The organism is Streptomyces sp. NPDC048436 (assembly GCF_043200355.1).
GTDB lineage: Bacteria > Actinomycetota > Actinomycetes > Streptomycetales > Streptomycetaceae > Streptomyces.
In genome coordinates, this window is record NZ_JBICXP010000003.1 from 91,290 (window position 1) to 147,266 (window position 55,977).

Annotated in this window: 56 protein-coding genes (1 of these 56 cut by a window edge); 13 read left to right on the forward strand and 43 right to left on the reverse strand. The window is 70.8% G+C overall.

What is annotated here, in order from left to right; translation table 11 throughout:
- Positions 1–243 precede the first annotated feature (243 nt).
- Positions 244–618 carry an RNHCP domain-containing protein gene (locus tag ACGFX9_RS11380; protein WP_363309969.1) on the forward strand — a complete coding sequence of 125 codons (375 nt, stop codon included), beginning with the start codon at positions 244–246 and terminating at the stop codon, positions 616–618.
- A 4-nt stretch (positions 619–622) separates the two neighbouring features.
- Here the strand turns inward: ACGFX9_RS11380 and ACGFX9_RS11385 are convergent, their stop codons facing one another.
- From ACGFX9_RS11385 to ACGFX9_RS11430, 10 genes are all read right to left on the reverse strand, one after another.
- Entirely contained in the window at positions 623–2,242 is a 1,620-nt protein-coding gene (locus ACGFX9_RS11385; RefSeq protein WP_393468546.1) for an alpha/beta hydrolase, read from the reverse strand.
- Between the two features lie 96 nt (positions 2,243–2,338).
- Positions 2,339–3,115: a TIGR04222 domain-containing membrane protein gene (locus ACGFX9_RS11390; RefSeq protein WP_393468548.1), complete on the reverse strand. Its 777-nt coding sequence runs from the start codon at positions 3,113–3,115 to the stop codon at positions 2,339–2,341.
- A gap of 40 nt (positions 3,116–3,155) precedes the next feature.
- Entirely contained in the window at positions 3,156–3,974 is an 819-nt protein-coding gene (locus ACGFX9_RS11395) for a DUF4142 domain-containing protein (protein ID WP_393468550.1), read from the reverse strand.
- Between the two features lie 55 nt (positions 3,975–4,029).
- The gene (locus tag ACGFX9_RS11400; RefSeq protein ID WP_393468552.1) at positions 4,030–4,563 is read right to left on the reverse strand and encodes a TIGR04222 domain-containing membrane protein; all 534 of its coding nucleotides are present in this window, start codon (positions 4,561–4,563) and stop codon (positions 4,030–4,032) included.
- A gap of 12 nt (positions 4,564–4,575) precedes the next feature.
- Entirely contained in the window at positions 4,576–5,868 is a 1,293-nt protein-coding gene (locus ACGFX9_RS11405; protein ID WP_393468555.1) for a DUF692 domain-containing protein, read from the reverse strand.
- 126 nt (positions 5,869–5,994) lie between these two features.
- Entirely contained in the window at positions 5,995–6,762 is a 768-nt protein-coding gene (locus ACGFX9_RS11410; RefSeq protein WP_393468558.1) for a DUF4142 domain-containing protein, read from the reverse strand.
- 122 nt (positions 6,763–6,884) lie between these two features.
- Entirely contained in the window at positions 6,885–7,469 is a 585-nt protein-coding gene (locus ACGFX9_RS11415) for a TIGR03086 family metal-binding protein (protein ID WP_393468561.1), read from the reverse strand.
- Between the two features lie 7 nt (positions 7,470–7,476).
- Positions 7,477–7,914 carry a hypothetical protein gene (locus ACGFX9_RS11420; protein ID WP_393468563.1) on the reverse strand — a complete coding sequence of 146 codons (438 nt, stop codon included), beginning with the start codon at positions 7,912–7,914 and terminating at the stop codon, positions 7,477–7,479.
- A gap of 76 nt (positions 7,915–7,990) precedes the next feature.
- Complete coding sequence (locus tag ACGFX9_RS11425; RefSeq protein WP_393468565.1) at positions 7,991–8,656, reverse strand: TetR/AcrR family transcriptional regulator; 666 nt, start codon at positions 8,654–8,656, stop codon at positions 7,991–7,993.
- A gap of 10 nt (positions 8,657–8,666) precedes the next feature.
- On the reverse strand, positions 8,667–9,341 hold the full coding sequence (locus ACGFX9_RS11430; protein WP_393470380.1) for an aminoacyl-tRNA hydrolase: 675 nt from the start codon (positions 9,339–9,341) through the stop codon (positions 8,667–8,669).
- Between the two features lie 194 nt (positions 9,342–9,535).
- On the opposite strand from ACGFX9_RS11430, the gene ACGFX9_RS11435 reads away from it, so the two are divergent.
- Both ACGFX9_RS11435 and ACGFX9_RS11440 read left to right on the forward strand, forming a co-directional pair.
- Positions 9,536–10,495: an ATP-binding cassette domain-containing protein gene (locus ACGFX9_RS11435; protein WP_393468568.1), complete on the forward strand. Its 960-nt coding sequence runs from the start codon at positions 9,536–9,538 to the stop codon at positions 10,493–10,495.
- On the forward strand, positions 10,492–11,160 hold the full coding sequence (locus ACGFX9_RS11440; RefSeq protein WP_393468571.1) for an ABC transporter: 669 nt from the start codon (positions 10,492–10,494) through the stop codon (positions 11,158–11,160). The genes ACGFX9_RS11435 and ACGFX9_RS11440 overlap by 4 nt, the downstream gene beginning before the upstream one ends.
- 28 nt (positions 11,161–11,188) lie before the next feature.
- On the opposite strand, the gene ACGFX9_RS11445 is transcribed toward ACGFX9_RS11440, so the two are convergent.
- From ACGFX9_RS11445 to ACGFX9_RS11470, 6 genes are all read right to left on the reverse strand, one after another.
- On the reverse strand, positions 11,189–11,365 hold the full coding sequence (locus ACGFX9_RS11445; RefSeq protein WP_393470553.1) for a hypothetical protein: 177 nt from the start codon (positions 11,363–11,365) through the stop codon (positions 11,189–11,191).
- A gap of 9 nt (positions 11,366–11,374) precedes the next feature.
- Complete coding sequence (locus tag ACGFX9_RS11450; RefSeq protein ID WP_393468574.1) at positions 11,375–12,250, reverse strand: polysaccharide deacetylase family protein; 876 nt, start codon at positions 12,248–12,250, stop codon at positions 11,375–11,377.
- Between the two features lie 117 nt (positions 12,251–12,367).
- A complete protein-coding gene (gene manD / locus ACGFX9_RS11455) occupies positions 12,368–13,585 on the reverse strand; it encodes a D-mannonate dehydratase ManD (protein WP_393468578.1) in 1,218 nt (405 codons plus the stop codon).
- Between the two features lie 50 nt (positions 13,586–13,635).
- Complete coding sequence (locus ACGFX9_RS11460; protein ID WP_393468581.1) at positions 13,636–15,180, reverse strand: mannitol dehydrogenase family protein; 1,545 nt, start codon at positions 15,178–15,180, stop codon at positions 13,636–13,638.
- Positions 15,173–16,270 carry an NAD(P)-dependent alcohol dehydrogenase gene (locus ACGFX9_RS11465; RefSeq protein WP_393468585.1) on the reverse strand — a complete coding sequence of 366 codons (1,098 nt, stop codon included), beginning with the start codon at positions 16,268–16,270 and terminating at the stop codon, positions 15,173–15,175. Before ACGFX9_RS11465 ends, ACGFX9_RS11460 begins: the two co-directional genes overlap by 8 nt.
- A 71-nt stretch (positions 16,271–16,341) precedes the next feature.
- Positions 16,342–17,766, reverse strand: a complete 1,425-nt coding sequence (locus ACGFX9_RS11470) for an MFS transporter (protein WP_393468589.1) — start codon at positions 17,764–17,766, stop codon at positions 16,342–16,344.
- A gap of 135 nt (positions 17,767–17,901) precedes the next feature.
- Between ACGFX9_RS11470 and ACGFX9_RS11475 the strand changes: the two genes are divergently transcribed.
- The 3 genes from ACGFX9_RS11475 (at position 17,902) to ACGFX9_RS11485 (ending at position 20,712) form a co-directional block, all read left to right on the forward strand.
- Complete coding sequence (locus ACGFX9_RS11475; RefSeq protein ID WP_393468591.1) at positions 17,902–18,687, forward strand: GntR family transcriptional regulator; 786 nt, start codon at positions 17,902–17,904, stop codon at positions 18,685–18,687.
- A 155-nt stretch (positions 18,688–18,842) separates the two neighbouring features.
- A complete protein-coding gene (locus ACGFX9_RS11480; protein ID WP_393468594.1) occupies positions 18,843–20,036 on the forward strand; it encodes a Cmx/CmrA family chloramphenicol efflux MFS transporter in 1,194 nt (397 codons plus the stop codon).
- 73 nt (positions 20,037–20,109) lie between these two features.
- The gene (locus ACGFX9_RS11485; RefSeq protein ID WP_393468597.1) at positions 20,110–20,712 is read left to right on the forward strand and encodes a TetR/AcrR family transcriptional regulator; all 603 of its coding nucleotides are present in this window, start codon (positions 20,110–20,112) and stop codon (positions 20,710–20,712) included.
- Positions 20,713–20,730: 18 nt separating this feature from the next.
- Here the strand turns inward: ACGFX9_RS11485 and cpt are convergent, their stop codons facing one another.
- Entirely contained in the window at positions 20,731–21,273 is a 543-nt protein-coding gene (cpt, locus tag ACGFX9_RS11490) for a chloramphenicol phosphotransferase CPT (protein WP_393468600.1), read from the reverse strand.
- Positions 21,274–21,515: 242 nt separating this feature from the next.
- On the opposite strand from cpt, the gene sph reads away from it, so the two are divergent.
- On the forward strand, positions 21,516–22,496 hold the full coding sequence (gene sph, locus ACGFX9_RS11495; RefSeq protein ID WP_393470384.1) for a sphingomyelin phosphodiesterase: 981 nt from the start codon (positions 21,516–21,518) through the stop codon (positions 22,494–22,496).
- Positions 22,497–22,571: 75 nt separating this feature from the next.
- On the opposite strand, the gene ACGFX9_RS11500 is transcribed toward sph, so the two are convergent.
- Positions 22,572–23,936 carry an alkaline phosphatase PhoX gene (locus ACGFX9_RS11500; protein ID WP_393468603.1) on the reverse strand — a complete coding sequence of 455 codons (1,365 nt, stop codon included), beginning with the start codon at positions 23,934–23,936 and terminating at the stop codon, positions 22,572–22,574.
- A 159-nt stretch (positions 23,937–24,095) separates the two neighbouring features.
- Positions 24,096–25,190, reverse strand: coding sequence for a cell division protein ZapE (gene zapE, locus ACGFX9_RS11505; protein ID WP_393468606.1), 1,095 nt, complete (start codon positions 25,188–25,190; stop codon positions 24,096–24,098).
- 37 nt (positions 25,191–25,227) lie between these two features.
- On the opposite strand from zapE, the gene ACGFX9_RS11510 reads away from it, so the two are divergent.
- The 4 genes from ACGFX9_RS11510 to msrB all read left to right on the forward strand — a co-directional run bounded on the left by ACGFX9_RS11510 (position 25,228) and on the right by msrB (position 28,631).
- Complete coding sequence (locus ACGFX9_RS11510) at positions 25,228–26,004, forward strand: pyrimidine reductase family protein (protein ID WP_393468609.1); 777 nt, start codon at positions 25,228–25,230, stop codon at positions 26,002–26,004.
- A 143-nt stretch (positions 26,005–26,147) separates the two neighbouring features.
- Positions 26,148–26,621 carry an indole-3-glycerol phosphate synthase gene (locus tag ACGFX9_RS11515; protein WP_393468612.1) on the forward strand — a complete coding sequence of 158 codons (474 nt, stop codon included), beginning with the start codon at positions 26,148–26,150 and terminating at the stop codon, positions 26,619–26,621.
- Positions 26,622–26,799: 178 nt separating this feature from the next.
- Positions 26,800–28,194, forward strand: a complete 1,395-nt coding sequence (gene murC / locus ACGFX9_RS11520) for a UDP-N-acetylmuramate--L-alanine ligase (RefSeq protein ID WP_393468615.1) — start codon at positions 26,800–26,802, stop codon at positions 28,192–28,194.
- Positions 28,195–28,223: 29 nt separating this feature from the next.
- On the forward strand, positions 28,224–28,631 hold the full coding sequence (gene msrB, locus ACGFX9_RS11525; RefSeq protein WP_393468618.1) for a peptide-methionine (R)-S-oxide reductase MsrB: 408 nt from the start codon (positions 28,224–28,226) through the stop codon (positions 28,629–28,631).
- Between the two features lie 18 nt (positions 28,632–28,649).
- On the opposite strand, the gene ACGFX9_RS11530 is transcribed toward msrB, so the two are convergent.
- The 11 genes from ACGFX9_RS11530 to ACGFX9_RS11580 all read right to left on the reverse strand — a co-directional run bounded on the left by ACGFX9_RS11530 (position 28,650) and on the right by ACGFX9_RS11580 (position 39,978).
- Positions 28,650–29,060, reverse strand: coding sequence for a hypothetical protein (locus tag ACGFX9_RS11530; protein WP_393468620.1), 411 nt, complete (start codon positions 29,058–29,060; stop codon positions 28,650–28,652).
- Between the two features lie 700 nt (positions 29,061–29,760).
- Complete coding sequence (locus ACGFX9_RS11535) at positions 29,761–30,078, reverse strand: hypothetical protein (protein WP_393468623.1); 318 nt, start codon at positions 30,076–30,078, stop codon at positions 29,761–29,763.
- A gap of 104 nt (positions 30,079–30,182) precedes the next feature.
- Complete coding sequence (locus ACGFX9_RS11540) at positions 30,183–30,893, reverse strand: vWA domain-containing protein (protein WP_393468626.1); 711 nt, start codon at positions 30,891–30,893, stop codon at positions 30,183–30,185.
- On the reverse strand, positions 30,890–32,056 hold the full coding sequence (locus ACGFX9_RS11545) for a protein kinase (protein ID WP_393468631.1): 1,167 nt from the start codon (positions 32,054–32,056) through the stop codon (positions 30,890–30,892). The genes ACGFX9_RS11540 and ACGFX9_RS11545 overlap by 4 nt, the downstream gene beginning before the upstream one ends.
- The gene (locus ACGFX9_RS11550; protein ID WP_393468635.1) at positions 32,053–33,201 is read right to left on the reverse strand and encodes a serine/threonine protein phosphatase; all 1,149 of its coding nucleotides are present in this window, start codon (positions 33,199–33,201) and stop codon (positions 32,053–32,055) included. Before ACGFX9_RS11550 ends, ACGFX9_RS11545 begins: the two co-directional genes overlap by 4 nt.
- A complete protein-coding gene (locus ACGFX9_RS11555; RefSeq protein WP_393468638.1) occupies positions 33,198–34,424 on the reverse strand; it encodes a hypothetical protein in 1,227 nt (408 codons plus the stop codon). Before ACGFX9_RS11555 ends, ACGFX9_RS11550 begins: the two co-directional genes overlap by 4 nt.
- A gap of 61 nt (positions 34,425–34,485) precedes the next feature.
- Positions 34,486–36,741, reverse strand: a complete 2,256-nt coding sequence (locus ACGFX9_RS11560; RefSeq protein ID WP_393468641.1) for a hypothetical protein — start codon at positions 36,739–36,741, stop codon at positions 34,486–34,488.
- Between the two features lie 33 nt (positions 36,742–36,774).
- On the reverse strand, positions 36,775–37,170 hold the full coding sequence (locus tag ACGFX9_RS11565) for a hypothetical protein (RefSeq protein WP_393468644.1): 396 nt from the start codon (positions 37,168–37,170) through the stop codon (positions 36,775–36,777).
- 216 nt (positions 37,171–37,386) lie between these two features.
- A complete protein-coding gene (locus ACGFX9_RS11570) occupies positions 37,387–38,748 on the reverse strand; it encodes a M28 family metallopeptidase (RefSeq protein ID WP_393468647.1) in 1,362 nt (453 codons plus the stop codon).
- Between the two features lie 244 nt (positions 38,749–38,992).
- Positions 38,993–39,454, reverse strand: coding sequence for a hypothetical protein (locus ACGFX9_RS11575; protein ID WP_393468650.1), 462 nt, complete (start codon positions 39,452–39,454; stop codon positions 38,993–38,995).
- A gap of 113 nt (positions 39,455–39,567) precedes the next feature.
- Positions 39,568–39,978: an organic hydroperoxide resistance protein gene (locus tag ACGFX9_RS11580; protein ID WP_393468653.1), complete on the reverse strand. Its 411-nt coding sequence runs from the start codon at positions 39,976–39,978 to the stop codon at positions 39,568–39,570.
- 100 nt (positions 39,979–40,078) lie between these two features.
- Here ACGFX9_RS11580 and ACGFX9_RS11585 point away from each other — a divergent pair, with 100 nt between their 5' ends.
- A complete protein-coding gene (locus ACGFX9_RS11585) occupies positions 40,079–40,594 on the forward strand; it encodes a MarR family winged helix-turn-helix transcriptional regulator (protein WP_393468656.1) in 516 nt (171 codons plus the stop codon).
- A gap of 30 nt (positions 40,595–40,624) precedes the next feature.
- Here the strand turns inward: ACGFX9_RS11585 and ACGFX9_RS11590 are convergent, their stop codons facing one another.
- The 6 genes from ACGFX9_RS11590 to ACGFX9_RS11615 form a co-directional block, all read right to left on the reverse strand.
- A complete protein-coding gene (locus tag ACGFX9_RS11590) occupies positions 40,625–41,644 on the reverse strand; it encodes an ABC transporter substrate-binding protein (RefSeq protein ID WP_393468659.1) in 1,020 nt (339 codons plus the stop codon).
- 16 nt (positions 41,645–41,660) lie between these two features.
- Positions 41,661–42,458: an ABC transporter ATP-binding protein gene (locus ACGFX9_RS11595; protein ID WP_393468662.1), complete on the reverse strand. Its 798-nt coding sequence runs from the start codon at positions 42,456–42,458 to the stop codon at positions 41,661–41,663.
- Position 42,459: 1 nt separating this feature from the next.
- Positions 42,460–43,515: a FecCD family ABC transporter permease gene (locus ACGFX9_RS11600; protein WP_393470387.1), complete on the reverse strand. Its 1,056-nt coding sequence runs from the start codon at positions 43,513–43,515 to the stop codon at positions 42,460–42,462.
- Positions 43,516–43,726: 211 nt separating this feature from the next.
- The gene (locus tag ACGFX9_RS11605; RefSeq protein WP_393468665.1) at positions 43,727–45,028 is read right to left on the reverse strand and encodes an MFS transporter; all 1,302 of its coding nucleotides are present in this window, start codon (positions 45,026–45,028) and stop codon (positions 43,727–43,729) included.
- On the reverse strand, positions 45,025–45,852 hold the full coding sequence (locus ACGFX9_RS11610; RefSeq protein WP_393468668.1) for a Rossmann-like domain-containing protein: 828 nt from the start codon (positions 45,850–45,852) through the stop codon (positions 45,025–45,027). Before ACGFX9_RS11610 ends, ACGFX9_RS11605 begins: the two co-directional genes overlap by 4 nt.
- Before the next feature lie 50 nt (positions 45,853–45,902).
- The gene (locus tag ACGFX9_RS11615) at positions 45,903–46,892 is read right to left on the reverse strand and encodes a pyridoxal-phosphate dependent enzyme (RefSeq protein ID WP_393468671.1); all 990 of its coding nucleotides are present in this window, start codon (positions 46,890–46,892) and stop codon (positions 45,903–45,905) included.
- A gap of 150 nt (positions 46,893–47,042) precedes the next feature.
- Between ACGFX9_RS11615 and ACGFX9_RS11620 the strand changes: the two genes are divergently transcribed.
- Positions 47,043–48,014, forward strand: a complete 972-nt coding sequence (locus tag ACGFX9_RS11620; RefSeq protein ID WP_393470390.1) for a kinase — start codon at positions 47,043–47,045, stop codon at positions 48,012–48,014.
- A 57-nt stretch (positions 48,015–48,071) separates the two neighbouring features.
- Here the strand turns inward: ACGFX9_RS11620 and rbsD are convergent, their stop codons facing one another.
- The 7 genes from rbsD to ACGFX9_RS11655 form a co-directional block, all read right to left on the reverse strand.
- On the reverse strand, positions 48,072–48,461 hold the full coding sequence (rbsD, locus tag ACGFX9_RS11625) for a D-ribose pyranase (RefSeq protein WP_393468674.1): 390 nt from the start codon (positions 48,459–48,461) through the stop codon (positions 48,072–48,074).
- The gene (locus ACGFX9_RS11630) at positions 48,458–49,393 is read right to left on the reverse strand and encodes a ribokinase (protein WP_393468677.1); all 936 of its coding nucleotides are present in this window, start codon (positions 49,391–49,393) and stop codon (positions 48,458–48,460) included. The genes rbsD and ACGFX9_RS11630 overlap by 4 nt, the downstream gene beginning before the upstream one ends.
- A 54-nt stretch (positions 49,394–49,447) precedes the next feature.
- Positions 49,448–51,397 carry a substrate-binding domain-containing protein gene (locus ACGFX9_RS11635; RefSeq protein ID WP_393468680.1) on the reverse strand — a complete coding sequence of 650 codons (1,950 nt, stop codon included), beginning with the start codon at positions 51,395–51,397 and terminating at the stop codon, positions 49,448–49,450.
- Complete coding sequence (locus tag ACGFX9_RS11640; protein ID WP_393470393.1) at positions 51,387–52,967, reverse strand: sugar ABC transporter ATP-binding protein; 1,581 nt, start codon at positions 52,965–52,967, stop codon at positions 51,387–51,389. The genes ACGFX9_RS11635 and ACGFX9_RS11640 overlap by 11 nt, the downstream gene beginning before the upstream one ends.
- A gap of 5 nt (positions 52,968–52,972) precedes the next feature.
- Entirely contained in the window at positions 52,973–53,989 is a 1,017-nt protein-coding gene (locus tag ACGFX9_RS11645; RefSeq protein ID WP_393468683.1) for a LacI family DNA-binding transcriptional regulator, read from the reverse strand.
- 192 nt (positions 53,990–54,181) lie between these two features.
- On the reverse strand, positions 54,182–55,459 hold the full coding sequence (locus ACGFX9_RS11650) for a cytochrome P450 (RefSeq protein ID WP_393470396.1): 1,278 nt from the start codon (positions 55,457–55,459) through the stop codon (positions 54,182–54,184).
- A 77-nt stretch (positions 55,460–55,536) separates the two neighbouring features.
- Positions 55,537–55,977, reverse strand: the 3' portion of a protein-coding gene (locus ACGFX9_RS11655; protein ID WP_393468686.1) for an alpha/beta fold hydrolase. The gene runs 375 nt beyond the window's last position; the window shows 441 of its 816 coding nt (coding positions 376–816); its start codon lies beyond the right edge, outside the window; the stop codon is at positions 55,537–55,539.

Sequence of the window (55,977 nt, forward strand, 5' to 3'; positions counted from 1 at the left end):
GGGCCCCCGCATGCGGGGGCGGCCCCGGGGGGGGGGCGGGGGCACCCCCCCGTGGCCCCCCCCCCGGGGGGGGGGGGCCCCCGGTGAGGGGGGGGGCCCCCCCCGCCCGGTGCGCGTTTCATCGACAGGTCAAAGCCGAGAAGCCGAGAAGCCGAGAAAAGAAAGATGGTGCGTGTATGCCCAGGGCCCCGCGGATCAGCTCGAAGCCAGCCCATTCCGCGACGCACTGGAGTCACTCACCCCATGTCCCGCAACACCTCTCGGCGGGCCCGCACTGAAGCGCGCGCCCAGTCCTTCCGCTGTCTGCAGTGCGGTCTCGACGTATCGATGACCGCCCCCGGTACCGACCACCGCAACCACTGCCCCAACTGCCTGTGGAGCCGTCACCTCGACGACACCCCGGGCGACCGGGCCGCGGAGTGCGGCGCCCGGATGGAACCCCTCGCCATCTCCGTACGCGGAGACGGCGAATGGGTCCTCGTCCACCGCTGCACCCACTGCGGCGTCCTGCACGCCAACCGCACGGCGGGCGACGACAACGCCCTGCCGCTGACCCGGCTCGCGGTGCGCCCGCTCGCCCAGCCGCCGTTCCCGCTGGAGCGGCTCGGCGCGCTGTGAGGGTTTAACGCACCTTGGGCAGAGCCGCCGCCCGTGTGCCGGACCGCGGCTCGGGCTCCTTGTGCGGTGCGCACGCCGCGCGCCGCACAGGGAGCTTGCCCTCCAGGAGGTACGCCTCCATGTGGCCGTTGACGCACAGGTTGGGGCCGCCGCCGATGCCGTGCGTGCCCGCGTCGCGCTCGGTCACCAGGACCGAACCCCGCAGCCTGCGGTTCAGCTCCTGGGCGCCCGCGTACGGCGTCGCCGCGTCCCGCTCGGCGGCCAGGATCAGCGTCGGGGCAAGCTCGCCCTCGTCGGTGCGGACATCGAGCGGCTGCTGCTGAGGCGCGGGCCAATAGGCGCACGGCAGGTTCATCCAGGCGTTGTCCCAGGTCTCGAAGGGCGCCACGCGCGCGAGGCGCGAGTTGTCGCGGTTCCAGGTGTTGAAGTCCCTCGGCCAGGACGCGTCGTTGCACTCGACCGCGGTGTAGACCGCGTTGCCGTTCTCCTGCTCCTTGGCCGCCTTCGGCTCGGGCGCGGCCTGTTCGATCAGCGGCTTCGGGTTGCCCTTCAGATACGCGGAGAGCGCCGACGCACGGCTCGGCCAGTAGTCGTCGTAGTACCCGGCCTGGAGATACGCCGACTGCAGCTGACCGGGGCCGACCTTGCCGCCCGCGGGCTTGGCCGCCAGCTTGTCGCGCACCTTCTCGTAGCTCTTCATGACCGCTTCGGGCGTCTTGCCCAGGTGGTATGTCTTGTCGTGCTTGGCGACCCATGCGCGGAAGTCCGCCCAGCGGTGTTCGAATGCCGCGGACTGGTCGAGGTTGTTGCCGTACCAGATCTGCGCCGGGTCGGGGTTGACGGCCGAGTCGAACACCATGCGGCGCACGTGCGAGGGGAAGAGGGACGCGTACACGGCGCCGAAGTAGGTGCCGTACGAAGCGCCCATGAAGGTCAGCTTCTTCTCGCCGAGCGCCGCCCGCAGCACGTCCAGGTCACGGGCGTTGTTCAGGCTCGTGTAGTGCCGCAGCGCATCTCCGGTGCGCTTGGCGCAGCCCGCCGCGTACGCCTTCGCCTGCTCGATCCGCTCCAGCTTGTACCGGGTGTCGGGCTCGACCGGCGACTGGGTGGGGGCCTTGGCGAACTCCTTCGGGTCCTGGCAGGAGATCGGGGCCGAGCGGCCGACGCCGCGCGGGGCGTAGCCGACGAGGTCGTACGCCGCCGCGACGCGCTTCCACTCGGGCAGCACGCCGACCATCGGGAAGTACATGCCGGACCCGCCGGGACCGCCGGGGTTGAACACGAGGGCGCCCTGCCGTTTGACGGCCTTCCCGCGTCTTGGTTCGGCCCGTTGCGTGGCCTTGGTGCGGCTGACGGTCAGCTTGATCTGCTTGCCTTCGGGGTGCGCGTAGTCGAGCGGCACCGAGACCGTGCCGCATCTGATGGACGGGGGCAGGCCCTCCGCCGCCGGGCAGGCGCCGAAGCGGATGCCGGCCGTGGCCGCGCGCTGGGCGGCGACGAGCGTGCCGCGCGTCTCCGGGTAGGGGGTGGTGCCTGCCGCGGACGCGCTTCCCGTGGGGGCGGCGACGAGTGCGGTCAGGACCAACGATCCGGCGGTTCCGTAGAGGGCGGCTGCTGCTCTCATCGCTCTCCATCCCTTCATTCGGCCGTACATGATCGAACAAAAGGGATGATTCGTTCGGTAAATGGCGAAGTAAAGCACCGCCCCGCCGGTGTCGGCTCAATGACCCCGATGCGCCGCATCCCGGTGCGTCGTATCCCGGTGCGCGAAGGCCGCCCGCAGCTCCGGATCGGCGAGTGCGCGGGTGCCGCGAACCGCGACGGTGGTCAGATCGGAGCCGCCGCGTGCCGGGAGCGCGCGCAGGAGGTGCTGGCCCGCGGGCGATGCCCAGCGAGGGCAGGGGTGGATCTCCAGGCGGGTGATGGCGAGGCAGCTCGCGTTCAGGACGAGGGGCAGCGCGAACCAGAGCGCGACGGGCACCTCTCCCGGCGGCTCCTGCACGGGCATGAGTACCGCTGTCGCCCCCAGGGTGACCACCGCCGCCCCGGCCACCCACACCTGCCTGACCGCTCCCGCGACCCCCGACCAGGTGCCTTCCGGCAGGGCGAGGCCCGCCGTGACGAGGCGGTCGGCGAGCGCGCGCATGGCGTCGGTACCGGCCGCCGCCCGGCGCAGCGGCCCTATCGGCGACTGTCCCGCCGGCCCTATCGCGCCGAGCACGGAACGCTCCATGGCGTCGCCGCCCACCGGGTCGACCACCGTCGCCCAGCCGGTGTGCGCGAGCAGCAGACGCCGGGCGCGGGCCATGGAGAGAAGCGTGAGGTCGGTGACGCGTGCGGGGCCGCCGGCGAGGTACGCGGCTTCGTAGAGCGTCAGTTCATGGCGGTGCCCCGGGGCCGCGCCGTGCGACGCGGTGCGGTACGCGGAGAGGCAGAGCCGGGCGCAGGACAGGCCCGTGATGGCGCAGGCCAGGAGAAGGAGCGGCAGCCAGAACATGCCGGTGTTGTATGCGAGGGGGTGGGGGCGGCGCTACGGCTTATTCAGCATGCGGGACGCGGGAACGCGCCTTGCCGGACTTGTCAGGCTTGACGGGCTTCTCTGATCTCTCGGGCTTCGGCTTGGGGCGGGACGCGGGCGGTGGCAGCGGGAAAGTGGGGGAGGGCGACGGGGAGACCGGGGTCGCGGGGCCGGGGGAACCGACCGGGCCCGGCGGCGCGGGGGAGCGGGTGACGGGGGCGGGAGCAGCGCTCGCCGCGTCACGCGCCAGATCGTCGAAGTCGACCAGGCCGGTGCCCTCGAGGACCGTGATGTGGTCGAGCACCGTCGTGTTCGCGTCGTCGGCGAGTCTGCGCACCAGCGAGTTGCGGGTGGTCGCGCGGACCTCGGCGACCACCGAGAAGACCTTGCCGTGGGCCGCGCGCAGGATGTTGGCGAACTTCTCGTCGTACGGGGTGCCGTGCGCGTCGCTCAGCTCGGCGAGCCAGTGGCGCTGCTGGGGGTTGGGCTGGTTGGGCAGTTCGAGATCGAGCCGCGTCGCCACCTCCCGCACCCGCGCGTCCAGGAACGTATGGCCCTCGACGAGGTGTTCGCCCGCGGTCTGTACGGCCTTGGTCGTGCCGCGCTCCTCGGCCTGCTGCCCGGCGGGGAGCTCCCAGAGGCCGGCGAGCCGCACCTTGGTGATGAAGTCGCGGTCGAGCGCGGAGAGCGGGCCGAAGTCCGTCGCCACGGTCTCCGCGTCGAGTCTGTCCAGGGCGGTGCCGGACCTGTCCTCGTACGACCAGACGGGAAAGAGCAGCGCTGCCAGGGTCGCGACGAGTCCCGCCACGATGAGGCCGGTGCCGTTGATGGATCGCATGACGCCTCCTGTTGCGCCACCGCACGTTAGTGCGCCGCGAGGAGGTGCTTGCGGGTTACCGCCCGGAGTACGTCAACTGCCGTACGGGTAAGGGGCATCGGATGCGGGCGGACGCTGTTCTCAGGGGCGGCGGGCTAGGAACTGCCCCCTCCACCACCCCCGCAGCCGCCTCCACCGCCACCCCCGCACCACGCGATGGTGCCCGCCCCGGAGGCGCGTCGCCGATCGCCTGTACGGCGGGGCTGCGCATCACGCCGACGCGCAGCCAGTGCAGGGCGCCGCTCGGCGCGGCGGCGTGGGCCTGGAGCACGGCGCCCTCCACCGGGTTGCGTACCTCCGTCGACCGGATCGCGACGACGCCGGGGAACGCGACCACCAGGCGCCCGTCCTCGTGCAGGGCGGCGATCGCGGCGTCGGTGACCCGGCCGGGGCCGCCGGCGAGGAAGGCGGCCTCCAGGGGGTCGAAGACGGTTCCGTGCTGGGCGTCGGGCTGCGCAGGCGCGGCCCGTCGTACGCGAGAGACACCGACGAGGAGACCGGCCGTCGAGGCCACGACAAGTAAGCCGAAACAGACGGAGAGGATCTCCAAGGCTGCCGCCCCCTAGCCTCGTCGCAGCGCGAACCGCGCCGCCCGCAGCCACCGCGTGACCGGCCGCCCGTCCAGCGGCGCGGGTCCTGACCGCTCGAGCCACCACTGGGTCAGCCGGCCGCGTGCCTCCGCGTTCTCGGGCTCCCCGGCGAGCAGCAGATGCTCGGCGAAACGAAGGGCGTCGTGGCGGTAGCCGCCGGTCATCGGCCGGTACTGGGCGTACGAGAAGAAGTCGGTGCGGTACGTCGCGCCGATGATCTCCGGCAGTTCGGGCGCCACCTTCGCCACCACGTCGGCCCGCTTGGCGGTCAGCGCACGGCTCTGCACCTTCAGCCGCGCGTGGTCGAAGCCTTCTGGCGCGGGCGTCCCGGCGACGAGCGCGGAGAGCAGGGAGGTCTGCGCGAGGGCGGTGCGCTCGCGGGCGCCGGGGGGAGCGGGCAGCGAGTCGACGCGCGTGTCCGGCGGGGCCACGGGCAGCTCGCCGGAGGCCGTCACCCGCTTGCGTATCGCGTCCAGTTCCCGCTCGAGCTCCTCGGGCGCGGGGAAGTCCTCGTCGCGCTCGAGCAGGACACCCGGCGGGGTCACACGTGAGGCCAGGTCGGAGAGGATCTCCAGGACCGGCTCCGGTACGGGGTGGGCGTGGCTGTCGTGCCAGACGCCGTCCCGCTCGAAGCCGCCCGCCACGTGGACGTACGCGATGGCCTCGACCGGCAGCTCGTCCAGGGCCTTGGCCGGGTCCTCGCCGCGGTTGACGTGGTTCGTGTGGAGGTTGGCGACATCGATGAGCAGGCGTACGCCCGTGCGCTCGACGAGGTCGTACAGGAACTGCCCCTCGGTCATCTCCTCACCGGGCCAGGAGATCAGCGCCGCGATGTTCTCCACCGCGAGCGGCACCGGCAGGGCGTCCTGCGCGATGCGCACGTTCTCGCACAGCACGTCGAGGGCGTCGCGGGTGCGCGGGACCGGCAGCAGATGGCCCGCTTCCAGCGGCTGCGAAGCCGTCAGCGGGCCACCGGCGCGTACGAACGCGATGTGCTCGGTGACCAGCGGCGAGCCCAGGGCCAGGGCGCGCTCCCCGAGCGCGGCGAGCCGGGTCTCGTCGGGGCGCTCCGCGCCGCCGAGGCCGAGCGAGACGCCGTGCGGCACCACTGTCACACCGCGCTCGCGCAGCCGAAGCAGCGAGTCGGGGAGGTGGCCGGGGCACAGGTTCTCCGCGACCGCCTCCACCCAGTCGATGCCGGGCATCCGCTCCACGGCGTCCGCGATCTCCGGACGCCATCCGATTCCGGTCCCCAAGTGCTTCATGTTCCCCCTCCTCCGCCAAGACCCCGCGTCGTGCCCGTGTCTTGTGAACGCCCGTGTCGTGTGAGCGTGTGCCGGAGTCATGGCCCCGGCAGCCGCGGACGAACCCCTGGAGAGGGACGTTCAGAGCTACATTTGAGGTTCCGGCCTGTCCGTGTTGACCTCCCCTGGCGGCGGGGGCGAGGGCCGCGACGTGGTGGACACATCGCCGCTCGGCCCGGCGGGCGGCGGCTGGGGGGCGGGGCCTCCGGAGGGCGGGGGAGGACCGCTGGGGCTGGCCGTCGCGGTGGCGGCACCGCCGTTGGCGATGTCGTCGAAGTCGACGAGCCCGGTCGCCTCCAGCATCGTGATGTGGTCGAGGACCGTCTGGTTGGAGTCGGTGGCCAGCTGCCGGATCAGCGAGTTGCGGGTGCTGTCGCGCACCTGCGCGATCACCGCGAACACCTTGCCGTGCGAGGCGCGCAGCAGGTTCGCGAACTTCTGCTGGTACTCCTGCCCGCTCGCCGCTGTCAACTCCTGCAGCCAGCCCTGCTGTTGGGGGTTCGGCTGGTTCGGCAGCTCCACGTTGAGCTGCGCCGCGGCCGAACGGACCCGCTTGTCGAGATCCGTGTGGCCGACGATCAGATGGTCACCCGCCTCCTTGATCGCCTTGGTGGGCGCCCGCTCGACGGCCTGCTGTCCTGCGGGTATCTCCCACAGCCCGGCGAGCCGCACCTTCACCAGCAGATCACGGTCGGCCGCCGAGAGCGGACCCCACTGGGTGGCCACGGACCCGGCGGCCAGGTTGGCGGGCCCCGTGCCCGAACGGTCCGCGTAGGACCACATGGGGAACGCGAGCGCTCCCAGTGTGGCCACGAGTGCCGCGATGATCAGAGCCGTGCCGTTGATGCGCCGCAATGTGCCGTGCCTCTCTGCCCGTCGACCTGCCGTGGGGGCAAGCTACTTCCTGGTACCGGGAAGTACGGAAGAGGCGTGCGTGATGTTCAACGCAATGCCCTACCGGCGAGAGGTGCAACGCCCTACCGGGGAGAGCGGCCGAGCAGAGCCAGCATCTCGTCCAGCGGGGACGCCTCCTCCGGCGTGGGCAGGACCGGCGCGAACGCGGCGCCCGGGCCTCGGTGTTCGGGATCCTTCGGCACCCTGCGGGCGACCTCCAGGGCGGCGTCGACGACCGGCCGTGGCAGGTCGAGCCCGATGCCGAGGGTCGTCGCCACGTCCCAGGAGTGCACCGCGTAGTCGAGGAGATGGAAGCCGACGGCGAGCCGTCCGGTGAAGGTCCCGCCGAGCTCGGGAAGGGTGAAACCCCGCTCCGTCACGCCCTCTTCGGCGAACGCGGCCAGCACGTGGCGTACCGACTCCTCGTAGATCCGGAAGGGATCGCGGCCGAGGTCCGGCCCGATCCAGTACGTACGGTCGGCGCCCGCGCCCCGTGCCGCCGCCGCGAATCCGTGGTGCTGCGCGGTCATGTGCGCCACCAGGTCGCGCAGCGTCCAGCCGGCGCAGGTCGAAGGGCGGTTCCAGTCCGCCTCGCGGGCCACGCGCAGCAGGCGCAGCGATTCCTGGACGGCGGTGCTGTCGAGTGCGGTGAGGTCGGAGTCGGTCATGACGTCTTCACGTTCCCTCCGTGGTGCGAACGGCCCGGTCAGGCCAGGGAGTTGAGCTGGTCAGGAGTGCGCTCGCGGCGGCCCAGGCGGCGCCCGTGTCGAGCCGGTCCGCCGTCCAGGTGGTGGCGCGCATCGCGCCGCGGTCCCGGTGCGCGCGGACGATGCGCAGGTGGTCGGGGCGCCCGACGAACGCGTGCAGTGACCGCTCGTCGGCCCAGATCGACACGGACCCCGAGCGCTTGCGCCACGCGTCGGCCCAGAGCCACATGCCGAGGGCGCCGGGCGTCCGTGGCCAGGTCCGGCGCAGCCGTAGCCCCGCCAGGGCGATCGGGAGGGTCTGGGTGTGCCGGTGGGCGGTGAACTCGGTGACGCTCACCAGGACGGGGCCTGGCGCGTGTGTCTCGGGGCCCGCCTGCCAGGACGTACGCACGATCGATGAAGGCATGCGTCGAGCATAAATGTAAGCGAACGGTCGTGCTACTAGTTTGGCGTGACTGTGTGAGAGGCAACACGCTCAGCGGTCAGGGGAGTTGAGGCACCAGTGACGCATCCGTCGCCGCCGCACGCAGACGTGCCGTGATGGCGGTGCTCGCCCTGCGGTACGTGTCCGGTTCGCCGTGCAGCACCGAGTGCGCGTTTGCCGTCTCCATCAGGGCGATGAGTTCGAAGGCGAGCTGGGGGACATCGGTGTCCGGGCGTAGTTCGCCCGTGTCGAGGGCCTCGGCGAGGCAGCGCTCCACCTGGCCGGTCCAGTCGCGGTTGGCGTGGGCCAGCGCGTCGTGCACCGCTCCCTCGCGGGCGTCGAACTCGGCGATCACCCCGTAGAAGAAGCAGCCGCCGGGAAAGATCCGCTGCCGGGAGTAGTCGAGCCAGGACGCGCACAGCTGCCACGCCCTGCCGAGGCCGGGGGGCGCCTTCCGGGCCGGTTCCACCACCGTGTCCAGGAAGATGCGCCCGGCGGCGCGGATGGTGGCCAGCTGCAGCTCTTCCTTGGAGCCGAAGAGCGCGAAGACCCCGCTCTTGCTGAGCTTCAGCTCCGTGGCGATACGGCCGACCGACAGGGCGTCCAGGCCCTCGACCGACGCGATGTCGACCGTGCGGCGCAGGACGAGACGCCGGGTCTGGTTGCCGCGTTGGACACGGCCGTCGAGCTTGGTGGCGGCCGAGGCTTCGGCCTTGCTGCCCATCTCGGCCTCCTCAGCGCAGGGCGGGGTGATCGGCGACCACGGTGCAGGAACCGGGTGCGATCTCCGTGAAGCCCGCGTCCCGCACCACCGGCAGGCCGCTCGCCACGAGTTCGCGCCACAGCGCGGCGTCCGGGGTGCGTACGGAGAGCGGGAAACCGGCGTCCCGCCAAGCCGTGCGCTCCTCGTCCGACAGCTCCCACCATGCCAGTTGGGCGCCGTGCCCCGCCTGTGCCATGGCCTTGCCCGCCGACATGTCGACATCGGGACTCATCCACAGGACGGGCGCGGTCGGGTCCGCGGGCAGCGGCTCCTCCGGGTCGTCAAGGTCGGTTCCCGACACCTGGAGCTTGGCCAGCTCCTTGGGCCAGCCGTCCAGCGGCACCGGCGGGAAGACCCGTACCTCGGCGGCCTTGCCGGTGACCGTGATCCCCGGCAGCGCCGAGGCCTTGCGCCACTCGGCGCCGCGAGCGCGCCGCACCACCTTGCGGATCCGGGCGTCCTGCCAGTCCCGCATGGCCTGCGCCCACTCGCCGTCCCCGATGGACCGCTCGTCCGCGAGCATGACGAGCACCGCGCGGGCCGCGGTCTCCAGGGCGTCCGTACGGTGCGGGGGCTCGGCGCGCTCGATGCGCGCGACCAGCGGCAGCACGAACTGCGGCGCCTCGTCGCGTGGCGTCGGCTCCACCCGGAAGGGGCTGTCCTGGGCGTCTTGGGTGTCCTGGGTGACCTGCGGGTCCTGGCTGTACTGCGGCTCGGGGTTCCCGGCGTTCTGCTCGCTGCTCACCCGCCCAGTCTGCCAGCCCGCCGGGCGGAAGATCGGGCCGGCCGGAGGCTTTGCCTCTTGTCTCCGCTCCCGGGCCCCTGCGCGAGGATGGCCGCATGGACAGCGATCTTGCGGAGCCCGTACTGCGGCTCGACGGGGTGGGGCGGCGCTACGGCAGGGGCGGCCCGTGGGTGCTGCGTGACGTCGGGCTCGGCCTACGCGCGGGCACGCTGGCGCGGATCGAGGGCGCGAACGGCACCGGCAAATCGACCCTGCTGCGGTTGCTCGCCGGGATCGACGCCCCTACGGAGGGCCGCGTCACCGGACGGCCGCGCACGGCGTACGTCCCCGAACGCTTCCCGGCGGCGCTGCCGTTCACCGCCGTCGGCTACCTCACGCACCTGGGCCGCATCCACGGCCTGGCCAAAGCCACGGCCGCACGGGCCGCGGAGGAGTGGCTCGAGCGCTTCGGGGCCGGGAGTTACGCGCGTACGCCGCTGTCGGAACTGTCCAAAGGCAGCAGTCAGAAGGTCGCCGTGGCGCAGGCGTTCCTCGCGGGACCCGAGCTCCTGGTCCTCGACGAGGCGTGGACGGGCCTGGACGCGGCAGCCCGCGACGAACTCGACCGGGCTGTCGCCGAGCGGGTCGTGGAGGGAGGCGCCGTGGTGTTCGTGGACCATGACCCGCGCAGGCTCGCGGGGGCGGTGGATGTGACGTACGCGGTGGTGGGTTCGGCGGTGAACACCCTTACGGGGGAAGGCAATTCACGGGAAGCCATGGCTTCCCGTGAAGCACCTTCGGTCATGATCGAGGTGCAAGGTCCGCCGGGAGCGGCGCCGCCACCTGTGCCGGGCATCGTCACCGGGCACTCCGCGCCGGACGGGGTGCTGCGCCTGACGGTGGCGGCGACGCACTCGGACGCCGCGTTGCGCGAGCTGCTGATGGCGCGTCCGCCGTGGCATGTGGTGTCGGTGTCGGGGCCGCCCGGCTCGGGGCCCGTCCCGGAGCCCGAATCCGCCGAAATCTCCGCCGTGCCCGCCGCCCGGCCCACCGCCGGCGAGGTGCGGGACCGGTGAACGCCCTGCTGCACTATCAGTCCGCCCTCCTGCTGCGCTCCCAGCGCTGGCTCGCTCCCGTCATCCTGTACGCCGCGTTCCTCGCCGTCGGCGTACAGAGCGGGCAGCCCGTCCTTGACTCCCTCGCGTACGCCGCCGCCGCACTGCTGCCCGTCGCCGCCTGGATGGTGCGGATCTGCGTGACCAACGAGCCGCCTGCCGCCCGCAGTTGCGCCGCCGCGGCGACCGGGCCCTGGCGGGCGCAGCTGGCCTGCCTGCTCTCCGCGTTCCTCGCGTCGGCCGCGTTCGGCGCCGTGGCGACCCTCGCCGTGGCGGTGATCAGCGACCCGGCGAGCACCGATCACCGGACGGCGGTGAACCGGATCGCCGCGGGCGGTGCGGGGCTGCTGGCCATGCTGGTGAGCGCGCTCCTGGGCACGGCCATCGGCGCCGCCACCAGCCGGCCGCTGCTGCGCTCGCCCGGCCGGGCGATCCCGGCGATGCTGCTGGCCTCGCTGCTCGCCCTGGTGACCACGGGCTCCCCCGCGAAGGCGGCCCTGACCGGCCTCGTCACGGGGTCGAGGGACGGGGCGGTTCCGGTGCTGCTGCTGCCGGTCGCGGGGGCGGCGTTGCTCGCGGTGGCGGCGGTGGGGGCGGCCTGCGGGCTGGCTTCGCGGCGGGGGTGAGGTCTCCGGGACGGGGCCCGGGTGGTGCTCAGCCCGAGCAGGCGGTGCGCTGAGCCTCGTGCCACTCGCACACGGGGCACAGGGTCACGCCCTTGTGCGACTCCGGGTACTCGGTGGGCTTTTGGCACAGCACGCACTCGGCGAACGGGCCCTGAGCGGCGCTGCCCGCACCGCCCGCGCCCTTCATGCCATCTGTGTCGTCCATACGGCCAGCCTAGCCGCGGACGGGGGCCGCCTTCCTGATCTGCTCCGACACCCGCACGAACCGGAAGCCGCGCTCGCGCAGCTTCGGGACGATTCTCCGCAGCGCCCGTTCCGTCGTGGGCGCCGCGCTGCGGGTGCAGTGCATGACGACGACCGAACCGGGGCGTACCCCTTCGAGCACCTGCCGGGCCACCGCGCCGGCGTCGGTCGCGAAGGCGTCGCCGCTGACCACGTCCCACTGCACGGCGGTGACGCCGCCCGGAGCCAGGGCCCGCAGCGCCCGCTTGTCGTAGCAGCCGCCGGGGAAGCGGAAGTAGGGCACCGGGTGCTCGACGCCCGCCTTGCGGAAGGCGGTGAAGGCGCGCTCCATGTCGGCACGCATGCGGTCGGCGGGGACGGTGGGCAGGCCGTAGCAGTGGTCGGTGAAGGCGTAGTGGCTGTACGAGTGGTTGGCGACCTCGAAGAGCGGATCCCGGCCGATGTCCTTGGCCTGCGCCGGGTACTCCTCGGCCCACCGCCCCGTCATGAAGAACGTCGCGGGCACCTTCAGGCGGCGCAGGGTCGCCACCAGCGCCGGATTGTCGAACCGCTCACCCGACGCCGCCCGGGGACCCTGATCGGCGGTCATGTCCGCGTCGAAGGTGAGGGCGACGGAGGGGGCGGCGGAGGCCGGGGTGCGGGGGGCGTTCTTGAAGACGGGGGTGAGGCCGGCGGGGCCTGGGGCGAGGGTCGGCGGGCGGGGCGGGGTACTCGCCGTGAGCCGGGCGGCGTGCTCGCGGGCGCCCGGCGCGGGGTCGTCACCGCAGGCGGTGAGCGTGGTGAGCGCGGCGAGGGTGCATGCGGCGAGGGCGCAGGTGGTGGTCAGTCTGCGTGCCAGAGGGATCATCCGGCGAACATATCGGTAGAAATAGGATGAAATGCCGAACGCTGAGCCGCACTGCCCCGGACGGCCGAATCACCGCCCGCCCGGCCCCCCGCCCGGCCCTCGCCCCGCCGCACCCCCTCACCAGTCGTGCACGCCCCCGTCCCGCAGCCGGTTCACCGGCAGGTACTTGCGCTCGTAGGGGAAGCGCGCCGCGGCCTCCTCGTCGAACTCGACGCCGATGCCGGGCTCGTCCCCCGGGTGCATCAAGCCGTCCTCGAAGCGCCAGGACGTCGTGAAGACCTCCTCGTATCCCGGCATGTGCTCCATGTACTCCTGCATCCCGAAGTTGGGCACGGACAGGTCGACGTGGAGCGCGGCGGCGAAGGACGCGGGGGAGAGGTCGCCCGCGCCGTGCGAGCCGGTGCGCACCCCGTACAGCTCCGCAAGCGCGAAGATCTTGCGCAGATGGCTGATGCCGCCCGCGTGTGAGACCGACGTACGGATGTAGTCGATCAGCCGGTTGGTGATCAGATACTGGCAGTCCCAGATCGAGTTGAAGATCTCGCCGACGGCCAGCGGCGTCGTGGTGTGCTGCCGGATGAGGCGGAAGGCCTCCTGGTCCTCGGCCGGGGTGGGGTCCTCGATCCAGAACATCCGGTACGGCTCAAGGGACTTGCCGAGGCGCCCCGCCTCGATGGGCGTCAGCCGGTGGTGCGCGTCGTGCAGGAGCTGGAATCCGTAGCCGAACTTCTCGCGGACCGCGGCCATGTAGGTGGGGACGAAGTCCAGATAGGCACCGGTGTCCCAGACCTCCTCGGTGGGCAGCGCGCCGTCCGCCGGCTCGTACGTGACGCCGTCGCCCTTGCGCATGCCGTAGACCCGCTCAAGGCCGGGCACCGCCGCCTGGGCACGCACCGCGCGAAAGCCGCGGTCGAGGAACTTCCGTACATCATCGAGGAGTTGAGGGACGGTGTTGCCGCTCGCGTGTCCGTAGACCGTCACACCGTCCCGTGCCGCGCCGCCGAGCAACTGGTAGACGGGCAGGCCCGCGACCTTGCCCTTGATGTCCCACAGCGCGACGTCGACGGCGGCGATCGCGGTCATCGTGACGGGGCCGCGCCGCCAGTACGCGCCTTTGTAGAGGTACTGCCAGATCTGCTCGATGCGGTCCGCGTCCTGTCCGATGAGGGTGGGGCAGACGTGGTCGCTCAGATACGAGGCGACCGCGAGCTCACGGCCGTTGAGGGTGGCGTCGCCGATACCGGTCACGCCGTCGGACGTGGTGACCTTGAGGGTGACGTAGTTGCGGCCGGGGCTGGTGACGAAGACCTCGGCGGCGACGATGGTGGCGGCCATGCCTGGACTTCCTTTCGTGCGGAGTTATTTTGGATGGAGGGAGGCAGGGGCTAGCGGCGGACGGCTCGGAGCGCTTCGCTCAGCGCCGCGTCGATCCCGTACGGCGTCGCCAGCGCGGTGGCGTACTCGGCCACCAGCGCGGTGAACTCGGCGTCGGCCGCGGCCTGTTCGGGCAGGATGCCGCCCGACTCGACCAGTACCCGCGCCGCCTTCGCCGGACCGCCCGCTCCCGCCGCGAGCGCGCGCAGCCGTGCCGTCGCCGGATCGAGTACGGTGCCGAGCGCCGCCTCGTCATAGGCGTCGGGTCCGCCGGTGACGACCCGGATGTAGGCCGCGACACCGAGCGCGAGAACCGGCGGGACCCGCCCGGCGCGGAGGTTCTCCCCGATGGCGCCGGCCCAGCGCACCGGAATCTTCAGGGAGCCGTCGGAGCCGACCTGCGCCGTATGGTGACCGAGCGCCGGATTGGCGAACCGGCCCAGCAACTCATCGACGTACGAAGGGCCGTTGACGTCATCCGGCAGGGTCAGCGTCGGCAGGATCTCGTCGGTCATCGCGGCGCGTACGGCCGCGCCGGTCAGGTCGTCGCTCACCGCCTGGTCCATCCGGGGCAGGCCGCGCAGCAGGCCGAAGTAGGCGAGCAGCGAGTGGGCGCCGTTGAGGAGGCGCAGCTTCATCAGTTCGTACGGCGCCACATCCGTGGTGAAGACGGCCCCCGCCTCCTCCCACGCGGGGCGCGACGCGCGAAAGTCGTCCTCAAGGACCCACAGGCGGTACGGCTCGGCGGCCACCGGCACGGTGTCGCGTACGCCGAAGCAGCGGGCCACCAGCGCGCGGTGCTCGTCCGTGGTGGCGGGCACGATGCGGTCCACCATGGTGCTCGGCGTGGACACCGACGCGGCGAAGTACGCCTGGAGGTCGTCGCGTTCGGGGCCGGGCAGGGCTCCGATGAACTCGTCCAGGAGCGCGCGCAGATGCCCGCCGTTGTCCATCAGGTTGTCGCAGGTGAGCAGGGTGACCGGCAGGGCGTGGGAGCGCAGCCGGAGCTGCAGGCCGCGTACGAGGAGACCGAGCGCCGTCACCGGGTCGCCGCTCCCCGTGAGGTCGGAGCGGACCGCCGGGTCGTCGAGATCGAGTGAACGGCCGTCCGGGGCAAGGGAGTAGCCCTTCTCCGTGACGGTCAGCGAGACGATGCGGGTGGCGTCGGAGCCGATGGCCGCGACCACCTCGGGCGCCTGCTGGGCGGCGAGCAGCCCAGGGTGGTGGACGCCCGGCACCTGGGCGGCCACCTGCTGGCCGTGACCCAGCGTCAGAACCGTATAGAGCTCGTCCTGTTGGGCCATGCCGTCGATCACGGGGTGCGAGCTGCGCCCACGCCCGGTGGCAACACCCCTGATTCCCCAGGGGCCTTCGCTGTGCCGCAGCGCCTCTGCGGTGTAGACGGCCTGGTGGGCCCGGTGGAAGTTGCCCAGCCCCAGGTGGACGATGCCCGCAACGGGAGCGAGCGGCGGGCGCCTGACTCCGGGGACGGGCAGGCGGCTGCGGGCGAGCCGGGGGAGGGCGGGGACCGCACCGGCCGCGGAAAGGTCAGCCACGGGCAGGCCCCTCCTGTCCGGCGACCGCCACCGTCAGGCCCGGCTCGACCAGCACCTTCAACTGGCCCCGGTCCGTGAGCGCGGCCGTCAGCGCCGTGTCCGCATCGCCCAGCGGGAACGACGCCGTCACCAGGGTTTCGAGCCGGATACGCCACGCCCCCGCGAGCGCGATCGCCGCCGGGAAGTCACCCGCGTACCGGAAGGCGGTGACCAGCGACATCTCCTGGCGCTGCATCCAGGCGAGCGGCAGTTCGGTCACCGGGGCCGAGGGGTTGCCGACGACGACCGCCGTGCCGCCGGGCCGCAGCGCGCGGATCGCGCCGACGAGCGCGCCCCCGTTGCCGGAGCAGTCGAGCGCCACGTCGAAGCCGTCCGGATCGGCGAGGGCGCTCGCCCTGGCCGGGTCGGGGGTCAGCTCCGCCGCGCCGACCGTCTCGGCGGCGCCCAGTTCGGCGGCGTGCCGCAGCCGCGCTTCGGCCACGTCGGACACCGTCACGGACGCGGCCCCGGCGGCCAGCGCCACCTGGAGGACGAGCAGCCCGATCGGCCCGGCGCCGGTCACGAGCACCCGGTCGCCCGGCACAAGCCCCGCCCTGCGCACGGCGTGCACGGCGACGGCCAGGGGCTCGATCAGCGCGCCATGGCGTACGTCCATCGAGGCGGGCAGCGGGTGGACGAAGTCCTCCGGGACGACGAGATACTCGGCCAGGGCGCCGTCGGTGGGCGGCGAGCCGAAGCACGTGCCGCGCGGGCAGAGGTTGTAGCGGCCCTCGCGGCACAGCGCGCATCGGCCGCAGGGGTGGGCGGGTTCGACGGCGACCGGGGTGCCGACCGGGTGCGCGTCGGCGCCGGGGCCCCGCGCGAGGACCGTGCCGCTCGGTTCGTGGCCGAGGACGGTCGGCGCGCGTAGCACGTTGGGCCCGTTCTCGCCGTACGCGTAGTAGTGCAGGTCGGAACCGCACAGGCCGACTGCGGCGACCCGCACGAGGACCTCGCCAGGACCCGGCACGGGCACCGGCCTCTCCTCGACGCGCAGGTCCTTCGGCCCGTGCAGGACCGCGGCGCGGTGGGTCTTCGTCTCCTCGGTCACGAGGGCATCCGTTTCTCTTGGTCTTCCGGTCTTCCGGTCTTTCGGCGCAACTGTCAGGGTCCGTCCGCGCGTCAGCGGATCGGCAGCGGCTCCACCCGCTGGATCACGAACGCGTAGGTCAGCGCGCCGACCACGGAGAGCGCGCCGGATACGAGGAGCGGGACCAGGTAGGAGCCTCCGGACGCGGCGAGCAGGAAGCCCGTGACGATCGGCCCGAGCGCCCCGGCCACGTTCGACGCGAAGTTCTGGATCCCGGCCAGGGATGCCACGTGGCCCGGCGTCGGCGCCACGTCGGCGGGCAGTGAGGCGACGCTCGCCGTGGCGAACGTCAGCGAGGCGTAGCTGACCGAGAGGAGGGCGAGCGCACCTGCCGCGGTCGGCACGACGACCGCCAGGGCGATCACCGAGGAGCAGAGCGTGCCGCTGATCAGGCACGTCTTGCGGACCTTGGTGGTGGACCAGCCCTTGCGGAGCAGCCGGTCGGCCGTCCAGCCGCCGGCCAGGCTGCCGAGGATGGCGACCAGGCCCGGGATGGTGCCGAAGAAGCCGAGGCTCAGGAGGTCGAAGCCGCGCTCGTCGACGAGGTAGCTGGGGAACCAGGTGATGAAGAAGTAGATGACGTAGTTGAGGCAGAAGAAGCCGAGCATCATGCCCCAGACCGTGCGATAGCGGAACAGGTCTCGCCAGCGCAGCGTCTTGGTGTCCTCCGAGGCCTCGGTCCGCGTGTCCCCCGTCGTGTCTTGCGCCGTGTCCCCCGTCTTCTTCTGTGGCTCGAAGCGGGCGCCGCCGCCCTCGATGTACTCCCGTTCCGCGGCCGTCACCTTCGGGTGGTCCTCCGGCTCGTGGTACCAGCGCAGCCAGGCGGCGATCCAGACGAAGCCGAGCAGACCGCAGACGATGAACGCGGCCCGCCAGTGGAAGGCCGAGACGATCGCGGTGACCAGGGGCAGCGCGATGGCGGTGCCGACGCGCGCGCCGTTGTCCCAGACGCTGTTGGCCAGGGTGCGCTCGCGCCGCGGGAACCAGCGGGACACGGCCTTGGCGGGCGCCGGATACCCGGCGGCCTCACCGGCCCCGAGCAGCATGCGCGCGCCGACCAGGGTGCCGACTCCGCGTACGAGTCCCATGGCGATGGTGGCGATGGACCACCAGATCGCCCCGATCGCGAAGACCCGCTTGACGCCGAACTTGTCCAGGGCGGCGCCCGCGGGCAACTGGCATATCGCGTACGTGATGAAGAAGGCGCTGAGGACGAAGCCCTGGATCTCCGGGCCGATGTGCAGGTCCTTGGACATGGCGGGCAGCGCCACGCTCAGCGTCGAGCGGTCCAGGTAGTTGACCGCGAGGCCGCCGAAGCAGAGCGCCACGATGCCCCACCGGACGTTGTGCCCCCGGCCGCGCGGCCGGGGCGGTCCGGTGTCGGCGCTCCCTTGCGCGGGAGCCACCTCTGCTGCGGCTTTCTGCTGGAGGCCCTCAGTGGCCGGCTTCGTCGTCATCGGACTCCTTTGTACGAGGGACGGGCAGGGGCGGCTCGGGCGGCTCCCGGAGCAGCACCCTTTCTACCTGCGGCGGAGCTACCATACAAGGCTTGTATGGTAGTGATTTCCGAGTGCGGGTGAGAAGCTGGCCCCATGGACCGCCGACCGTCACAGACCCCCAGTGCCGCTTCCCCCGCCCGCGAAAGCGCCCCCGCGCCCGCCCGTGAATCGGTCCGCTCGCGCGTGCACGGGATCCTGCGCGGTCAGATCACGTCGCTCGAACTCCCCCCGGGCAGCCCGCTGTCGGAGAACGAGCTGGCCAACGAGCTCCAGGTGAGCCGTACTCCGGTGCGCGAGGCGCTGATCCTGCTCGGTGAGGAGGCGCTGGTCGACGTCTTCCCGAAGCTGGGCACGTTCGTCTCCCGCATCAGCGTCCCGGCGGTGATGGAGGCTCAGTTCGTGCGCGAGGCGATCGAGTTGGCCGCCCTGCGCGAGGCGGTCAAGCGGTCCGAAGCACAGGACATCGCTGACCTGCGGGCCATCCTCGACCTCCAGCGCGAGGCCTGCGCTGCGGGCGACACGGACACGTTCTTCGGCCTGGACGAGGCGTTCCACCGCCGTCTGATGGAGGCCAGCGGGCACCGTACGCTCTGGCGCACCGTCACCACCGCCAAGGCCCACCTCGACCGCGCACGCCGCCTCAGCCTGCCGCTGCCGCATCGGGTGGAGACGCTCATCGAGGAGCACGCGGCGGTGGTCGACGCGCTGGAGGTGCGGGAGGACGCGGCGGCCGTGGGGGCGCTGCGCGGCCATCTCCAGGGCGTCTTCGACGACATCGGCACGATCAGGGCGCGACACCCCGGCCTGTTCGCGACGGACGGCGACGACTCGGCGCCGGTGCGGCGGCGGGTGCATCCGGGAGTGCGCGGCCAGGGCTGACCCAGGGACAGTCGTAGCCCCTGGTTTCTTGGGCGCCAATTTTGGAGCATCCGCTCCAGAACGTGTTAGCGTCCTGCCCGTAAGTTCTAGAGCGACTGCTCCATAACGGGGCGGTTACATGCTCGGACGCTCGGACGGCGATCAGGAGGAACCCCATGCCGCCTGCGGTGTACATAGTCGGGCTCGGCATCTTCACCCAAGGAACCTCGGAGTTCATGCTCTCCGGCCTCCTGCCGGGCATGGCCGCCGACCTGGGAGTCTCGATCCCGGACGCCGGGCTGCTGATCTCGGCCTTCGCGATCGGCATGGTCGTCGGGGCGCCGCTGCTCGCGGTGGCCACCCTGAGCTGGCCGCGCCGGACCGCGCTCGTCTCCCTCCAGGCGGCCTTCGTCGTCGCCCACGTCATCGGCGCCCTCGCGCCCGGCTACGGGGCCCTGTTCGTCACGCGCGTGGTCAGCGCCCTGGCGTACGCGGGGTACTGGGGCGTGGCCGTGGCCACCGCGGTCGCGCTCGTGCCGGCGGCGGCCAAGGGGCGTGCGGTCGCCGTCGTGGCGGGCGGGCTGACCCTGGCCACGGTGGTCGGCGTACCTGCGGGCACGGTCCTGAGCCAGTACTCCAGCTGGCGCGCCGCGTTCTGGGCGGTGGCGGCGGCCACCGCGGTGAGCCTCGTGTGCACGCTGCTCGTCGTCCCCGGCGTCCGTGCCGCATCCGGCCATGCGTCGGTCAAGGAGGAGCTGCGCGGCATGGCGCGACCCCAGCTCTGGCTCTCGTACGCCGTCACGGCCTTCACCTTCGGCGCGGTCATCGTGACCTTCAGCTACCTCGCGCCGCTGCTGACCGAGGTGAGCGGAGTGTCCGATGGATGGGTGCCCGCCGTGCTCGCGCTGTTCGGCGTCGGCGGGATGCTGGGCCTGTTCATCGGCGGACGCACGGCCGAGGCGAACCCCCTGCGGACGCTCGGCCTCGGGCTCGGCGCGCTCGCCGTCTTCTCCGCGCTGCTCGCGCTGACCGCTCGCTCGGCGGTCGTCGTGATCGGTCTTGTCTTCCTGCTGGGCCTGGCCGGGTACGTCACCAATCCGGCCCTCCAGTCACGTGTGTTCACCCTCGCCCCGGGCGCCCCGACGCTGGTCGGCGCCACCAACACGGCCGCGTTCAACGTCGGCAACACCGTGGCCCCGCTCCTGGGCGGCATGACCATCGACGCCGGACTCGGCTACGCGTCCGTGGCCTGGGTCGGCGCCGCGCTCGCCACTGCCGGGGCCGCCGCCGTGCTCTGGGCGGCGCGGCTCCAGCGGGCGGAGCGGGAGGCCGTGACGGCGCCACGGGAACGTATGCCGGTGTCCGGATGAGGGCGCGAACCCGGCGTCGGAAGTGTCGCCGCCATGTTTTGTACGCATGTTCCAAAACCCGTACTGTGGGGACATGGCCAGGCCAAGAGAGTTCGACGAGGAGCGCGTCGTCACCGCGGCGATGCAGACGTTCTGGCGGCACGGTTACGAGGGCACATCGACGCGCGCGCTGTGCGACAGCACCGGACTCGGCCCCTCCAGCCTCTACAACACCTTCGGCGGCAAGCGTCAGCTCTATCTGCGGGCTCTGCGGCGCTACTACGAGACGAGCACCGCAGAGCAGATCGAGATCCTGCGCGGCGAGGGCACGGCCAAGGAGCGGCTGCGGGACATGATGATCCACGCCCTTGACGCCGACCTCGACGAGACGGACGGACGCGGCTGCTTCGCGATCAACGCGGCCGTCGAGATCGGCGGGCTCGACCCGGAGGTCAGGGAAGCGGTGCGGCTCAACTTCGACCGGGTGGAGGAGGAGCTGCGGGCGGTCGTGGCGACCGGAATCCGCACGGGCGAGCTGCCCTCCACCGCGGACGTGGAGGCGGACGCGAACGCGCACGCGCGGACCATCGCCCGCCGTGTGCAGAGTACTTACTACGGCCTCCGCGTCCTGGCCCGCGTACAGGACGACCGCCAGGCGCTGCTCGACACGGTGGAGAGCACGCTCGCAGGTCTCTGACCGGCGGCCGGCCGGGCTTCAGCGGGGATCCGCGACCCGCGTGGCGATGGTCCGCGCGCACTCGATGGACTCCACCCGCGTCGAGTCCACCTCCACGTCGTAGCGCACGCCCTGGTGCACGAGGTCCGCCTGCGCCGCCGCCATCCCCGGCACCCGGTCGCCCCGCGCGATCTCACGCCCGGCGGCCACCGCGCCCTCGCACCTGACCCCGACCCACAGCACCCCGAGGCCCGTCAGCGCCTTCCGCCAGCGCTCCTGGGACGCCGCCCCGCCGAGGAACACCTCGTCGACGACGATCCGGGCACCCGCACGGGCCATCGCGGCGACGCCCTCGATCCAGGCCGCCTCCAGCTCCCGGAACTCAGGGCCCACGACCACCTCGCCGTCGGTGCCGAAGTCGATCCCCGCGTCCGAGGACTTCAGGGCCCTGGGCAGCGCGTCGACGAACGTGTCCACGCTGAGGGACAGCCAGGGGTCCGGCAGCACCTGCTGCAGGCACCGGGCGATGCCGGACTTTCCCGAGCTGGAACCGCCGTTGAGCACGATCACTTGAGTCGTCACGGCGTGACAGTAGATCCCTGGGCCCGCCGTAGGCCAAACGAATTATCGCGGGGAGCGGAAATCGATCGCCTGTTCACGCGAAGTATCCCCAGAAGTAGTCCTGGCTGATTGGATGTCCGGCGCCACACCAGCCCTACCAGTCACAACGACACCAGCCCTACCAGTCAAGACGACAACAACACCCCCCACTCACAGGAGATTCAGTGCCGCACCCAGCGCCGCGCAGGCCCCGCGCCACCGCGATGACCGCCGCGATGTCCGCCGCGATCACCACCGCGCTCGCCGCCGCCATGCTCGCCGCCGTCGCCCCGTCCGCGACCGCCGCCGACGCGCCTGCCGCCTCTGTCGACACTCCCGCACTCAAGGTGCTCTCGTACAACACCTTCCTGATGAGCAAGACCCTGTACCCCAACTGGGGCCAGGACCACCGCGCCAAGGCGATCCCGGCCGCGGACTTCTTCCAGGGCAATGACGTCGTCGTACTCCAGGAGGCCTTCGACAACTCCGCGTCCGACGCGCTCCAGGCCAACGCCAAGGGCCGCTATCCGCACCAGACCCCCGTCATGGGCCGCGGCAAGAGCGGCTGGGACGCCACCGGGGGCGCGTACTCCTCGGTGAGCCCGGAGGACGGCGGGGTCACCGTCCTGAGCAAGTGGCCGATTCAGCGCAAGGAGCAGTACGTCTACAAGGACGCCTGCGGCTCCGACTCGTACTCCAACAAGGGCTTCGTCTATGCCCAGTTGGACGTCAACGGCACGAAGGTGCACGTCGTGGGCACCCACACCCAGTCCACCGACCCGGGCTGCGGCTCCGGCGAGGCGGCGGCGACCCGCGCCCTCCAGCTCAAGGAGATGGACGCCTTCCTGGACGCCAAGAAGATCCCGGCGGGTGAACAGGTCATCGTGGCGGGGGACTTCAATGTCGACTCCCACAGCGGCGAGTACGCCTCGATGCTCACGGACGGCGGCTTCGAACCCGCCGACAGCCGTACGGGCCACCCGTACTCCTTCGACACCCAGGACAACTCCATCGCCGCCGAGCGCTACCCGGACGACCCGCGCGAGGACCTGGACTACGTCCTGCACCGCAAGGGCCACGCCCGCCCGGCCGCCTGGCGCAACGAGGTGGTCAAGGAGCAGAGCGCGCCCTGGACGGTCTCCAGCTGGGGCAAGCAGTACACCTACACCAACCTGTCCGACCACTACCCGCTGATCGGTTCCTGACAGCCCTCGGACAGCCCACGGACAGTGCCCGGCAGCGGGGTGCGCGGCGGTCCGCCGCGCACCCCGTCCGTCCGGTCAGGTTCTGTGCCAGGGCCCCGTCACCGCGAACGTGGTGCCGGGCGTGTAGCAGTTCACGTACATCGTGTCGTGGTCCGGCGAGAAGCAGACGCCCGCGAACTCGCCCCACTCGGGCTCCTGCGGGGTGCCGATGTTCTGCCAGCCGCGGGCCATCGCGTAGACCTCGCCGCGCCGCGTGAGGCCGTACACATGCTGCGCGCCCCCGCCGTCCTCGGCCACCATCAGACCGCCGCTGGGCGCGAGGCAGATGTTGTCGGGGGACTCGCCCGGCAGCTGGATGTCGGTGCTCGGACCGAAGACGATCACCAGGGTGAGCCGGCGCTTCGTGGGTTCGTAGCGCCAGATCTGCCCGAAGTGGTCGGCCGCCGAGCCCTCCGCGCTGTGCGCGAACGACGACACGAAGTAGACCGAACTCCCGCCCCAATAGCAGCCTTCGAGCTTCTGGGCGTGGGTGATGCCCTTGGGGCCGAAGTCCTGGTTCCTGATGGGCGTCTGGGCCGCGAGCGGGTCCGGTACGTCGACCCATTCGATGCCTTCGAAGCTCGCGCCCGTCTCCTGGATCGCGGACAGGTCGGGCACCCCCGGCACCCGCATGGCCTGCAGCTTGCCGCCCGCGCGGAGCGAACCCCGGCCGCCCTCGGGCTTCTTGGGCAGGAAGCGGTAGAAGAGGCCGAAGGGCTTGAGGAAGGCGTCCTCGGTCTCGTAGACGACGCCCCGCCGGGGATCGACGGCGATCGCCTCGTGCTGGAAGCGGCCCATCGCGGTGAGCGGCACGGCCCCGGTGCGGCGCGGGTCGACGGGATCGACCTCGAAGATGAAACCGTGGTCCTTGGTGTAGCCGTTCGTGCCTGCCTTGTCCTCGGTCTCCTCGCAGGTCAGCCAGGTTCCCCAAGGGGTCGGACCGCCCGCGCAGTTGACCGCGGTCCCGGCGATCGCGACGCGCTCGCCCAGGACGTTGTTGTCGCGGTCGAGCGAGAGCGCCGTACAGCCGCCCTTGCCCATCGGGTCGTAGGTGATGCCCTCGATCGTGGGCACCGGGATCTTTCCGGTGACGCGGTTCTCGTGGTTGCGTACGAGATGGACGCCGCCGCGCTTGCCGCCGAACGTGGCCATGCCGTCGAAGTTGCTCGGCACCTTGCCCTCACCGGACAGCAGATCGCCGCCCTCCCGTGAGAGCACCTTGTAGCGGAAACCTTTCGGCAGATCGAGCAGTCCGGCGGGGTCGGGCACCAGCGGCCCGTACCCTCCCTTGCCCTGCGCGGCAGCGCTCCCCGCGAAGAGTTCCGTGAGCGCGCCGGTGAAGGCGATGCCCGCACCCACCGCACCGGTACGGGCTAGCACTTGACGTCGTGTCGTGGACATACAGGTCGACCTCCTGCTGGCGGACAGGAACATGACCGGATGTGTGTACCACGCGCCCTGGTGCGCGGGAACCACGCGCGTAGCACCGAGTCGCCGAAGCCCCTCTACTGCGCGCCTGCTGATCCCCTGCTGATCCCCTGCTGCTCGCCCGCAGATCCCCTACTGCCCGACGAGTCCCTTGGCGTCCCGCGCGAGTGCCGTGAGCCGCGAGATGGCCCGGAAGTATTTCTTCCGGTAGCCGCCGTTCAGCATGTCCTCGCTGAACAGACGGTCGAAGGGGACGCCCGACGCGAGCACGGGGACCTCGCGGTCGTACAGGCGGTCGGCGAGCACGACAAGGCGCAGCGCCGTCGACTGGTCGGGAACGGGCGTCACCTCGGTGAGGCAGACGGCCCGCAGCCCGTCGGTGAGCGCGCCGTACCGGCTGGGGTGGACGCGCGCGAGGTGGTCGAGCAGATGCGGGAAGTCGTCGAGGCTGGCCCCCTCCGTCGCGTACGCGGCCTTGGTGACCTGCTCCTCCGAGTACGGAGCGGGCGCCTCGGGAAGCCCACGGTGGCGGTAGTCGTCGCCGTCGATGCGCAGGGCCTTGAAGTGGGCGGACAGGCCCTGGATCTCGCGCAGGAAGTCGGCGGAGGCGAAGCGGCCCTCGCCCAGCTTGCCCGGCAGGGTGTTCGACGTCGCGGCGAGGGCCACGCCCTCCTCGACGAGCCGCGCGAGCAGCGACGAGACGAGGACCGTGTCGCCGGGATCGTCGAGCTCGAACTCGTCGATGCAGAGCAGCCGGTGCCCGCTGAGGGTGCGCACGGTCTGCTGGAAGCCAAGCGCGCCGACGAGGTTCGTCAGCTCGACGAAGGTGCCGAACGCCTTCTGCGCGGGCGCGGCGGGCGTCGCGTGCCAGAGGGAGGCGAGGAGGTGGGTCTTGCCCACGCCGTAGCCCCCGTCGAGGTAGACGCCGCGGGGTCCCGTGGGGGCCGCGGGCCTGGCGCGGCCGAACCAGCGCTTCTTGCCCGTGCCGGACGCGTGCGCCCCGCCCAGACCGGCCGCGAAGCCGCTCAGGACCCGCACGGCCTCGGGCTGGCTCGGCTGGTTCGGGTCCGGGATGTACGTATCGAAGCGGACGGAGTCGAAGCGCGGCGGCGGCACCATCTCGGCGACCAGACGGTCGGCGGGGACGTGGGGCTCGCGGGCGCACAGCGACAGGGGAGCCGCTTCGGCTATCGGACTTTGCCCGGGGGCGGCGGAGGAGGACGACACGGTTCCTAACTCTAAGGGCCGTGCAAGACTGCTGGACATGCGACGCCTGTTCCCTGTGACCGACCAGACAGACGAAACATCAGTACGGGACTCCGTACGGGACTGGGGGCTGGGGGAGCTGGCCGACGCGTACGCGTACCCCTCCGCGGGCACCGCCTGGCTGCGGGCCAACATGGTGTCCACGCTCGACGGAGCGGCCCAGCACGACGGCCGGTCACAGCCCATCTCCAACGCCACGGACATGCGGATCTTCGGCACCCTGCGGGGGCTCGCCGACGCCGTGGTCGTCGGTGCCGAAACGGTCCGCCAAGAGGGTTACCGGCCGGCGCGCGCGCGTGAGGCCTTCGCCGAGCGCAGGGCGGCCGCCGGGCAGGGTCCCGCGCCCGCGATCGTCGTGGTCAGCGCGAGCCTGGAGCTGGATTTCGCCCTTCCGCTATTCACCACGCCGCTGGTTCCCACGCTCGTGGTGACCGGCGCGGCGGCCCCCGCCGACCGCGTCGCCGCGGCCGAGAAGGCGGGCGTCGTGGTGGTGACCGCGGGGGAGGGCGCGGGGGCAGAGCCGGCCCGGATCGTGCCGGTACTCGCCGAGCGGGGCCTGACCAGGCTGCTCACCGAGGGCGGGCCAAGACTGCTGGGCCAGTTCGTGGCGGCCGGGGCGCTGGACGAGCTGTGTCTGACGGTGGCCCCGATGCTCGCGGCGGGCGATGCGCAGCGCATCGCCGGAGGGCCCCGGATGGCGGTGCCGGAACGTTTCGCGCTCGCCGCGGTCCTGGAGGAGGCCGGCTTCCTCTTCACCCGATACCGTCGAACCTGACAATCAGCGGAATTGCCCGTTCCGTTTCGCTTCCGCTGGGCACACTAAGTCGCAGACCCCGTGCGGCCACGGGGCAGGATGGTTTCCGCAGAGGCCTGTCGAGACAGACTCTCGGCAGCCCACGGATGAGAAGGGCGCCTGTCGTGTTCACAAGCGTATTGATGATCGAGAAGGCCCTGACCTCCGCCGACGTGGAGTTCGTCACCACCTTGCACGGCGACGAGCCGGTCACCTTCCGGGTGCTGCTCCAGCCCCGCGGAGACCAGGCCGACCGCCTGCTGCGGGCCATCGACGACGTGGCTCTGGGGGAGCTCGACGAGGCGGCGAGGGAAGGGGACGTCCCCGAGGGCGATGAGGCGACGGCCCCCGCGCAGAAGGCACTGCAGGTGTCCCTGACGGCGCTGCGCGCGGCGGGCTGCGAGGCGGCGGGGAAGCTGATCGAGGACCACCCTCTCGACGCGCTCAAGGGGCTCGTCGACGAGGCGGCGGCGGACGAGGTCATCGTGCTGACCGACCCGCATTACGTGGAGGAGTTCTTCCACCGGGACTGGGCCTCGCGGGCGCGGCACAAGGTGGGGGTTCCGGTCCTGAAGCTGTTCTCGCACACGGAGGACTGAGCGCGCTCCGCCGGAGCCGCGGGCAGGTGAGGGCTCTGCGGTGATGGACCAGGGGGCGCAGGTGGGCCCGCTGGTGTGCCCGCTGTCGGTCCGAGGCAATAGTCTGGGCCTGCTTCATCTGCCGAAACGCTTGCACGCTTGCACGCTTGCACGCTTGGACTCTTGGGGAGACACACGTATGGCACCCGGCCTGCCCACCGCCATGGACCGACCGCACTTCATCGGCATCGGCGGCGCCGGCATGTCGGGTATCGCCAAGATCCTGGCCCAGCGCGGCGCCAAGGTCGCGGGCAGCGACGCGCGGGAGTCCGCCACGGCCGAGGCCCTGCGGACCCTGGGCGCCACGGTCCACATCGGCCACGACGCCGCGCACCTCGCGACCGACGCGACCTGCGTGGTCGTCTCCTCCGCCATCCGCGCCGACAACCCGGAGCTGGCCCGCGCCACGGAGCTCGGCATCCCGGTCGTCCACCGCTCGGACGCCCTCGCCTCCCTCATGGAGGGCCTGCGTCCGATCGCGGTGGCGGGCACGCACGGCAAGACCACGACGACGTCGATGCTCGCGGTCACCCTCTCCACCCTCGGCCTCGACCCCTCGTACGCGATCGGCGGCGACCTGGACGCCCCCGGCTCGAACGCGCTGCACGGCGATGGCGGCATCTTCGTGGCTGAGGCGGACGAGAGCGACCGAAGCTTCCACAAGTACGCCCCCGAGGTCGCCATCGTCCTGAACGTGGAGCTCGACCACCACGCCAACTACGCGTCGATGGACGAGATCTACGAGTCCTTCGAGACCTTCGCGGGCAAGATCGTCCCCGGCGGCACGCTGGTGATCGCCGCGGACCAGGAGGGCGCGGCCGAGCTGACGCGCCGGGTGCGCGACCTGCCGGACCTGAAGGTCGTCACGTACGGCGAGTCCGATGGCGCCGACCTGCGCATCCACAAGGTGACCGCGCGCGGCCTGACCAGCGAGGTCACGGTCGTCCTGAACGGCAAGTTCCTGACCTTCACGGTCTCGGTCCCCGGCCGCCACTACGCCCACAACGCGGTGGCGGCCCTCGCCGCGGGCATCGCACTGGGCATCCCGGCCCACAACCTGGCGTCGGCGCTCGGTTCGTACACCGGGGTCAAGCGCCGCCTCCAGCTCAAGGGCGAGGCGGCGGGCGTCCAGGTCATCGACTCGTACGCGCACCACCCCACGGAGATGACGGCGGACCTGGAGGCGATGCGCTCCTCGGCGGGCGACTCACGCCTCCTGGTGCTCTTCCAGCCCCACCTCTTCTCGCGCACGCAGGAACTGGGCAAGGAGATGGGCCAGGCCCTTGCCCTCGCGGACGCTTCCGTGGTCCTGGACATCTACCCGGCCCGCGAGGACCCGATCCCCGGCATCACCAGCGCCCTGATCATCGACGCGGCCACCGCGGCAGGCGCCGACGTACGGCCCGTGCACGACAAGGCCGATGCCGCCGCGGTCATCGCGGGAATGACGAGGCCCGGCGATCTCGTTCTCACCATGGGAGCGGGCGACGTCACGGACATCGGCCCGCAGATCCTGGCCGAACTGTCGAAGTAGCAAGTCGAAGCAGCAAGGGGTGCAGTCTCATGTCGTACGACGTAGAGAAGCCGGACGAGCAGTGGCGCGCGGAGCTGAGCCCCTCGGAGTACGCGGTACTGCGTCAGGCGGGCACGGAACCCGCCTTCGTGGGTGAGTACACGGACACCAAGACCAAGGGCGTCTACTCCTGCCGCGCGTGCGGCGCGGAGCTGTTCACCTCGGCGGAGAAGTTCGAGTCGCACTGCGGCTGGCCGAGCTTCTTCGACCCGAAGGACACGGACGCGGTCGAACTGCTCCAGGACAGCTCGCACGGCATGGCTCGCACGGAGGTCCGGTGCGCACGCTGCGGCTCGCACCTCGGCCACGTGTTCGAGGGTGAGGGCTATGCGACGCCGACAGACCAGCGGTACTGCATCAACTCGATCTCGCTGACGCTGGCGGCTGACGAGGGCTGACCCCCAGCCGCCGGGTACTCAGGACGGTGACGGCTCGGAGGTGAGGTCTTCCTGGCCGATCCTCCGGCCGTTCTGGTAGATCGTCACGACGCCGTCATGGATGCGATAGCGGTAGGGGTCGTTGCGTGCCTCATAGCCGTCCGACGTCTTCTCGGCGGGCATGGCGATGCCCTTCTCGCGGTGGTCGCTGAACTCACCGAAGTAGTACAGCCGCCCGCTTTCCGTACGGCAGAGGGTGATCTGCTTGTTCTTCGTACGGAACGCCTTCACCAGTTCGGCTCCCTCCCCGGAAGGCAACGCGGAGGCGATCCGCCCCGGGCAGGAGGTTCCCTTCTGCGAAGGCTCCGTCCCTGGCCCGTCGCCCCCGGACGAGTTGATGTCCCCGCAGCCCTTGATGAGCAGTTGCAGGAGAAACAGGGTCACGGCCACGCCGAGGCAGCTCTGGAAACATCCACTGCCTGTGCTCTTCTTCGGCTGCGGGCGCCGGTACGAAGGGGGCGAGGGGTACGACGGGTATGCGGGCCGGTAGGGCGGTGTCGCGGCCGGCCTGCTGACCGGGGGTGGACGCGGGGTGGTCGTCGGCGGGACGTAGCCGACGCCCGACGGGTAGAAGACCTCGGCTGCCGGCGGTCGGGGCGCCGTGGGCCGCGCGGAACCGCTGGGTGCGGTCCGTGGGCGCGGCGTCGACGTGCCCGTGCTGCCGCCAGGTCGAGTCGATGTGCCCGGCCTGCCGCTCGTCGGTCCCGGTGCCGCCTTCTTGGGCGGGGGCTTTTTGGCCGGCGTCGTTTTGGCCGCGGTCTTCTTGGCAGCGGGCTTCTTCGGTGCCGCCTTCTTTGTGGCGGCCCGCCAGCTTGTCGCGCAGGCGATGCAGGACAGGTCGGTCCGTGCGTTGTTCGTGTCGCACTTGAGGCACGTCCAGTCTCCCGAAGGGCGTGTCGCCGTCGGCCGCTTTGCCGGAGCCTTCTTGGCAGGGGCCCCCTTTGCCGGGGCCCGCTTGGCGGGCGTAGGGGTGCTGCGCGGGGTGTCGCAAATGTGGCACACCTTTTCGTCAGGTGCGTTGAAGATGTCGCATGCCGCGCACTGCCAGTTGGCCCCAGCCACCCTGCCTACCCCCTCCTACGCCGACCCGCTAGGGCGCCGGGACCGCCGCGATCCGGTCGAAGATTTCCTCGTACAGCTCCGCTGACTGGACGCTCTCGGGAACGGCGAGCCACCCGTCGCTGTCACAGGGAACACGACGCAGCGACTCGTCCTCCGGTGCTTCGGCGGTCGAGTCCTTCAACCCGTAGGCCTGTTGCAGATCCGCGACGTATTGCGAAGCGTAGGACACGTGTGACGAGGGGATGTCGACCCGCACCATGATCCGGCCCGGCTCACCCTGCTCCCCGGGCCGGAAGTGGAAGATGATTTGCGCCCCGTTGTCGTGCCCGTGGGTACGGATACTCACAGAGACGCATTGGGCCATGAGCGCGTCCACGCCACCAAAACCGCTCCAGCGGAAAGCGAACGTCCCTTCGACCACGCTGAGTTGGCCGTCCGGAAGGCTGAGTCTCACAGGCTGTTCGCGATCGTCTCGATGATCTCGTCCATCTCGAACTCCTCCAGGCCTTCGCCCGCCTTGGACTCGAAGTGGAGTGTGAGGTCCCATTCCTCGGCGATGGGGTCCTGCCAGGGGGCGCTGTCGGGCGCGAAGAGGACGAGGCGTTTCGCGGACTGCTCCATCACCGCGGTCTGGCTGCGGGCATAGCCCCACTGCTCGAACAGCTCGTCCATGGTGCGGGGAATGTGCGCGGGGTAGGTCTGGGCGGCGGCACCTACCGTGCCGAGCGGGTGGGCCGGCGCGTCCGTGAACATCACGACCACATGACGCCGACGGTCAAGTCCCTTCTCCCAGGGCGAGTTGATGGCCAGCGCGAGGGCCTCAAGACCGGACTCGGGGATGTCCCCGCCGCCGGATGCCTCGATCCCGCGGACGAAGGACTCGAACTCCTTCGACTGCGCGGGGAGTTGCAGGAAATCTGTCTGCTCGATGGCGTCGGAAGGGTCGTCACCGAAGTCACGGAACGCGATGACCTTCAGCCGCAGCTGGCTGATGGCCTTGCCCTTCTTCGCCATGACGTCGTTCAGCCGCTCGTGGAACTGCAGCGCACTGGACTTCACCGTATCGAGGACAGGGAACATGCTGGCTGTCGCGTCTACGCAGAGCACGATGTCGACCGCGTACTGGAGATTGCCCTGGTACTGCCCGGTGTTCGCGTTCATGTGGTGTCTGTCTCCTCGGAACTGACGTTACGGCGGCGGTCGCCCAGATTGATCCGCACCCTGGACGCCTTTGGCGCCGCGGGGCGTGACTCCTCGGCGGGAGCGGGAGCGGGAGCGGGAGCGGGAGCGGGAGCGGGGGCCGGGGCGGCGGCGCCGCCCTTGAGATTCGCCCGGATACGGCTGGTGCGCTCGGAGGCGTCTCCCCCTCGTGCGCCACTGCCCCGCGCGGTCGCGTCCGGCTTCGACTCCGAGGTGCCTGGCCTGCGGTGGTGGAGTGCGCACACCTGGGGATCTTTCAGCGCCTTCAGGTACGCCCCCATCCGGGGTCGTTTCCGGGGCGCCAGGGACGTCATGGCCCGGATGAGCCCCTGCATGGAATCCGAGAGCCGGGCGTCGATGGCCAGCGCCTCGCCCGCGTTGACCGCATCCGCGGGAGAGCCGTACCGGTCGGCGTGGCCGGGCAGCGCCCCGGTGAGGTAGTAGTGCGTCATCAGGCCGAGTGCGAAGGTGTCGACAGCTGTGGTCAACTCCTCGGCCTGAACCGACTCGTCCTCCTGGACATAGCGGCGCCATTCCGGTGCGCCGTACAGCGAGTCACCTGCGATGTCCTGGCGTCCTGGGGGCCGGCACGACAGATACGAGTCATCGAAGTCGATCAGCTTCGCGGTGTGGAAGGCCGCTCCGCCCCGCTTCTGCACCAGCACATTGAGCGGCTTGAGGTCACCGTGCACCACATCAATGTCGTGCAGCAACTGCACACTGTTCGCCAGAGTCTTCAGGAGCACGGCTTTCTGCCGTGGGTCCAACGATTGCGGCTTCTCCAGGGTGGAGGTGTCGATGCGGTCGGTGACCTTGTAGTACGTACTGCCCTCGTGGAAGAAATCCGTGGCGAGCACGAGATTGCCGCCGCCGCGCGCGTCCGGGCGCAGCCGCTTCATGATGCCGCGGTGCCGGTCCTCGAACTCCTGGCAGACCTCAAGCCGGACACGGCGACTCGCCGCGCTCGCCGTGGAGCCCTCGCGCGGGCGCTTGGGTTCGAGGAACCGCTTGAGGAAGAACTGTTTGCCGCTCTTCTCCGCAAAGGCCCACATGCATTTGCCGCCGCCCGCGTTGGTCGGCTCGCTGGTGACGCGGTACCCGTTGATCACATCGCCAAGTTTCATGTCCGCTCCTCCGGCAGCGGTGGCAGGTAGGTCTCGTAGCCGGCGCGGTAGTCCCGCCAGGTCGCGTCCTGCCAGGCACGGATTTGGGATGCCTGGTCAGTCTTCTGGGGCCTGCCGTTTCCCATGAGCTGCTTCATGTCGGCATGGCGCCGCCTGAATGCGGACTGCAGATGGGAGAAGTCCGGGTAGCCCAGTGCGACGAGCGCGAGCGAGGCGTCGTCCGCCGTGTAGCTCTGTACGTTGTCCCGAATGAGGCGGGCCCAGTCGTCGGCGTTCTGCGCCCGCGTCAGCGTATGGAGCAGGTTGTACTCGAATTCGGCCGGCGTATGGACGTATCCGAAGAAGCCGTCAGTGGCGGCCAGCAGCACGGCGGGAAGCGGCAGTGTCATCGGCTCGGTGTCGATGGTGAATTCCCGGTCCGCGCAAATCGAGTTGGTCATCGGCGGGTCCGAGCGCAACAGGGCGAGGGCGTCGGTCTCCTCCGTGTGATCGCGGGTCACCACATGCAGACCGCTGTCCGGCAGCAACAGGTAGGCGCGTGAGTCGCCGGCCCAGAGGGCCTTTGCCTCAAGCGTCTTGTCGGCGTTCACGTGATAGCGGATGGCTGCCAACGTGGTGGGCAGTTGGCGGCGCATCCTGCCCACGATCTTGCTGCGTCGTAGGGGGATGGCCTTATGGAAGTGGTCCATGTAGTCGCGCAGCAGCTCACCGGTGTCCAGCTCATCGCGTGTGACCACGTCGTGGAACCAGCAGTCGGTGGCCAGTCGTGCCACGCGTGAACCGACCCACGCTCCGGTCTGCGTCCCGCCGTCCGGAGTCTGCCGGACGGGTGCGGACCCCGCACCTCCCGAGCCGTCGAAGACGGCGATCAATCCCTGCTGCGTCTCCAGGTGGTGGGCGATGAACGGTTCGGCGTCCTCACCACGGCCGCTCACGCGCTCCGTCCACACGCCCACGGCCTGTAGTTCGCCCACGACGTCACGGACCCAGACCATGGCGGGCGGGGCGGGCGGGGCGGGCGGATCTGCGGGCGCGGGGGATGCCCGCCGCGCGGGGGCTGCTTCGCGGTACTGGGCCGGCTGTTGTTCCGCGCCGCCGACCAGGGCGTCGACGTGTTCCCCGGCCGGGCTGTGGTGTGCCGTCATCGCCCGTCACCGCCGTCCTTGCCGGGGCGTCGCGTACCGTCCGGACGGGCGGCTGTGCCCCGCACCCGGCTGACGCGGCGTGGTGCGTCGGGCTCGGTCGGCTTCGCCTCAGGAACCGGGGAGGCGGACGGCTCCGGGGCGCGTGGGCGGGAGCGAGGGAAGCGGGAATCGGTGCGGCCCGGAGGAACCGGCTCGTCCTCCGGCGGCCGGGAAGCCGTGCGCGGTTCAGTCGTACGCGGATCAGTCGTACGCGGGCCGGCCGTGCGCGGAACCACCACCTCTCCTCGCAGCGCGGGACGCCCCGATGGCTCATCGGCTTCGGGACGTTCATCGGCCACCGGCTCGGCAGGGTCGCCTCCCGAAGTCAGGGCTCCCCTCAGGCGGCTGCGCCTTCCACCGCCGAACGGTCGCTCCTCGCCGCCCAGGACGTCTTCCACGACGGCACGCTCCAACTCGGCCTGCTCGAACGGCTCTCGGTGCGCGTCGCCACGCTCCAGGATCATCCGCATCGCCTGGAGCCGGGCCTCGCGCTGCTCGGCCTCCCCCTTCTCGATCCAGGCGAGTGCGGCACGTGCCCCTTCCCTCTCCATGATCTCGGCGATGAGGCCCTCGACCCCCTCCTCGCGGATCATGTCCAGGTGGCGCTTGCGGCGCATCCCGTCCAGGCGGGTCTCGCGTACGACATCGCGGAACTCACGCCCGCTCGCGGCGATCTCGTCCTCGTCGACGAGGAGCTCGATCTGGATGTTGCGCAGTCGCACGGCCGAGTCACCGCTGAAGCCGTGGAGCGCGACGTTGAGGGCTTCCTCCGCCTCGTGGAACTCCCCGATGTCGTAGTCGCGGGAGACCTGCCGCAGCATGCGCCGTACCGCTCCGTACAGCGCACCGCTCATGTCCCGGATGCCGCGCGACACCACCTCGGCGGGATCGGCGACCTGGGCGATCAGCTCCACCCGGCTCCGGAACGAAAACGTGGCGTCTCGGCTGAGCAGGGCTACGTCCAGTACGAGCCGGTGCTCGGTCAGGTCGACCGTGTACACCCGCTGATATGTGCCGAACCACGCGGACGGGACCTCGCCGCCGGGACGGACCGTCAGCGCGGAGCCGCTGTCCGGGACCAGCACCAGGGCTCTGCCCGGAGCCGGTGGCCGCAGCGGATTCGTCAGCCGCCATCGTGGCAGCGGCTGACTGTCAAGGATGGGGTCGTACGTCAGCTCCTCCACTGCTCTCCTCTCCTCTGCTGTGCCCTGTGGGCGATATCGGGCCTGTACCGGGGTGGGCAAGTCAGCTCGCGCGCTCCACGGCGCGCAGCAGCACGGCGGAGTTCGGGGACGGCCGTTCCCGTCCGCCCGACCAGCGCGCCAGCCACCAGATGAGCCGCTCGCGGTGCTTGCCCGGCCTGCGGGCGATGTCGGCCAGAAGCTGAGCGATCTCGTCCAGGGCGCCTGGGCACCGGTCCGCGTACACGTCCGTCCAGAGGCGCAGGGCATCAAGTGCCGGTTCCTGCACGGGTTTGCGGGCCAGCGCCCGGGCCCATAGCTCCGAGACCCGTGCCGCGTCCTTGGGTAACCTGCTGAGCAGCAGCGGGACCCCGGGGACCGCACCCTTCAGCGGATCGGCGCCCGTAGTTCCAGGGGCGGCCCGCTCGTAGGGGTGGGACGCGGCGAAGACGAAAGCCGACAGTGTCTTCACGACCATCGGGGAGACGTCCTGCGGCTGCGACCAGTCGAGGTAGGCGTCCAACACCTCACCGGTCCGGCCCTGGTGGAGCAGGTGCAGGCCACCCCAGGTGACGGGGGTGAGTGTGCCCCAGTCGTCCCCGCGGTCCAGGGCGGTGCGCAGCACGCGCAGTGCCCGCTCGGGTGTGTTGCGGCCGAACAGCCCACCGACCGCGTTCGCCGCGGTACCGGCCAGTCGGCGTTCGTACGCGGACGACCCGCCGCCCGCCCAGTCCTGCAGCAGGTCCCAGACCTGCCCGGCGGATTCCGGGGTGCCGCCCGCCACCCCCAGGGCGGTGGCCGCGGCTTGGCGTATGGGCCAGGACGTGCTGCCTGCCCACGACTTCAGGTAGCGGTGCACCGCGTAGTGGTGATCGGCCCGGGCCAGCATTCCGGCCGCGACAGCCGCCTGTGCCCGCACCTCCAGGTCGGCGTGCCCGAGAAGCCTGCGCAGCCAGCCGAGCACCGCCTCCCGCCGGCCGTCGAGGGTGGTCCACGCGTAGGCGAGCACCACGTGACGCAGCAGCGAGCTGCGGAAGCGCACGCGGGGAGGCCCGGGGAAGCCGGCCTCTTTGGCGAAGACCAGCTCGATCCAGGGCTGTTCATGCCCGAGCCGGTCCCGGAACCGGATGTCGGGCGGTGCGGGACCCTCCGGTGCGAGAGCCTTGTACAAGGCCATCGCGGCGTCGGCGACCGTGAGGTAGCGGCTGTCTTCCAGGACGGCGGCGGCCAGGGCGAAGGCGATCGCCTCCGGCTCCTGATGGCTGCGGAACCAGGTGTACACCTGATCGCTCGGGTCGCGCAGGGCGGCAACCGCCGCAGGCAAGTCGCCGTCCGCGGTGATGACTGAGGCCAGCGATACCGCGTGGCTTGCCCACGGGCGTTCGCTCAGCGCCGCCACGGCGCCGGAGGACTTCAGCAGGACGTGCAGTTCGGAGCGGAGACCGGGATCGCCGCCCAGGCCGAGCACCCGCCGCTCCACGACGGTCACCGGATCGACCGCGGCCACGGGGTATCGGACCACCCCGTCCGCTCGGGGGTCCGATGCCAGCATGTCCAGATCGTGGCCGCCCACGAGCACCAGGTGACAGTGGGCGGCGCGCAGCCTCGCGGCAACTCCGGCCAGGCTGCGGAGTCCTGCCGCACCGAACGGGCTCACCGCCGTGGGACCGTCGTCGAGCACGGCGAGATATCCGCTGTGCTCGGCCGGCGGCTCCCAGCCCGGTGCCGCGATGGTCGCGGCGTCGAGGACGCGGTGGCAGCCGCCGCCGGGGGCTCCGTCCAGGGCCAGCGTCTCGGCGAGGAGATTGACGGCGGCAGCCGTGCGCCCGCTCCCGGGGGGCCCGGTCAGCAGCAGCAGATGGTGAACCCGCAGCAGGTCCAGTGCCTCGTCGTAACCCTCGGGCTGGACGTACAGCTCGGTGTACTCGGCGAGTTCGGTCTCCTCCAGCGGTACGGTGCCGACCGCGCCGCCCAGCTGCGCGGATGCCCGCCGCCCGTCGGTGTGGAAGCCGCCGCCGAAGCTGACGGAGTCATTGAACAGCGCCAGCGTGCCGATCCGCGTACCCGAGGCGTCGGCGTTCAAGCGCTCGGCGATGAGATCGGCGATGGCCCCCGCGCGGAGCGCTTCCGAGCGCTCGGCCTCGTCCTGGCCGCCGCCTTCGGCGAGTGACTTCAGCGCGTCCGATTCACTGACCGGACCGTCAGTGTGCGCGCCGCTGTGTGCAGTGCCGTCCGCCGCCGGGCCGCTCTCCGTGGCGGGCGGCTCGGGTACGTCGGCGGCCCCGTGTGCTGCCTCGGCCGGCAGCGATTCCTCGCTCATGAACTCTTGGTCTTCCGCGCTGCCTTGAGGTGGTCAGGAGATGTTCCAGTCGCCCTGGATCTCGACTTTTTCGTTGAAGACCTGGGCGTTCTTGATCAGCGCCGCGTTCACCTGCGCCCCGCCGCCCCGGGCAGCCACCGCCTCGTCGACCATCCGCCGTACATCCGCCTCGAAGTCGCGGTCGCGGAGCATGTGCGCCAACAGCATGCGCTGCAACTGCTCTTGTGCGCCTTCGTCGTCGGGTTGCCGCTGCACGCGGTCGAGCGCGCCCTCGGCATCGCTGTCACCGCGGAAACGCGCTCTGATCCGCTCCACCAGCCGCGCCCCACCGTTCCAGCCGGAACGGCCGGCTTCCTGGGCGGCGGACTCCACCATGCCTTTGACCACTAGAGCTACCCCGGCGGCCGCGGCAGCGGTGAGCGGATCCATGTACTCCCCCGTGTTACGTACAGACAGGCTTCCCAACTTAGGTGAAGGGGGTCACTCCACGTGGCGTGCTGCTCGCGAATGTCCAGAAATTGTCGCTCCCGTTGCCAACGCGAAGTGATTTACGGCCAGTTCGATGCGCTGGGTCGATTTTGTGCGCCCAGTTCTCAGCCACGCCCGCTCGGACTTACGGCCGGGCGTGGCTGAAGGGGGGCGGAACTAGAACGTCAGCTTCCAGCTGTTGATGTAGCCCGTGTCCTGCGCCGCCACATCCTGCACCCGCAGCTTCCAGGCGCCGTTGGCCGGCTCGCTCGACGCGTCGACCGTGTACGTCGCGATGACGTTGTCCGCCGAGTCGTTGCCGCTGGAGTTCTTCAGGCGGTAGGCCGTCCCGTCGGGGGCGAGCAGGTCGACGACCACGTCGCCGCGCCAGGTGTGGCGGATGTCGACGTCCACCTTGAGGGTGGCCGGGGCGTTGCCCGTGCGGCCTGTCACGTTGACCGTCGAGGTCACTGCGGCGCCGTTGTCCGGGATGGCGACGTCCGTGGTGTTCTCGTACGCGTCGCCAGGCGGGACCGGGGTGCCCGCGCCCAGGGTCCAGATCGCGTGGGCGATGGCGTCGCTGTTGCGGTCGAGGGCCGTGTCGTTGATGTTCGCCGAGGTGTCGCACGACGCGTGGTAGCAGCGGTCGAAGGCCTGGCCGGCCGTGCCGCCCCACTTCTGGGCCTGGGCGGACGTCTTGGTGTAGTCGGCGCCGGAGAAGAGGCCGCCGACCGGGATGCCGACGTTCTTGAAACTGGCGTGGTCCGAGCGGCCGTCGCCCTCGGTCTCTATCTCCGTGGGGATGTTCAGGCCCGCGTAGAAGTCCTTGAAGGTCTTCTCGATCGTGGGGTCGTCGTCGTAGACGAAGTAACCCGGGTTCGGGGAGCCGATCATGTCGAAGTTGAGATAGCCGCTGACCTTCGAACGCTCCGTGGAGGGAAGGTTGTTGACGTAGTACCGCGAGCCGATCATGCCCAGCTCCTCGGCGCCCCACCAGGCGAACCGCAGGTGCTTCGTCGGCTTCAGCTGCGCGCGCGAGACGGCGAGCGCGGTCTCCAGGATGCCGGCCGAACCCGAGCCGTTGTCGTTGATGCCGGGACCTGCCGTGACGCTGTCGAGGTGGGCGCCCGCCATCAGGACACTGTTCGCGTCGCCGCCCGGCCAGTCGGCGACGAGGTTGTAGCCGGTGGCGCCGCTTGAGGTGAACTGCTGGACGGTGGTGGTGAATCCGGCCGCGTCCAGCTTGGCCTTGGTGTAGTCGATGGAGGCCTTGTAGCCGGGGCGCCCGTGGGCGCGGTTGCCGCTGTTGGCCGTGGCTATGGACTGGTACTGGGAGAGGTGCGCCTTGACGTTGGCGAGCGGGATGTCGGGGGCCGCGAGCGTCGGGGAGGGGGCTGAGGGCGCGGAGGGTGCTGCGGGCGCTGCCAGGGCCGCGGGCGCGGCGGCGGCTATCAGCCCGGCCGCGGCCAGCGTGGCGACGCCGGCGGTGGCCCGTCTCAGGGTGCGGGGCAGGACGGGACTGGGTCTGGAGATTCTCATGTGGGGCTCCGAATTCCGAACAGCGATGGGGACGGAACGTACGAGACGCCCTGCGAAGCGGATGCCGCAGGGCGTTGGAGCTGTACTGAGCAGAAGGCAGAAGTGGGGCGCGTGGTGCGTTGCCTGATGTTGGAGGTGCGGCGACCGGCCGTCAAGAGTGGAAACCGGTCAGATGCCGGTCAGCCAAGTTCGGATATCGGACAACGGATGACCTCCCGGCCCGCGGGGGGCCGGGAGGCCGGCTTCAGTCCTCTTCGGGCGTCTCGGGCCGCAGCAACGGATGCTTGACCCCGGGGAACACCCGGGCCCGGATCACCGGCTCCGCGGACGCGCCCTGGATCACCGTCTCGGCGATGCCCCACGGGCGGCCGGGCAGGACGACGGTGATCGTGTACGACGACGAGCAGCCCATGCAGTCGTAGCAGTCCACCCAGGTCTCGACCTCGGTGCGGCTGCCGGGGTAGCGGGCCACGTGGCGGTGGCGGGCGTGGCAGCGGTCGCACTTCTCGCCGGGCTCGCACGTCCCGCCACAGGGGCAGGGGACGTCCAGGGTCTCCGCGGGCTGCCAGCGCTGCGTGACGACGGCCTCACGGGTGGCGCCCATGTCCTTCATCGCCTTCAGATTGCGGGCGGCGACGTTGTACGACTCGCCGGTCGACGTCATCCGGTTGCGGATCACGTCCTTGCGTCCGCGGTTCGTCGTCATCTTCTCGGTCCTCCTGGGGTTCACGCAGCCCACCAGGAGGCCCATGAGATCTGACCTCCTACGGTACCTGCCGCGAGGCACCGCCCTCGAACGCTCTGCTCGCTCTGCTCGATCTACTCGATGACGAGCTCGACCTCGATGTTGCCGCGCGTCGCCTTGGAGTACGGGCAGTACGCGTGGGTCGCCTCGACCAGCTGCTGCCCGATCTCGCCCGCCAGGGAGTCCGGCAGCTCCACGCGCATCACGACCGCGAGCCCGAAGCCCGCGTCGTCCTTGCCTATGGAGACCTCGGCGGTGACCGAGACGTCCTTGGTGTCGACCTTCATCTCACGGGCCACCGCGCCCATCGCACTGGCGAAGCAGGCCGCGTACCCGGCCGCGAAGAGCTGCTCGGGGTTGGTGCCCTCTCCGTTGCCGCCGAGCGCCGGGGGCATGGCGAGCGCGAGGTCGATCCGGCCGTCGGAGCTGACGGCGCGGCCCTCGCGGCCGTTCGCGGTGGCGACGGCGGTGTACAGCGCGTTCATGGGGGTGTCCTCTTCCCTCGGTCGAAAAGCTTCAGGGGTAATGGTTGCACGCTATTTAGTTGTGTGCAACTTAATGGCGTGTGCCAGGTACGCTTGAGCCATGACCTCATCGCCGACCGAAGCGCCCACCGGACGCGAGCTGCCCGACGTGCCCACAGGACGCGAGCTGCCCGACGTGCCCGACGCCGAGCTGCTCCGCCTCGACCACCAGGTCTGCTTCTCGCTGCACGCCGCCTCGCGCGCCTTCGGCGGCGTCTACCGCGATGCCCTCAAGGACCTCGGCCTCACATACCCCCAGTACCTGGTCATGCTGGTCCTCTGGGAACACGGCCCGCAGCCCGTCAAGGTCATCGGTGAGCGGCTGCGCCTCGACTCCGGCACGCTCTCGCCGCTCCTCAAGCGGCTGGAGGCCGCCGGGTTCGTCCGGCGCGAGCGCAGCACCGAGGACGAACGCTCCGTCACCGTCCAGCTCACGGCGGAGGGGGAGGAGCTGCGGGAGCGCGCCCTGCCCGTTCCGCGCCGGATCCTCGCCTCGACCGGGCTCACGGTCGAGGAGATCCTCGCCCTGCAAGGACTCCTCGGCCGTCTGACGGGGGCTCTCGACGAGGCTCACTGAGAGGCGGGGCTCACGGGGGTGGAGCCGAGTTCACCGCTTCAGGTCCCGCAGGTACTTCCCGAACTTCTCCAGGCCGTCGATGTCGCGCGGGCCGCTGATGCCCTCGTTGTAGTCGAGGACGAAGAAGTTGTTCTTCTTCACGGCGGGCAGTTCCCTGGTATGTGGGGACTTCTTCAGGAAGTCGATCTTCTTCTTGGCGGGCATGTCGCCGTAGTCGAAGATGATGATGACCTCGGGCTCGGCCTTGGCGACCGCCTCCCAGTTCACCTGGGTCCACCGCTCGTCGAGGCCGTCGAAGATGTTCCTGCCGCCGGCGGCCTTGATGATGTCGTTGGGCGGGACCTGGCTGCCGGCCGTGAAGGGCTGGTCCGTGCCGGAGTCGTAGAGGAAGACGGGGGTCGCGTCACCCTCGGCAGCCTTGGGAGCCTTGGACTTCACTGCGGCCACGCGCTTCTTCAGGTCCCCTACGACCTCGTCCGCCTTCTTCTCGACCCTGAAGATCTTGCCCAGGCGCTCCAGGTCCGAGTACAGGGCGTTGAACGGGGTCACCTTCTGCGGGTACTTGGGGTAGTTGAAGCAGCTCTCCGTGTGCATGAAGCTCTGGACGCCGAGCTTGTCCAGGATCTTTGGGGTGATGCCCCGCTGGTCGCTGAAGCCGGAGTTCCAGCCCGCGACGACGAAGTCGGACTTGGCCTCGACGACGAGTTCCTTGTTGAGGAGGTCGTCGCTGAGCATCTTCACCTTCGCGTACTCCGAGGCCCAAGGGGACTCACTCACGGGCGGGTTGGCCGGAGGCATCACATAACCGTGGACGTGCTTCGTCAGGCCGAGGCTGAACATCTTGTCGGCGCTGCCGCCTTCGTAGACCACCGCCCGCCGCGGGGTCTTGTACGTGACCGGCTCACCGCATCGCTTGACGGTGACCTTCTTGGACGTGTCCGCGTTCTTGGCGGCCGAGTCGTCGACCTCCGCGCCGCAGCCGCCGAGCAGCAAGGCCGCCGCGAGCGTCGATCCGATGGTGGTACGGGTTCCGGGCATGGTTCTGGGCATGGCCTGGTGGTGCCTTTCAAGGGGGGGAGAGGGGGCCAAGGTGAGCCGAGGGGCTCAGTGCGTAGAGAAGCTGAGGGTCGCCGGTCAGGGGGTGGCTGATCACGCTGGCCTTGACGCCGAACACCTCGTCCACGAGGCCCGTGGTGAGGACCTCCTCGGGCGTCCCCGCGGCCACGAGCTCGCCCCCGGACAGCACCCCGATGCGGTCGCACGCCGCCGCGGCGAGGTTGAGGTCGTGCAGAACCACGAGGACGGTGAGCCCCGAGCCCCTCAGGAGTGAGAGGAGCTCTATCTGGTGGCGTACGTCGAGGTGATTGGTCGGCTCATCGAGAACCAGGATCCGCGGCTCCTGCACCAACGCCCTTGCCAGCAGCACACGTTGGCGCTCGCCGCCGGACAGAGTGAGTACGCCGCGGTGGGCGAGGCGGGTGAGGTCGAGGCGGGCCATCGTCCGCGCGCACAGCTCCCGTTCGCGCGCGCCGAGCGCCTGGTTGCCGCGCAGATGGGGCGCGCGGCCCAGGGCGACGACCTCCGCCACCGTGAAGTCGAGGTCCACCGCGCCGTCCTGGGCCATCGCGGCGATGACCCGCGCGCCGTGGCGCGGCGTCAGGCGGGCGAGGTCGTCGCCGCCGACCCGGACCACGCCGGAGCTGGGGCGCAGCGCCCGGTAGACGCACTTGAGCGCGGTGGACTTGCCGCTGCCGTTCGGGCCGACCAGGCCCACGATCTGTCCGCTGCCGACCTCCAGGGACAGGTCACGGACGAGGAGCTTTCCGTCGATCGTCACGGACAGGCCGTCGAGTACCAGATCCATCTCAACGGCCCCCGAACATATAGCCCTTGCGCCGCATCAGCGCGATGAACACCGGCACTCCGACCAGCGCCGTGATGACCCCGAGCGGCAGCTCACGCGGCGCGACCAGCGTGCGCGACAGCAGGTCGACCCAGACCATGAACACCGCTCCGGCAAGAGGCGCGACGGCGAGTACCCGTGCATGCGTGGCGCCCACCACCATGCGTACGAGATGCGGCATGACCAGGCCGACGAAGCTGATCGCGCCGCTCACGGCGACCATCACCCCGGTGATGAGCGAGGCCAGCAGGAGCAGGCCCTTGCGGTGCCGGTCGGGGCTGATGCCGAGGCTCGTCGCGGTCTCGTCGCCGAGCGCCAGGACGTCGAGCGCCCTGCTGTAGCGGTGGAGCACGGTGAGACCGAGCAGCACGCACACGGCCACGACGGGCAGCGCGCCCCAGGTCGCGGCGCCGAAGCTGCCCATCGTCCAGTACAGGACCATGCTGGTCGCCTCGCTGTCCGGCGCGAAGTAGATGATCACGCTCATCACGGCCTGGAAGCCGAGCGCCATCGCCACCCCCGTCAGGACGAGCCGCAGCGGCGCCAGCCCGCCACCGCGGCTCGCCGAGGCGACGTACACGAGAAGGGAGGCGACGAGCGCGCCGATGAACGCCCCCGCGGAGACCGCGTAGATGCCGAGCGCCGCGAGCCCGCCGGTGACCGTGACGCCGACCGCGCCGACCGACGCCCCGGACGAGACGCCAAGGACGAAGGGATCGGCGAGCGCGTTGCGCACCAGCGCCTGGATGGCGACGCCGACCGCGCTCAGCCCCGCCCCCACAAGTGCCGCAAGGAGTACGCGGGGTGTGCGGATCTGCCAGATGATCTGATACGTCGTCACCTCATCGGCGTCGATCCTCCCGCCGCTCAGCGCCGCCCACAGCAGCCGGGCGGTGTCGCCCGGAGTGACCACGGCCGAGCCGAGGCCGATGGCCACGACGACGGAGACCAGGAGTACGGCGAAGAGGGCGGCACATGCTGCCGCGAGCCCCGCACGCGAGGCGAGGCGGCCCTTCACGGGCGCTTCGGCTTCGGCTGCGGGGGTGGTCGTGGGCGGTGGCACGGGGTGGTCGGGCCTCTCAAGTCGGGGTGGGTGAACGTCCGTTGGGGCAGCGCCCCGAAGGGGCGCGGGGAACTGCGCGACCAGCCACGATGGCGCCGCAGACGATCGACGGCACGGCACGGCACAGACGGAACGGCACGGAACAGACAGCACGGCAGAGGAACGCTCAGGGGGTGGCGACCTCCTCCACCGCCCCAGCCCTCAGCACGAGCCCCGCCGAGACAAGCGCGACAACCACCAGCGCCCCGAAGGCCATGGCGATCCCCGGATATCCGGCGAGCCCAAGGCCGAGCCCGCCCAGGGCGGCCCCCACGAATACCCCGAGGCTCATGCCCGCCGCGTTCACGCTCAGGGCCGCACCGCGCTGGGGACCGCACCGCCGGACGAGCAGGCTGATCACGCACGCGGCGACGACGGCGTGGCTCGCCGCGTGCAGGGCCGTCATCGCGAGCGCGAGCGGCAGCCAGTGCGTGAAGTAGAAGCCCACGACCGAGACGAGCGCGGCGACAAGCCCAGCGGCCAGCAGCCGCTCGGTGCCGATCCGTGGCTCCTCGGAGTTCGTGAGGCGCCCCGTGAGGAGGTTGCTCACGAAGAACGACGCGCCGCTGAGTGTCCACACGAACGCGAAGAGCCCCGGGTCGAGCGCGAACCGTTCGTCGTAGTAGGCCGCCAGGTAGGAGAGATAACCCATGAATACGGCGGTGCGCAGCAGGGAGATGAGCAGCAGCGGTACGACACCGGGGATCGCCCCGAGCGCCTTGAACGAGGCTATGTAGCCCAGGCGTTGGGCATCCGGCGGTTCCACGACCGGCTTGTCCTTGCCGCGCAGGAAGAAGACCGCGGCGAGCAGCAGCGACACCCCGGTCACCGCGAACAGGTCGCCCTGCCAGCCCCAGAGCAGCGCGGGCAGCGCGATGACCGGCGCCGCCAGCATCGCGGTCATCGACTGGGTCGCCGTCACGAGCGTCGCCGCGCGCCCGGCCGCCTTCCCCGAACCGAAGCGGTCGGCGGCGGCGGCCGTCAGCGCCGGGTTCAGGACCGACGTACTCGCGCCGACGAGCAGGCAGAACACGGCGAGCAGCAGGAAGTCCCCGCTCGCGCCCAGGGCGGCGGACACGCCGAGCGCGGCCAGACCACCGGCGGCGGCCCACTCCTTGCGCACCCGGTCGATGAGCGGGGCGAGCGCGGTGCCGACCAACAGGGCCGCGAGGCCGCCGAGTCCGCGCAGGCCGCCCAGGGTGGCGACGCTGCTTTCGGCTTCCTCGGCCATCGGCACCAGATACGTACTGAAGACGGTGAACGGCAGCAGGCCGACCGCGGAGGCGACCAGAACGGGCCACAGGGTGCGGGCCATCCGCAGGTCACCCGGCAGCGCCTCCTCGGCACCGACGGCCCGGGGATCCACCGCGGAGCCCTCGGAGCCCTCGGAGTCCTTGGAACCCTTGGAGCCCCTGGTCTCGACGCTCACGCCGCCTCCCGGTAGCGGTACAGGGGCGTCTCGTCGGCGCTGAACTGCGAGAACGCGAAGGGCTCCGCGGAGAGTCCGCTGACCCCTGCGGGCAGGAAGGCGCGGGCCACGGCGCTGCCGCTCTGCGCGTACACCACCAGCGGCACCTCGTGCTCGCGGCAGTGCGCGAGGATCAGGTCGAAGGTGCCGTTGCTCAGCGTCATGCCGGTGGCGACGACGGCGTCGGCCGCTTCGAGCACCTCGGTCATGTCGTCGGTGACGCGGTCGCCCCACTGGGTCATACGGAGATTCAGATCGCAGGGCAGACAGACGCCGCCCCGCTCGCGTATCGCCGCGACCAGCGGATTGACCACGCCGATGAGCGCCACCTTCGCGCCGGGCTCGATGTCGAGCAGCCCGGCGATGGCTGCGTCGCGGGCCTTCGCCCGGACCTCAGGGGTACCGGTGGGCAGCATGACGCGCTCGGCTTCGGCGGCGTCCCTGTGCGGGTCTACCTGCGCGAGATAGGCGTCGAGTGCGGCGACGCGGACGGCCGTGGACTCGGCGCGCAGCAGCTTGTCGAGGGTGTGGCCCGATGCGTTCTCGCAGAAGTCCGGGGCGAGTTCACCGGCTTCGAAGGAGCAGGCGCCGAAGGCGGTGCCGACCCGGAGCAGCAAGTAGTGGTTGTGGTAGGTGACTTCGCTGCCGGCGAGGCGGGTGGTGTTGTAGAGCCAGAACGCGCTGGTGACGGAGAGATCGCGGGGGTCCGGCCCGTAGGCGCCCGCCAGGACGGCGTCGATGAGTTCGGCGACGGTGTGGGGCGGGTGGGCGTCGGTTGGTGACATGTGAGGTTCTTTCATAAGGATCGAGTACTGGAAGGTGCTGAGATGAGAATTCAGGACAGCTCGCGCCAGGAAGTGGTCGACCACGGGTGACTCAACTCGTCGAGCGAGGTGATTTCGTGGGGCTTCAGGGTGTCGGTGTCCTGGGCGTCCGCATGGTGGGCGTAGGCGCTCTCGACATAGCGGTGGCCCGTATCGGCGGCGATGAAGACGTACGTACGGGAAGCGTCCCGGCGCCGTTCCCAGAGCGTGGCCAGATAGGCGGCTCCGGCGGAAAGCCCCGCGAAGATTCCGCTGTTTCTGAGTAGCGATACCGCGCCGGATACCGCGCAGTCGAAGTTCACCCAGTGCACGCGGTCATAGGCCTCGTGCCGGACGTTCTCGAATTCGATGGCGCTGCCGATCCCGGCGATGATCATGTCCGGGTCGGCCACGTGCTCCGAGCCGAACGTGACGCTGCCGAAGGGCTGTACGCCGACGAGTGACACGTCCCGTCCCGCGTCCCGCAGGTAGCCCGCGATGGCGCCGGTCGACGCACCCGAGCCGACCCCGCCCACCAGGGCGAGCGGCCCGGTGGGGACTTCGGCGTCGATCGTCCGCGCCACGTCGCGGTAGCCGTAGTAATGAATGCCGTCGTGATATTGCCGCATCCAGTGGTACGACGGATTCGCCTCCAGGATCTCGGCGATGCGCCGCACCCTCAACTCCTGGTCGAGCCGGAGATTTTTGGACGGCTTCACCTGTTCCAGGGTGGCGCCGAGTATGTCCAGCTGAACGCGCATCGTGCGGTCCACCGTCGTGGATCCGACGACGTGGCACTTCATTCCATAGCGGTGGCAGGCGAGTGCCAGGGCCTGTGCGTAGATTCCGCTGGAACTGTCGATGAGGGTGTCACCGGGTTTCACGGCGCCTGAATCCAGCAGATGCCGAACCGCTCCCAGAGCCGAATAGATCTTCATCGACTCGAATCGGAGACAGACCAAGTCCGGCTCCAGGGAAACGAGATCGGGTCTTTTCACGGCTTCGGCTATGTGGTCGTGCATGAGTGCCCCCTGTCGGTCTGCCGAGGCCAGAGCATCACACTAGATGAAAATGATTGTCAAGACGCATAGTGCTGTGGCAGCCTGTGGGCGTCGAGAGCGTCGAGCCATCGGGCCATATGGCCATCGGCCGCTGAGAGGAGACCTGTGAAGCTGTCCCAGGAGACGGCGGGGCTGCGGCCCCGCCCGTCGCGTGAGGGGTCGGCCGGAACCGGGGTGGGTACCGCCTTCGGGACCTTCGGCGAGCTGCTGCAGGGCGTGCTGCCGGAGGAGGACGGCGACTTCCTGGTGACGCTGCCCGTCGCGCGCTGGACGATGGCCACGTACCGGCATGATCCCCGCTCCAGGGAGGTGCAGGTCCACCCGGCCGGAAAGACGAAGGCGCTCCAACTGGCCCGCACCATAGGCAAGTTGGCGGCACGCAAGACCGGGGCGGCCACCGGGGGCACCCTCCACGTCAACAGCGTCATCCCCGAGGGCAAGGGCCTTGCCAGCTCCTCCGCCGACCTGGTCGCGACCGCGCGTGCGGTGGGGCAGGCGCTGCGGGTCGAGATGCCGCCGTCCCGGATCGAGCGGCTACTGGCGGAGATCGAGCCTACGGACGGGGTGCTCTACCCGGCGATCGTCGCCTTCCACCACCGCAGCGTGCGCCTGCGCGACGTCCTTGGAACACTGCCGGTCATGGCCGTGGTGGGGATCGACGAGGGCGGCTCGGTGGACACCGTCGACTTCAACCGCCTGCCCAAGCCGTTCACCCTGGCCGACCGCCATGAGTACGCGCGCCTGCTCGACCGGCTCTCCTGCGCCGTCCGCCGCCGCGACCTGGCGGAGGTCGGCAGGGTGGCTACCCGCAGCGCGCAGATGAATCAACTCCTGCGCCACAAATGGTCGTTGGAGCCGATGCGGGAGATCTGCCGGGAGGTCGGCGGCCTCGGGGTCGCCGTAGCCCACAGCGGCACGACGCTGGGCATCCTCCTGGACACCCGGGACCCGTCGTACACACAGCGGGTCAGCGAGGCGGCGCGGGCGTGCGGGGAACTGGCGGGCGGGGTGACGGTGTACCGGACGCTCAGCTTCGCGAACCGCCTGGCGCGTAACGGCCCTACGGCTTGCGTAGAGGCCTAGAAGACCCTTCTACCCCGCGCGGCGGACCTAGAAGCCCCCCCGCCCCGCGGGGCGGACCTAGAAAAACACCCCGCACCGCAGCAGCACATTCGCGTACGGAGTCGCCTCGCCCGTCCGTACGACCAGGCGAGCCCCCGCCGTGCGGCGTTTGAGTTCCTCGTGTGGGACCAGGTCCAGGGGTGTGACGCGGGACGACAGGAGTTCCGATGTCGCCGGGTTCGCCTCGCGGACTTCCGTCGCCGCCGTTCCGCCCTCCGTCACCAGCTCGGCGAGCAGCCCGTCGAGCACCTCGGCGAACGACGGGACCCCGGCGCGGAACGCCAGGTCGACGACGCGCGGGCCCTGCGGTATGGGCATGCCCGCGTCGCAGATCAGGATCGTGTCCCCGTGGCCCAACTCGGCCAGGGCGCCGGACAGATGACGGTTGAGGATGCCGGTCTTCTTCACGCGGACGGCACCTCTTCCACCGTCGGGTACGACTCCTGCGCGCCCCGCCGGGTGACCGAGGCCGCTCCGACGCGCGCCGCGTACGCCGCCGCCGTCGGAAGGTCCTCGCCCAGGCCGAGGCGCCAGGCGAGAGCCGCCGTGAACGCGTCGCCCGCCCCGGTCGTGTCCACCGCCTCGACCTTCGGGCTCGGGACGGTGACAGGGGAGCCGTGGCTGTCGGCGGTCAGCGCGCCCTGCGCCCCCAGGGTGATCACCACCGAGCGGGGGCCGAGGGACAAGAGCCCCCGCGCCCAGTCCGCCGGAGAGTCCGATGGCGCCGCGTCATCGCCCAGGATGTAGCGCGCCTCGTGTTCATTCACCACCAACGGGTCGCAGGCCGCGAGGACTTCGGACGGCAGGGGCGCCGGAGGCGAGGGGTTGAGGACGAAGCGGGTGGTCGCCGGCAGGGTACGTACGATCTCCGTCACCGACTCGACGGGAATCTCCAGCTGGGTCGAGACCACCCGGGACGCGGCGAGCAGGCTGCCCGCCGCGCGGATGTCCTCAGGGGTCAGCCGGGCGTTGGCACCCGGCGAGACCACGATGCTGTTGTCGCCCGACGGGTCGACGGTGATCAGCGCGACGCCGGTGGGCGCCCCGCCGACCAGGACGCCGACCGTGTCCGCGCCCGCCGCGCGCTGCGAGTCGAGCAGGAGCCGGCCGTGCGCGTCGTCGCCGACCCGCGCGAGCAGCGCCGTGCGGGCGCCGAGGCGGGCCGCCGCTGCCGACTGGTTCGCGCCCTTGCCGCCCGGATGCGTGACGAGGTCGGAGCCGAGGACCGTCTCGCCGGGGGCGGGGCGGCGCTCGACGCCGATCACCAGGTCGGCGTTGGCCGATCCGACGACCAGGAGGTCGTACGAGGCGTCGGCATGGTCGTGGGCGTGGTCCTGCATCTGTGAATCCAGCTCCTGCGTAGGTCCTGCGTGAAGAGAGAGGCGGGGCGGCCGTCAGGAGAAGTCGGCCACGTTCTTCTCCGTGACCACCTTCACCGGCACCTTCACCATCGTCTCGACGTCCTTGCCCCGCGCCGCGTTCACCGCGTTCTGTACGGCGATCCGGCCCAGCTCCTTCGGCTGCTGCGCCACGGACGCGTACATCGTGCCCGCCTCGACCGCCTTGAGACCGTCAGGGGTCCCGTCGAAGCCGACCACCGAGACCGACTTGCCCGCCTTGCCGCCGAGCGCCTTGGCGGCGCCCAGGGCCATCTCGTCGTTCTCGGCGAAGACGCCGTTGATGCCGGGGTTGGACTGGAGCAGGTTCGTCATGACGTCCAGGCCCTTCGTGCGGTCGAAGTCCGCGGGCTGCGAGGCGACGACCTTGATGCCGGGGTAGTCCTTGATGCCCTCGGCGAAGCCCTTGCCGCGCTCACGGCTCGCCGACGTGCCCGCGACGCCCTGGAGCGTGACGATCTTGCCCTTGCCGCCCAGCTTCTCCGCGAGGGTCTTCGCGGCCAGCTTGCCGCCCGCGATGTTGTCGGAGGCGACGAGCGTCGCCGCCTTCGCCTTGTTCACGCCGCGGTCCGCGGCGATCACCGGGATGTCCGACTTGTTGGCGCCGCGCACGGCAGGGCCCACCGCGTCCGAGTCGACCGGGTTGACGATGATCGACTTCACGCCTTCGCCGGTGAAGTTCTGCAGCTGGTTGGTCTGCTGCGAGGCGTCGTTCTGCGCGTCGGTGACGGTGAGGTCGACGCCGGCCTTCTTGGCCTCGGCCTGCGCGCCCTCCTTCATCTGTACGAAGAAGGGGTTGTTGAGGGTCGAGAGCGACATGCCGATCTTGGTCGTCGTGCCGGAGGAACCGCCGTTGTTGAAGAAGGAGACGGCGCCCACCACGGCCGCCACTAGCGCCGCCGCGATGCCGAGCTTCAGGACCTGCGGCCCCTTCTTGCCGCCTCCGGCCGCCGCGCCCGACGACGCTCCGGGAGTCGCGCCCGCCTTGCGGCGCAGCGTGTCGAGGAGGACCGCGAGCGCGATGACGACGCCGATCACGACCTGCTGCCAGAAGGCGGACACGGAGAGGAGGTTGAGGCCGTTGCGCAGGACCGCCAGGATCAGCGCGCCGATCAGGGTGCCGGACGCCTTTCCGACGCCGCCCGCCAGGCTCGCGCCGCCGATGACGACCGCGGCGATCGCGTCCAGCTCGTACCCCTGTGCGGCCTGCGGCTGCGCGGAGACCAGACGGGAGGCGAGGACGATGCCCGCCACGGCGGCGAAGAGGCCCGACAGACCGTAGATGACGAGCTTCTGCCGCTTGACGCGCAGACCGGAGAGGCGCGCCGCCTCTTCGTTGCCGCCGATCGCGTACATGGAACGGCCGATGTACGTACGGGCCAGGATGACGGCCGTGACCAGGCCCATCGCGATCATCACGATGACCGGGACCGGCAGCCAGCCGCCGATCGTGTCACCGAGGCTTGAGACCGAGTCGGGGAACGGGATCGGGCTGCCCTGCGAGATCACCAGGGAGAGTCCGCGGGCCACCGACAGCATCGCCAACGTCGCGATGAACGGCGGGAGTTTGCCGTACGAGACGAGCAGACCGTTGACGAATCCGCACGCTATGCCGGTACCGACGGCGAAGACGACCGCGAGCCAGACCGGGAGCCCCTGGGACGTCGCCGTCCACGCGAGGACGGTCGCGGAGAGCGCGGCCACCGAGCCGACCGACAGGTCGATGCCCGCCGAGACGATGACGAAGGTGACGCCGAACGCGAGGATCGCGGTGACGGCGGCCTGCACGCCCACGTTGAGCAGGTTCTGCGTGGTGAGGAAGTCGCCGGACAGCAGCGACATCGCCACCACCAGGACGACCAGGGCGCTCAGCGCGCCGTTGTCGAGCAGCATGCGGCGGATACCGGTGGCGCCGCCCGCGTTGCCCTTCAGCGTTTCAGTGGCCACGGGAGGCCTCCCCTTCGGTTGTTTCGTCGTTCTGAACTGCCGTGCTGTCGTGCGCTTCCGTGGTGCTGACGGCGAGCGCCATCACCGCGTCCTGCGTGGCGTCGTCCGCCGCGAGTTCGCCCGCGATCCGGCCCTGCGCCATGACGAGCACGCGGTCGCTCATGCCGAGCACCTCGGGCAGATCGCTGGAGATCATCAGGACCGCGTGGCCGGAGGCCGTCAGTTCGTTGATGAGCTGGTAGATCTCGACCTTCGCGCCCACGTCGATGCCGCGCGTCGGCTCGTCGAGGATCAGCACCTTGGTGTCAGCGAGCAGCCACTTGCCGATGACGACCTTCTGCTGGTTGCCGCCGGACAGGGTGCGCACATGCTGGCCGAGCCCGGCCATCCGCACGCCGAGCTGCTCGGCGATCCGGGCGGCGGCGACGCGCTGCCCCTTGAGGTCCACGAGTCCCGAGCGGGTCGCCGAACGCAGCGTCACCAGGCCGAGGTTCTCCTGCACGGAGGCGTCGAGGAGCAGCCCTTGGCCCTTGCGGTCCTCCGGTACGAGGCCGATGCCGGCGCCCATCGCGGCGTTCACGTCATGCCGGGGCAGCCGTTCGCCGCGTACGTCGACGGAGCCCGCGTCGTAGGGATCGGCGCCGAAGACGGCGCGCGCCACCTCGGTGCGTCCCGCGCCGACGAGCCCCGCGAGGCCGACGACCTCACCGGCCCGCACCTCGAAGCTCACGTCGTGGAAGACGCCGTCACGGGTGAGGCCCTCGACGGTGAGCAACGCGCCGCCGGTGTCCGGGCGTTCACGCGGATACTGCTGATCGATGCTGCGGCCCACCATCAGCCGTACGAGCTCGTCCTCCGCCGTCGAGGCGGGCACCTGGTCGACGCTGCGGCCGTCGCGCAGGACGGTGACGCGGTCGCCGAGCGCGGCGATCTCCTCCAGGTGGTGGGTGATGAAGACGACGCCGACGCCGTCCTCGCGCAGCTGCCTGACGATCGCGAAGAGTTTGTCGACCTCCTCGCTCGTCAGGACGGCCGTCGGCTCGTCCATGATCAGTACGCGCGCCTTGAGGCTGAGCGCCTTCGCGATCTCCACCATCTGGAGCCTGGCGATGCCGAGTTCACCCACCTTGGCGCGCGGCGACACCTGGACGCCGACCCGCTTGAGCAGCTCGTCGGCCGCCGTCTCCATCGCCTTGCGGTCGATCATCCCGAAGCGGCGCGGCTGCCGGCCCAGGAAGATGTTCTCCGCGACGGTGAGGTCGGGTACGAGGTTGAACTCCTGGTAGATCGTGGCGATCCCGAGCCGCTCGGCGTCCTGCGCGCCGTGGATGCGGACCTCCGCGCCGTCCACGAGGATGCGACCGCTGTCGGGGCGGTAGGCGCCGGAGAGCATCTTGATCAGCGTGCTCTTGCCCGCGCCGTTCTCGCCGAGCAGGACGTGCACCTCGCCGCGGCGCAGGTCGAAGTCGACGGAGTCGAGCGCGACGACACCGGGGAAGGTCTTGCGTATGCCTTCGATCCGCAGCAGCTCATCGCCGCCGCGGTCCGCGCTGCGCGGCAACTTTTCCAGGTCGCTCACGTGATGCTCCTCTGGTCGGTGGGGGACTCGCCGCAGGAGCGGCGTACGACGAGGCGTGCGGGCAGGGTGACGGATCGAGGGCGCCTGCCCTCGATCCGGTCGACCAGGGCCCGCACGGCGGCCCGGCCTAGGTCGCCGGTCGGCTGGGCGATCGCGGTGATCGGCGGATCGGTGTGCACGAACCACGGGATGTCGTCGAAGGCCGCGAGCGCGATGTCGTGCGGGACGCGCAGCCCGTGCGCGCGGATCGCGTCGAGCGCGCCGAGAGCCATCAGGTTGTCGGCGGCGAAGATGGCGTGCGGCGGCTCGGGCAGCGCGAGGAACCGCTCGGTGGCCTGGCGCCCACTGTCCGCCTGGAAGTCGCCCTGCCCGATGTAGGCGTCGGGCAGCGGGAGCCCGTAAGCGCCGAGCGCCTCCCGGAAGGCCTCGACGCGCTCGCTGCCCGTGGTGGTGGCCGCGGGCCCCGCGATGATCGCGAGCCTGCGGTGGCCGAGTCCGTGCAGATGGGCGACGAGGTCACGGACGGCCTCGCGCCCGTCGGCCCGTACGACGGGGACGTCCACGCCCGGGATCCAGCGGTCCACGAACACCATGGGCGTGCTTGAGCGCGCGGTGTCGAGCATCAGCGGGGAGCCGCCGTCGGTGGGGGAGACCAGGAGCCCGTCGATGCGGCGGTCCAGGAGCGTGCGCACGTGGTGGTCCTGGAGCTCGGGCCGCTCGTCGGCGTTGCCGATGATCACGCTGTAGCCGAGCGCGCGGGCGGCCTCCTCGACGGAGCGGGCCAGGGCCGTGAAGTACGGGTTCAGTACGTCGCTGATGACCAGGCCGAGCGTGCGGGTCTGGTCGGTGCGCAGCGACCGGGCGACGGCGTTCGGGCGGTAGCCGAGGCTCTCTATCGCCGCGTGGACGCGGGCGCGGGCCGCCGGACTGACCGAGGGGTGACTGTTCAGGACGCGCGAGACCGTGGCGACGGATACGCCTGCCTCGGCGGCGACGTCCTTGATGCTCGCCATCGCCGGTCCACCTCCTTGTGGAATCGATTACACGGAGGATTGGAATCGATTACATGGGGAGCTGGCAAGAGCCTGGAGAGGCGCGAGACCGGATTGTGATGTGGGGTGCTCAGGTGAGCGGAGGGGGTCCGGGGGGCGGATCTTGGACCGTATCCGATGCGGGCGGCGCGTCGCCGACAGCTGGACCGGCGGTTAACCCGACAGCTGGACCGGCAGCGACTTCATGCCGTTGATGAAGTTGGAGACCAGGCGCTCGGGACGGGCGGCCAGTTGGGGCGGCTCGGGCTGTGACGTGCGGAACTCCTCGTAGAGAACCCGTAGTTGGAGGCGGGCGAAGTGTGCGCCCAGGCAGACGTGTGGGCCTTCGCCGAAGGAGACGTGGGGGTTCGGGGAGCGGGACAGGTCGAGCCGGTGCGGGTCCGTGAAGACACGCTCGTCGTGGTTGGCCGACGCGTGGAAGACGACCACCTTGTCCCCGGCGCCGATGGCACGGCCCGCCAGCGCCGTGTCCCGGGTGGCCGTACGGCGGAAGGTGAGAACGGGAGGGTGGTGGCGCAGGAGTTCGTCCACGGTCCCGGCGATCGGGGCGTCGCCCTTGCGGAAGCGGCGGTACTCGTCCGGGTGCTCGGCGAACGCGAGGAGACCGCCGGGTGCCGCCCCGCGCACGGTGTCGTTGCCCGCGACGGTGAGCAGGAAGAAGAACATCTCCAGCTCGGGGCCCGTCAGTTCGGGGTCGGTCGCGAGGGTGGTCATGATGTCGTCGGCGGGCGCACGGCGTTTGTGTGCCGCCAGGTCCTGCGCGTAGGCGAACATGTCGCGCAGCATCGCGGGCGAGCGCGGATTGACGGGCTTGCCTTCCGGGCCGAGGTTCAACTCCGCTGCTTCATCGGGGTCCTGATAGCCGATCACGCGCTGGGTCCAGCGCAGGAGCAGGCCGCGGTCGCTCTCGGGTACACCGAGGAGATCGGCGAGGTTGAGCAGCGCGTAGTCGTCGGTGACGGCGGTGACGAGATCGCAGGTGCCGTCGGAGGCGCGGGCCCTGTCCGCCGCCGTGGCGAGGAGGGTGCGGGCGCGGTCGCGGGCCTGGGACTCGAAGCGTTCCACGCGCCGGGGCGTGAAGGCGCGGCTTACCAGGCGGCGTAACTTCCCATGGTCCGGACGGTCTTGATTGAGCATCATGCGCCGGATGAACGGCAGGTCCTCCGGGTCGGGATCGCGGATCTGGGTGGCGCCCAGATATGAGGAGTACGTGGTCGAGTCCCTGAGGACGCGGACGACGTCCGCGTGCCGTGTGACCGCCCAGAAGCCGGGCCCCGCGGGCCAGCCGAGCACCGGCGGCTCGTCCTGCCAGGCGACGGGACGCAGGTCGCGGAGCAGGCGGTAGCGGTCGTGGGGGACCCCGGCGGCGTACACGCGTGGGTCGAACACGTCGGGAACAGGGGCGAGTTCATCGTCCGCGGATGCGGTGATCTGCCTGCTCCCCTCGCGTGACGGCCGGTTCACGGAGCACTCGTACGTTCATGACGCTCCATGCAGCACTCTTACGTTCATGACGCGTCGCCGCTGTCCTGGCCGTCCGCCCGTAGAAAGTCCTCCACGGCACGGATGAGCGCGAGCGGCGTCTCGTCCATCGCGTAGTGGCCCGCCTCGGCGAGTTCGCTGAGTTCGGCGCGCGCGTACCAGCGCAGCCACGTCCGGCGCATCAGATCCGCGCCGAGCGCGGGGTCAAGTGCTCCGACCACCGCGAGCGCCGGCACGGTCGAGCCCTCGATCCGGTCGTGGAAGTCCTCGCGCGCCCAGGAGTCCAGCCAGCAGCGGAAGGCCTTCGCGTCGCTGACGTCGAGCGAGCGCGCCACCATGCGGTCGAGCCAGGCCGCGGGGCGGACGCCGCCGGTGGTGAAGTCGATGATCGCGCGGCGGTTGTCCGGCAGGCGGTCCGCGTCAGAGAACAACTCCCACTGGTTTGGCGGTAGTTCCAGCCCGGAAGC

Coding starts and splice junctions, on each gene's coding strand:
- ACGFX9_RS11380 (WP_363309969.1), top strand. CDS start 244: ATGTCCCGCAACACCTCTCGGCGGGCCCGCACTGAAGCGCGCGCCCAG.
- ACGFX9_RS11385 (WP_393468546.1), bottom strand. CDS start 2,242: ATGAGAGCAGCAGCCGCCCTCTACGGAACCGCCGGATCGTTGGTCCTG.
- ACGFX9_RS11390 (WP_393468548.1), bottom strand. CDS start 3,115: ATGTTCTGGCTGCCGCTCCTTCTCCTGGCCTGCGCCATCACGGGCCTG.
- ACGFX9_RS11395 (WP_393468550.1), bottom strand. CDS start 3,974: ATGCGATCCATCAACGGCACCGGCCTCATCGTGGCGGGACTCGTCGCG.
- ACGFX9_RS11405 (WP_393468555.1), bottom strand. CDS start 5,868: ATGAAGCACTTGGGGACCGGAATCGGATGGCGTCCGGAGATCGCGGAC.
- ACGFX9_RS11415 (WP_393468561.1), bottom strand. CDS start 7,469: ATGACCGACTCCGACCTCACCGCACTCGACAGCACCGCCGTCCAGGAA.
- ACGFX9_RS11420 (WP_393468563.1), bottom strand. CDS start 7,914: ATGCCTTCATCGATCGTGCGTACGTCCTGGCAGGCGGGCCCCGAGACA.
- ACGFX9_RS11425 (WP_393468565.1), bottom strand. CDS start 8,656: ATGGGCAGCAAGGCCGAAGCCTCGGCCGCCACCAAGCTCGACGGCCGT.
- ACGFX9_RS11435 (WP_393468568.1), top strand. CDS start 9,536: ATGGACAGCGATCTTGCGGAGCCCGTACTGCGGCTCGACGGGGTGGGG.
- ACGFX9_RS11445 (WP_393470553.1), bottom strand. CDS start 11,365: ATGGACGACACAGATGGCATGAAGGGCGCGGGCGGTGCGGGCAGCGCC.
- ACGFX9_RS11450 (WP_393468574.1), bottom strand. CDS start 12,250: ATGATCCCTCTGGCACGCAGACTGACCACCACCTGCGCCCTCGCCGCA.
- manD (WP_393468578.1), bottom strand. CDS start 13,585: ATGGCCGCCACCATCGTCGCCGCCGAGGTCTTCGTCACCAGCCCCGGC.
- ACGFX9_RS11470 (WP_393468589.1), bottom strand. CDS start 17,766: ATGACGACGAAGCCGGCCACTGAGGGCCTCCAGCAGAAAGCCGCAGCA.
- ACGFX9_RS11475 (WP_393468591.1), top strand. CDS start 17,902: ATGGACCGCCGACCGTCACAGACCCCCAGTGCCGCTTCCCCCGCCCGC.
- ACGFX9_RS11480 (WP_393468594.1), top strand. CDS start 18,843: ATGCCGCCTGCGGTGTACATAGTCGGGCTCGGCATCTTCACCCAAGGA.
- ACGFX9_RS11485 (WP_393468597.1), top strand. CDS start 20,110: ATGGCCAGGCCAAGAGAGTTCGACGAGGAGCGCGTCGTCACCGCGGCG.
- sph (WP_393470384.1), top strand. CDS start 21,516: ATGACCGCCGCGATGTCCGCCGCGATCACCACCGCGCTCGCCGCCGCC.
- ACGFX9_RS11500 (WP_393468603.1), bottom strand. CDS start 23,936: ATGTCCACGACACGACGTCAAGTGCTAGCCCGTACCGGTGCGGTGGGT.
- ACGFX9_RS11510 (WP_393468609.1), top strand. CDS start 25,228: ATGCGACGCCTGTTCCCTGTGACCGACCAGACAGACGAAACATCAGTA.
- murC (WP_393468615.1), top strand. CDS start 26,800: ATGGCACCCGGCCTGCCCACCGCCATGGACCGACCGCACTTCATCGGC.
- msrB (WP_393468618.1), top strand. CDS start 28,224: ATGTCGTACGACGTAGAGAAGCCGGACGAGCAGTGGCGCGCGGAGCTG.
- ACGFX9_RS11540 (WP_393468626.1), bottom strand. CDS start 30,893: ATGAACGCGAACACCGGGCAGTACCAGGGCAATCTCCAGTACGCGGTC.
- ACGFX9_RS11545 (WP_393468631.1), bottom strand. CDS start 32,056: ATGAAACTTGGCGATGTGATCAACGGGTACCGCGTCACCAGCGAGCCG.
- ACGFX9_RS11550 (WP_393468635.1), bottom strand. CDS start 33,201: ATGACGGCACACCACAGCCCGGCCGGGGAACACGTCGACGCCCTGGTC.
- ACGFX9_RS11560 (WP_393468641.1), bottom strand. CDS start 36,741: ATGAGCGAGGAATCGCTGCCGGCCGAGGCAGCACACGGGGCCGCCGAC.
- ACGFX9_RS11565 (WP_393468644.1), bottom strand. CDS start 37,170: ATGGATCCGCTCACCGCTGCCGCGGCCGCCGGGGTAGCTCTAGTGGTC.
- ACGFX9_RS11570 (WP_393468647.1), bottom strand. CDS start 38,748: ATGAGAATCTCCAGACCCAGTCCCGTCCTGCCCCGCACCCTGAGACGG.
- ACGFX9_RS11575 (WP_393468650.1), bottom strand. CDS start 39,454: ATGACGACGAACCGCGGACGCAAGGACGTGATCCGCAACCGGATGACG.
- ACGFX9_RS11580 (WP_393468653.1), bottom strand. CDS start 39,978: ATGAACGCGCTGTACACCGCCGTCGCCACCGCGAACGGCCGCGAGGGC.
- ACGFX9_RS11585 (WP_393468656.1), top strand. CDS start 40,079: ATGACCTCATCGCCGACCGAAGCGCCCACCGGACGCGAGCTGCCCGAC.
- ACGFX9_RS11590 (WP_393468659.1), bottom strand. CDS start 41,644: ATGCCCAGAACCATGCCCGGAACCCGTACCACCATCGGATCGACGCTC.
- ACGFX9_RS11595 (WP_393468662.1), bottom strand. CDS start 42,458: ATGGATCTGGTACTCGACGGCCTGTCCGTGACGATCGACGGAAAGCTC.
- ACGFX9_RS11610 (WP_393468668.1), bottom strand. CDS start 45,852: ATGTCACCAACCGACGCCCACCCGCCCCACACCGTCGCCGAACTCATC.
- ACGFX9_RS11615 (WP_393468671.1), bottom strand. CDS start 46,892: ATGCACGACCACATAGCCGAAGCCGTGAAAAGACCCGATCTCGTTTCC.
- ACGFX9_RS11630 (WP_393468677.1), bottom strand. CDS start 49,393: ATGCAGGACCACGCCCACGACCATGCCGACGCCTCGTACGACCTCCTG.
- ACGFX9_RS11645 (WP_393468683.1), bottom strand. CDS start 53,989: ATGGCGAGCATCAAGGACGTCGCCGCCGAGGCAGGCGTATCCGTCGCC.